We start from the raw sequence: 41,641 nt of genomic DNA on the forward strand, positions 1-41,641 counted from the left end.
CCCGGTAAGCGTCGAGGGCAACGCCATCAGCCTTCTGGGCGACACGTCGACGACACGTTCCTCGGACGCGGCGCCGGCCACGGCGGCCGACGACACGACAACCGTCGACGTTGACTCATCACTCACGCAGAGCGCGCTTCCGTTCGCTCGGTCACTTCGTATCTTCGCCGCGCCGCTGGGCACCGAATCGGTTGTCAGTGTGAACGGTGAGACCGCGACGACAGTCGACGACGGCACAGTCGATGGCACAGTCGATGGCACGGCCGTCGCGGTGGGAGTGAACGGCGAGGTGACCACAGGAGCAGAAGGCACCACAGTGGGCGCCGCCGGTGACATCGCAACCGGCATCGAGTCGAATGGCACTGCCGACGGCGACTCTGCCGTAGCGGCGTCTGGAGGCGCGGTCCTGACCGTCGATGGCACCCCGGCGGTGCCGTCGCTCACGGTGACGAACGCGAGCTGGATCGAGCCGGCCGCCCAGGGCAGCCAGGTTGGCCTCATGCCAGCCGGCTGGCTCGCGAGCACGGGCGTGACGGTGTCGCCACTGATCGCGCTTGTTGCCCTGTTCCCGCTCCTGGGACTCGCGCTGCTGATGGCAGCACGACGCAAGGTATCGCGAATCTAGTCTCGCTCAGGCGACATCGGGCGGGCGCTTCCCCTGGGAGTGCCCGCCCGCACCCATGCTGTAATGCTTCTCAGAACGGCGGCGGTGCGTCCGGGTCCACCGGCTGTGCCGGTGCCGTCGCGGACGTCGGCAGGTCCACTGCGGGATGGGTGATGTGTTTTCGCCCGGTCGGCGACGTCCACTCGAGCACTCCATGCTCGCCCTGCGTCACAGTCCATGTGGTCAGGTGTTTCATGCGATGGCAGAAGTCGCACAAGCATGCGAGATTGACGGCATCCGTTGCCCCGCCCTTGGCCCAATCCTCAGTGTGGTCGATATCGCTACGGAATGCGCTGTGATCGCACCACGGGGAGCGGCAGTCGGCATCGCGCTTCTGCAACCAGAGGCGCAGGTCTTTCGGCACCTTGTACCGCGTCTTTCCCATCGAGAGTATGACGCCCGTCTCAGTATGAGTGAGCAGTCGGATGAACGACGGCGCGTGCGCAGCGAGGTCGCGGGCCGTCTCCGGGTCGATCGGACCGTACCCGTCGAGAACGGCCGGCTCGTCGCTCTTGCCCAGCAGCGTCATGACCGGGACCGTGACGAAGACGGTCGGACGGATGCCCCACACGCTCTTCTTCCTCTTCCCGCCTTCTGCCGCCTTCGGGTCGTCTTCCGCGGCTTCGTCTGGCTTGCCGTCGATCAGGAGCACCGTGGCGACATCCGCCCGCAGCTGCTCCAAGGTGCGGGATTCACGCGCCCCCTGCAGACTGCGGGCGATACGGTCCACCCGGTCGAAGGCAGCGGACGCCCGCGCGGCAGGGGCCAAGAGGTGCAGCCAGGCCATCCCGTCGGCATCCGCCTCGAACCCGAATCGCCGCTTGGCGGTGGCCTCCCGGGTGCGCTGCACGATCGATTCGGGGTGCATCCTCTCCCGCGCCCGCACAGCACGGCGTCGGAAGTGCGGCACGGAGAACTCGGCAGCGTCGTCCAGCACCGCCTCCTCGTACTCGGCCCAGGCTTCCCTCGGCAGGGTCTGCGCCTGGTCGATGATCACCTGAGCGTGGCGGTAACTGATGCGGGCGGACTCCACCGCCTCCAACGTCGCGGGGAGATGGCGCACCAGCGCCTCGCTCTCGGCGATGAGGCGCTCGGCCGCGGAAAGCGAAAGGTGCAGCCGGGTGGCGATCTCCGTCGCGAACGCGCGGAGCACCCACGCCTCTCGCTCGCGCGGAGTCAGCGGGGCGTCACGCCGGACGAAGTCGTCGGACACGACGGCCCACGACCTGGCGTGCTCCACGGACCGGGCGAGGCGTGCAGCCTGCATCGCCATCACCGCATCGTCTTGCGACACGTCGTCGAGGAACAGGTCGAGACGGTCCGCATACCCTTCGGGCAGCGCCTCGACGAACGGTTCATCGGCGTTCGTCGGCCCCCACGAGTCGAACGCCGGGACCTCCGGCGGATCATCAATGATTGTCATGGCCGTAGTCAACCAGCAACCACTGACATTTCCTCAGTCGCGTGCAGCTGGGACTTCGCAGACAGTTCACCCCGTCTGAAAGCGGCCGGGGCATCGGCGCCTACGTTGGGGATGAACCCAACGAAAGGAACGTGATGACCCAGGAAAACAACATCGCCGCCCAGCAGAAGTTCGGGGAGGCCATCAACACCCGCAATTTCGACCTCTTCGACGACGTTGTCGCGCCCGCATCCGTCGACCACGACCCGGCGCCCGGGCAGGCTCCCGGGCCCCAGGGCTACAAGGACCTCTTCACGCAGATGACCACGGCATTCCCCGATCTGCACATCGAAGTCGAGCGGCTCGTCGCCAACGACACCGACGTCGCCATCGCCTACACGATGACGGGAACCCAACGGGGCCCCTTCCTCGGCAATGACGCGACCGGAAAGTCGGTCTCGGTGCGCGGAGTGCAGATCAGCCGCTTCGACAACGGGCTCGTGGTGGAGCGCTGGGGCAGCAGCGACCAGCTCGGCATTTTGCAGCAGCTCGGCCTCGCCCCAACGGCGTGATCACCCGGGCGGCGTCGGCCTCGACGCCGCCCGCTTGGGCCGAACCCCTCAGGCTAGAAGCCGGTGAGCACGTTCCGCACATGCTCCACTGCGGGCGGCGACGCGAAGTGCTCCCCGACGAGCGCACGCCACGCCTGGAACTGCTCGGATCCGCGGAAATCGATCAGGTGGTTCTCGACCGTCTCCCACCCGACAATGAGTCGGTAACGCTGCGGGAACTCCTCAGACCTCTCCAACGCGAACGTGCGGGCTCCCGTGGCCTGCTGGAAGAGCGGGATCGCCTCCGCGACGGCCGCCTCGAACGCGTCTTCGTGCCCCGGCTTGATCTCCAGTTGCGCGATTTCACGCACGACCCGCACCTCGTCGCCCGCGCCCGCGTGCTCGCTGTCGATGCGGCCGTGCTCGCCCGTGGACACCATGGTGCGTGTGGAGTCGAGGGAGCCGTACGTCCAGAAGATCGCCATCGGCTCCGCGTCGGAGGCATTCGCGAAGTGGTGTGGGATATTGGCCGGCACGAAGGTCGTGTCGAACGTGGACAGCGCCGTTTCGACCCCATTGATGTCGACGACGGCATTGCCTCGGATGACAATGACCGACTCGGCGACATTGTGGGTGTGATGGCCGATCGCAGCCCCCGGTTCGAACTGGGTGATGCCGTTGAGGTAGCTCGTTGCGCCCCGCGCCGCAGTGACCAGCGGCGTGGTCTTCGCCCCCGCCCCACGATCCTTCGACGGCAGTTCCGACGGCCGGAAGACCTGCGGAGCGTAGCTGGAGCGGGAGGCGTTCGTCATGACACCATTCTGCCCGGCGCCCCGTGACGCAGCCGACCCACGCCCGCGGCCACCATGGCGACCGCCGCCGCCAGCCAGGCGACGCCCGCGACCCCCGCGTCGATCTCGCCGATCGTCACCAGCAACGGCAGGTGGGCGGCGAGGCCGAAATGCGTGCTCGCCACCGAGTACATGCCGAGCGGGAAGACGATGCTCCAGAGCCCGGCCTCGTACCGCATGCGCACCTTGTGCACGACGTGCCGCCAGAGTCCGAAGATCACGAGAAGCGGCACCCACCACACCCCGAACGCCCAGAGCAGGTAGGTGAGGCCCGAGACAACGGATGCCGTGGCTCGCACGACGGGGATGTCCGCCGGCAGCACGACGATGGTGGAGCCCGCCAGTACCGTGATCGCGGTGGCGCCCATGTAGATCCAGTACGACGGGTTGAAGTTGTCGGGCCGGCTCGGCACGGTCAGGAGCCGGAGGGTGACCAGCGTCGCGAGCATGAGGTACAGCAGCACGCCGATGCCCCACAGCGCCACCGCGGGAGCCGCGAGCTCCTCGTTGCCGGGATCGGCGGCGAAGACTGCGGTGACCGTGGCGAGGGACTGCGTGCCGACCACCCAGAGGAACCAGCTGCCGTCGATGTCGGACGCCACCGGGTCGGTGCGGGGGCGGAGCATGAGGTTGGCGGGCACGCCGTAGCTGCAGAGCAGCCAGAGCGGAACGCTGAGCACCGCCAGGGCGATGGTGATGCCGGGGGCGTCGGGCGAGTACACGCGGAGTCCCACGACGTTCAGGGCCGCGACGATGGTGAAGAACCCGAAAGCGCGCCCGGGATTGCGGGCCTCCTCCATGACATCCGCTCGCCTGAGCACAACCCTGGCCACGGTCAGCGCACCGAGGACGACCAACGCGATGACCGAGATGACCAGCAGCACGGTCGAGGGGACGGTCCATCCGACGACGGCGAGCGCGGTCGAGACGATCCCGCTGGCCATGACGAACGCGAAGGACCCGGCGGGGAGGCGGCGGATCACCATGCCCTGCCGCCCCTCCTGTCTGCGCCGGTTAGAGGCCGACGCTTCCCTGCATGATGCCGCCGTCGACGAAGACCGTGGTCGACGTGACGTAGCCGCCCTTGCCGGAGGCGAGGAACACTACTACGTTAGCGATCTCCTCGGGCTGGGCCACGTAACCCACCGGGATGGACTCGTTCAGCGCCTTCTTCTTCTCGGGGTCGCCGAGGGTGGAATCGTTGATGGGGGTCGCGACGGCTCCCGGCCCGACGTTCAGAACCCTGATGCCCTTGGGGCCGAGCTCCACGCCAGCGGTGCGCGCCAGCATCCGCATGCCGCCCTTGGACACGCAGTACGGCGTGTTGCCGGGCATCGGCCAGTCCTCGTGCACCGAGGAGATGTTCAGCACCACTCCCCCATCGCCCTGCTTGATGAATTGCTTGGCGGCGAGCTGGGTGCCGAAGAACGCGCTCTTCATGTTGATGTCCATGACCTTGTCGTAGTCGTCCTCGGTGGTGTCGAGCACCGAGGTGCGGGTCTCGATGCCGGCGTTGTTCACGAGCACGTCGAGGCGGCCGAATTCGTCGACGGCCTTGTCGATCATGACCTGGAGGTCGGCGACCTTGCTGACGTCTGCCTTGACGCTCACCGCGTGACCGCCGTCGGAGGTGATCTTGTCGACGATGTGCTGCGCCTCGTCGGGGTGGACCACGTAGTCGATGACGACGTTCGCGCCCTCCTTCGCGGCGGCGTACACGATGGCCTCGCCGATGCCGCTGTTGCCTCCGGTGACGATCACGGTTTTTCCGTCAAGCAGCATTGCATCCTCCTCGTTTCTGGCGGCCCGCAGGGCCCGTACCCGGCCCAACATACTCGGCTATTCGGGCGGCTTACAGTGCGCGGCGGAGGCTTCGGAGGGACCCCACAGCGGATGCTTCGGGTGCGTTCAGCCGGCCGCCTGGTCCAGCGCTTCCATGACGCGCTTCGCCGAGCCGCCGAGCCCCCACTGCTCCGTGAGCCGCTCCATGGCGGCGCGTTGTTCGGCCGCGAGCGGGCGGATGCGCGCGTCGAACGGCAGGAAACCGAGGTCGGGAACGACCTCGACGACCTTCGGCGCGACCGCGAGGTAGGCATCCGCTGCCTTGATCTTGAGCCGGAGCGACGCCGACATCGGGATGCTGCTGTCGCCCGCCGCCGCGACAATGCCGGCGAGGTCGCCGTATTCGCGCAGCAGGTTGGCCGCCGTCTTCTCGCCGACGCCCGCCACACCGGGCAGGCCATCGGATGCGTCGCCGCGCATCACCGCGAAATCAGCGTATTGGCCGGGGTCGATGCCGTACTTCGACCGCACGACCTCGTCGGTGACGAGTTCCAGCTTGCTCATGCCGCGCGCGGTGTAGATGACGCGTGCGCCGCGGGCGTCGTCGACGAGCTGGAACAGGTCGCGGTCGCCGGTGACGATGTCCACGGGCACGTCGGCCTGGCGGGCCAGGGAGCCGACCACGTCATCCGCTTCGTGGTCGGGGGCGCCGAGGATGCAGATGCCCAGGGCGTGGAGGGTCTCCCGGATCACGGGGATCTGGGCGTCGAGGAGGTCCGGCGTCTCCTCGACGTCGGTGCCCGCGGTCGTGGCGGCCACCCGGTGTGCTTTGTAGCTCGGGATGAGGTCGACCCGCCACTGCGGCCGCCAGTCGTCGTCCCAGCAGGCGACGAGATGCGTGGGGCGAAACTCCGTGACGAGCCTGGCGATGATGTCGAGGAAGCCCCGCACGGCGTTGACGGGTGTGCCGTTCGGCGCGCGGACCGTGTCGGGGACACCGTAGAACGCGCGGAAGTACAGCGATGCGGCGTCGAGGAGCATGAGGCGCTCGGTCATGTCCCGATCATGCCATGCCCAGAGGCCGTGCCAACGTCCCGATGTCGCGACCACAGGAAGGATGCCCGCAAAAGATCGAGTCCGTCCTGCTTTCGGTGACATCGACCCGATGCGTCCTGCATTCGCGACAGGGGCGCTCACCTGCACCTGCACCTGCACCTGCACCTGCACCTGCACCTGCACCTGCACCTGCACCTGCATTTTCAGGATAACGGGGCGAGGGTGCCTTGCCGCAAGCCCCCTCGCAGGGCCTACGCTGTCCCGTCGGGTGAACGAAGGGGACGGCTATGGCTGATGTGATCGTTGTGGGCGGCGGCCCGACCGGGATGATGCTGGCGGGCGAACTGGCGTTGGCGGGCGTCGACGTGGTGGTGGTGGAGCGGCGGGCGACCTCCGAGCTGGTCGGCTCCCGCGCGGGCGGCTTCCACTCGCGCACGATCGAGATCCTCGACCAGCGCGGGATCGCCGACCGGTTTCTCGAAGAAGGGCAGATCGCGCAGACAGCGAGGTTCGGCACGGCCGTGCTGGACATCAGCGACTTTCCGACCCGGCATCCGTATGGGCTGGCCCTGTGGCAGAACCGCATCGAGCCGATCGTCGCGGGCTGGATCGAACAGCTCGGGGTGCGGGTCGAGCACGGTCGCGAGGTGACCGGCCTCGTCCAGGACGATGGCGGCGTCGAGGTCCTGTTCCGTGACGGCGAGAGCATGCGCGCAGTCTACGTCGTCGGAGCGGATGGCGGTCGAAGCTTGGTGCGGAAGGCAGCCGGCATCGAGTTCCCGGGGTGGGATGCGACGCGCAGCAACCTCATCGCGGAGGTCGAGGTGGCCGCGGAGCCGCCAGCGGGCTTCGTCCAGAACGAGACAGGCATCCATGCACTCCATCTGATGGAGGACGGCCACACCTATCGGGTCGTCACGACGGAACCGCAGATCGGGCCGGCCACCGAACCCACCCTCGCCGATCTCAGCGCGGCGCTCATCGCCGTCTACGGCACCGACTTCGGGGTGCGCAACCCCACGTCGATCTCGCGGTTCAGCGACGCCACCCGGCAGGCCGCGACGTACCGGAGCGAGCGCGTCCTCCTCGCGGGCGACGCCGCGCACATCCACTACCCCGCCGGTGGCCAGGGAATCGGGCTGGGCATCCAGGACGCCGTGAACCTCGGGTGGAAGCTCGCCCAGGTGGTCACCGGCGTCGCACCGGAGGCGCTGCTGGACAGCTACCACGCGGAACGGCACCCGGCCGCGGCCCGCGCGCTCCAGCTCTCCATGGCGCAGACGGTCCTGCAGCGCGCGGATCCCCGCACGACGGCGCTGACCGGAATCATCGACGACGTCATGACCACTGACGCAGCGAAAAGGCAGGTCGCCGCGCTCATTCACGGCCTGGACATCGCCTACGACCTGGGCGACGGGCATCCGCTTCTTGGTCGACGGATGCCGGACCTGGACCTTGACACCCCAGCCGGGCCGACGCGGGTCTACGCGCTCCTGCACGAGGCCAGGCCGCTGCTGCTCCGCTTCGCCGGTTCGGGGCCCATCGACATCTCGCGCTGGGCCGACCGGGTGCGCGCCGTCGACGTGCGGTACGCCGGCGCGTGGGAGCTGCCGGTCCTCGGGGACATCGACACTCCGACGGCTGTGCTCATCCGGCCCGACGGCCACGTGGCGTGGGTCGATCCGGGCAGCAGCGAGGCACTCAGCGACGCTCTCACGCGCTGGTTCGGGCAGCCGCGGGCATAGTCAACCAGCGGATGCGCGTGAGGCATCCGCTTCACCAAACGGAAACGTCCCGCCGCACGTTCGGTGCGGCGGGACGTCTCAGGATGCTGTTACCGGGCGTCTCGTCGACGGCGGGCGACGAGCGCGAGGGCAGCGGTGATCAAGCCGGCCAGGAGCAGGCCCCCAGCGAGGGAGAGCGGCGTGCCGATGTCGGCGCCCGTGTGTGCGAGCTGGTCGTGCGTCGGCACTGTCGGGGGGACCGCGGTCGCCGGCGCCTCAAAGGTGAACTGGTCGGCGGCACTCGTGGTGCTGACACCGCCCGCCGTGGTGACCGTCACGTGGACCGTTCCGGTTGACGAGGTCGGTGCCACCGCTGTGATCGAGGTGTCCGAGTTCACCGTGTAGGAGCGCGCGGGAGTACCGCCGAAGTCGACGGCCAATGCCCCGGTAAAGCCCGTCCCCGTGATCGTGACGGACGCGCCGCCGATTCCCGCCCCGCTCGTCGGGGAGACGGCGGTGACCGTCGGCGCCGCCACATAGGAGAAGTGGACATCGGGCGACGTGGCGCTCGTGCCTCCCGGCGTGGTCACCGTGACGGTGAAGTCGCCCGCAGAGCTCGCGTCGGTGATGGCCGTAATGGTCGTCGGGGAGACGACCGTGAAGCTCTTCACCGGCGTGCTGCCGATCATGACCGCGGTCGCCCCGGTGAGGTCGGTTCCCGTGATGGTGAGGTCGGTGCCACCGTTTGTCGGTCCGCTGACGCGGCTGAGGTCGGTGATCGTCGGCACGGCCGCCATGACGTCGACGGAGTAGTTCGCGCTGATCGTGTTGCCGTACTGGTCGGTCGCCTCGATGGTGAACGTGAAGCTGCCGTCAGCGGTCGGCGTGCCCGTCAGGGCGCCGGATGCCGCGTCCAACGTGATGCCATCAGGAAGGGACCCGCTCGTGATCGCGTAGGTGTACGGGGAGGTGCCCCCGCCGGCGCTGAGCTGACTGGAGAAGGCGACGCCCACCTGCGCGCTCGGGAGCGCGCCCGGAGACAGCGTCATCGTCGGATAGGGGACGACGGTCAGCTCGTCCGCGGCGCCCGTAACGCTCGTGGCGTTCGGTGTGACGACGGTGGTGTCCACGATTCCGGAAGGGAGGTTCGACGGCACCGTGGCCGTGATGGTCGTGTCGGACGTCACGGTGAACGCCGTTGCGGGCGTTGCGCCGAAGTAGACATCCGTCGCGCCGGTGAAGTGCGTGCCGGTGATTGTGACGGTCGGCGCACTTCCCTGCGGGATCGAGGCCGGATTCACGCCGGCCACCGTGGGAGCAGGCTCATAGGTGAAAGCGCCGACGGCGGGAAGCGTGACGCCGCCCGCGGTGGTCACGTCAACCCGCTGCGCGCCGGCTGGCAGCGGAGACTGCGACGGGACGGTCACCTCAAGCTGGGTGTCGCTCGACGACGTCACCGTCGCCGCGACTCCCGCGATCGTCACCGTCGCGCCGGTCAGGCCGCTGCCGTCGATCGTCAGCGCGTCCCCGGTCAAACCGGTTGCCGGTGAGATGGAGGTGAGCCGTGAGGGGTAATAGATCGTGACGAAGCCGTTGCCGCCGTGGTTGTTCACCGCGCCGGTGAGGGCGCCCGCGAAGAACGATCCGCCGCCGCCACCGCCGCCGGCGTTGCTGCCGTTGAAGTAACCGCCGCCACCACCGCTGTAGCCACCGCCGCCGCCGCCGGAGTAGGACCCCGCGCCGCCACCGCCACCGAAACCGCCTGATCCGGCACCAGCAGCGCCGCTGGCGACGGATCGGCCGCCGGCGCCGCCCCCTCCGTTGCTCAGAAGCCCGCCACCGCCGCTGGCCGTGGATCCCTGGCCCCCGCTGCCGCCGGTTCCACCCGCGCCGCCGCCACCGCCGCCTACCGTGCCGGAGGTGCCGGTGCTCGCCGCGTATGCTCCGTTGTTCGACGCCGCGCCACCGCCACCGCCGGCCGCGGCGAGGATGCCGTTCTGATCCGCCGTGGTGTAGATGAAGGACCCGCCGCCGCCACCGGCGCCCGACTGGTACTGCACACCGTTGCCGCCCAGGCCGCCGACGACGATGTTGAGTGTGTCACCGGGCGTGACGGAGAGCGTGCCGGTGAGCTCCGCGCCGCCGCCGCCACCGCCGTAGGACGCGCCGCCCTGGGCGCCGGCCAGGTCCACATAGATCTCCGTGATGCCGTTCGGGACGGTCCAGGTTTGGATGATTCCGTTGGCGGAGAAGGTCTGGGAGGTGTCTGTCGTCGCCGCGAAGGCGGGGGCGGCGGCCACGAGCGCGGCCGCGACCGCGAAGGTGCTGGCCGCCACACCGGCGGCGAGGGCGCGCGAACGGAATGAATGCATGGGGTGACGGAATGCTTTCTGCTGAGAAGCCAGGTTGATTGACGCTCGCTAATTAGATCAGCATTTCGATGCCGCACAGAGTCGAGCGGGGCCCCCCAAACAGGGCAGGGCCCGAATGCGCTGGGACGCCCCGCGGCGACTCTAGAGGGCTGCCACGGAGTGGGTGAGCTGCGCCCGCGTCGGGATAACGACCGGGTGCGTTCCGGTCATCCGCTCGAGAACACGGACGACCTGGCTGGAATACCCGAACTCGTTGTCGTACCAGACGTAGAGGATGAGGTTCACGTCGTCGGCGATGGTGGCCAGGCCGTCGACGATCCCGGCGCGGTGTGAGCCCACGAAATCCGTCGACACGACCTCCGGCGACTCGACGTAGTCGATCTGCTGCCGCAACTCGGAGTGGAGCGAGACCTGCCGCAGGTAGTCGTTCACCTCGACCTTCGTCACGGGACGCGTGAGGGTGAGATTGAGGATCGCCAGTGAGACGTCGGGGGTGGGAACACGGATGCTGGAGCCGGTGAGCTTGCCGGCGAGGGCGGGCAGCGCCTTGGCGACGGCCTTCGCGGCACCGGTCTCGGTGATGACCATGTTGAGCACGGCCGATCGGCCGCGGCGGTCGCCCTTATGGAAGTTGTCGGTGAGGTTCTGGTCGTTGGTGAAGGAGTGGACCGTCTCGACGTGCCCGCGCGCGACGCCGAACGCTTCATCGATGGCCTTCAGCACGGGCGTGATCGCATTCGTCGTGCACGACGCGGCGGAGAGAATGCGGTCGTCCGGGGTGATCGTGTCGTCGTTGATGCCGTGCACGATGTTCTTCAGCGGACTCTTGCCCGGCGCGGTCAGCAGAACGCGGGCCACGCCCGTGCTCAGCAGATGACGCGACAGCCCCTCTTCGTCGCGCCACCGTCCGGTGTTGTCGACCACGAGTGCATCGTGGATCCCGTAGGCGGTGTAGTCGATGCCGGCCGGATCGTCGGAGTAGATCACCTGGATGCGCGTTCCGTTGGCGATGAGCACGTCATTCGCCGCGTCGACGGTGACCGAACCGGCGAACGGGCCGTGCACGGAGTCACGCGCCAGCAGGCTCGCGCGCTTGGCAAGGTCGTTCTCGGAGCCCCGGCGCACAACGATCGCCCGAAGGCGAAGCCCGTATCCGTTGCCGGCCTGTCCGATGAGGATGCGGGCGAGGAGCCGCCCGATTCGCCCGAAGCCGTAAAGCACGACATCGGTGCTCCCCGCTGTTGATGCCGGCATCGTCGGCTCACTCAGGATCCGGCGGATGTGCTCGCGCACGTCCACCGCCTCGCCGGCCTCGGCGAGTGACAGCGCGAGCCGGGCGATGTCGACTGATGCCGGCGCCGGCTGGATCTCGGCCAGCGCGCGGAGCACGACTTCGCTCTGGCGCAGGGTCAGTTCGGCGTGCCCGAGCTCCCGCGCCCGGTCGTGAACGGCGATGACGCCGGTGGCTGACAGGTTGATCAGCCGGTGACCGTGCACCGACGTGACGACGCCGTGATCACGGTAGAGGCGACCGATGAGAGGTATCAGGCTCTCGGCGAGTTCTTCCCGCTGCACCCATGCGTCACGGTGAGCAGCGAATTCCGACGCAGCCATCAATCTCCTTCGATCCGGGCGGGTCTGCCGCCCCAAGGATACCGGGAGCGCGTGCGCCGCTTGGCGATCGTGGCTTAATGCGTCGTCGCCCGACCACCTACCGCCCGGTTGTTCCCACGGACGTCGACGCGGTCTGCCACTCGGCGGCCAGCAGGGACCACACCTGCTTGTCGTGGAACACGTCGCCGACCGGCCACGCCTCTCGGAGCACGCCCTCGAGCGTCATGCCCAGACGGCGGGCCACGGCGGAGCTCCGATCGTTATCGGCACGGCACCGCCACTCCGCCCTGTGCATGCCGCGCTCGTCGAACGCGTGCGCGAGCAGTTCGCGCACGGCGCTCGTGATGTGGCCGTTCCCCTCGGCGTCCGGCTGGAGCCAGCATCCGACCGCGAACGCCCGCGTGGCCTCCGAGAAGTCGACGAACATGACGCCGCCGACAAGATCGTCACCGTCCCAGATTCCGTAGATGCCCGCACCGGTCCGGGCCGCACGGTCGGCGTAGCGGTCGAGCGTGGCACGGGCACCCGCCACATCAGTGGTCACGAAGGACGGCCCCACCCAGGGGCGGATGTGCTCGCGGGCACGGTCGAGATGCGCCGCGAACTCCTCAGCCCGCCAGGGCTCCAGAGGCCGCAGCGTGCCACCGGAGGCCAAAGTCTTAGAAAACATGAGCACACGCTACACGGCTGGACTCTTCACGGCGGAGACGGTGGGATTTGAACCCACGGTGCCCTGTAAAGGGCACTCCACCTTAGCAGGGTGGTGCACTAGGCCGAACTATGCGACGTCTCCCGGGCGCTCGACAAGCAAACGCACGACAGCCATCATAACCGCACCCGGGCCATCCGTTCGACCACCCCTAGCGGGCAGGCCCAAACGCTACTGGTCTTCGACGGGCCGGCCGGCCGAGCAGGTGTGCTCACCGGCGGTCTGCCCGTACACGTCGGAAGGCAGGGCCTCAGGCGCGGGGGTGGCGTCGCCCGTTGAAGGGTCGGCCGACGGGTCGGCCGTGGCCCCGCCATCCGCTGTCGCGCCGCCGGCGTCGGTGCTGTCGCCAGCGGATGCCTCGCTCGGGTCAGGCACGGAGAGGAATGCGGCGTCACCCGGGTCGAGGACCGGCACGATGTCGTTCTTGATGTCGTCCATGAGCGCCTGGGCCGATTCCTCGGACGGGGCCACACCGCCATCGACGGCGCCCGTGGGGTACTGCACGAACACGACCTTGTCGAGGGGGATGTCCTTCAGCGCCATCGCGATCGCGGCCATGGTGTCGATGCTGTTCAGGCTGTTGGAGAGCTGCATGTTCTTCGCGGCGGCCTTGGCGATCGAGTAGACCTTGAGCGGGTCACTGAGCGTCTGCGAGCTCTTGAGCGTGCGCACGAGCGACGACAGGAACACCTGCTGGTTGCTGATGCGACCCAAGTCGCTGCCGTCACCGACACCGTGCCGGGTGCGGAGGAACTGCAATGCCTCCTTGCCCTGGAGCACCTGCTCACCGGCAGGGAGGTCGAGGTCGGTGTGGTCGTCGTGGATCGGCTCGGCGATGCAGACGGGCACACCGCCGACAGCCTGAGACATGGCGGCGACACCGTTGAACTGCACCAGCGCGGCGTAGGGGATGGCGAGGCCCGTGAGCTGCTCCACGGTCTTGACGGTGCAGGCAAGGCCGCCGTAGCTGAGCGTGGTGTTGATCTTCTGGTAGCTCATCGCGCTGAACGTGCCGCCCGAAGGATCGGGGCACTCGGGGATCGAGACAAACATGTCGCGGGGGAAGCTGACGACCGTGGCACTGCTGTGGTCCTCGGCGATGTGCATGAGCATGGTGACGTCGTTCAGCACGCTCGTTTCCACGTCGGGGTCGCCGTAGGCGTCGCCCTGGCCCTGGCGGCTGTCGCTGCCGACCAGCAGCAGGTTCACACCGCCGGGGATCGCGCCGATCTTGGGCGCGGGGCCATCCGTTTCGTTCTCAAGCGTGACGCCGGGCTTCACAGTGGTGGCGACGTCGTAGGTCGCGATCGCCGCAACGGAGACCGTGCTGACCATGACGACGGCGACGGCTGCGGCAGCGACCTTCGCCAGGGCGGTGAAGGGGTTGGACTTGCGAAGTCGGCCGTGACGGGCGAAGGTGGGCGTTTTACGGGCTCGCGTACGCGTGCGGACCTGATCGCTCACTCGGCTCCCTCCCTGTCGACTCGCTGCATGGTTGCTGTGGCGGAGGGCGTGGGATTCGAACCCACGAGACATCTCTGCCCACCAGTTTTCAAGACTGGCTCCATCGGCCGCTCGGACAGCCCTCCCCGTTCGCGAACGAACAGGGCCTGATTCTATCCGATGGCAGACGCGTCAGCCTGTCAGGAGAATCTGAAAAGGAGCTGGGATACCGCTACTGCTCATCGAGGGTGCGGCCGTTGGTACAGGTGCGTTCCGCCGCAGTCTGGCCCGAAATGGTGTCGGGAAGCTCGACCGGCCCGGGCGCCGCGGAGGGCGTGCCTGAGGGCGACGGGATCGCACCCGGCGTGTCGGTCGGCGACGGACCGGCATCCGTCGGAGTCGGTGTCTCCTCGGGCGAGTCATCCGGCTGGCTGGCCTGCCCCAGCCCGCCGCTCACCGTCACGGGCTGGTCGTTCGCCAGCGCGGTGAACAGGATGTCGGCGTCATCGGTGCGGGGCACGAGACCGCCGTCGACCTCGTCGACCGGGTATTGCAGGAAGGCGACGCGGTCCAACGGGATGGTGCGGAGTGCGGCGGCGATCGAGACAATGGTGCCGAGGTCTTGCAGGCGGCTCGAGAGCACCATGTTGTTCGCCGCCGCCTTCGCGAGACTGTAGAGCTTGATCGGGTTGTTGAGCGTGCCGTCGCTCTTGATCACACGCACGAGCGACGAGAGGAACGACTGCTGGTTGCCGATGCGGGCGAGGTCACTGCCGGTGGCCAGCCCGTAGCGGGTGCGGAGGAACTGCAGCGCCTCGAGGCCCTTCAGCACGTGCCGGCCGGGCTCCAGCACCAGGTCGGTGTGGGTGTCCTCGATCTTCTCGGCCACACACACGGGCACGCCACCGACGGCGTTCGACATGGCGATCACGCCGTTGAACTCGATCTCCGCCGCGTACGGGATGGAGAGGCCGGTGAGGTTCTGCACGGTGGCCACGACGCAGCCGAGGCCGCCGTAGGAGAGTGCGGTGTTGATCTTGTCGGTGAAGCCTCCGTCGGTGCCCGGCGCCTGGTACCCGCCGGAGCGGTTCTGGGCGGGCGGGCATTCGGGGATCTCGACGAACAGGTCGCGCGGAAAGCTCACGACGGTGGCGGATGCGTGGTCCTCGGCGATGTGCAGCAGCATCGTCACGTCGTTCAGATGCTCGCTGCGCTCCCCGAACCGTGGGTCTCCCTCTCCGCTGTCACTGCCGACGAGCAGCAGGTTGACGCCGCCCTCGATGGCGTTCACGTCGGGCGCCGGGGTCGATGTGACATCGCCGGGCAGGGTGACGCCCTTCTCGAGGCTCGACGAGACATCCCAGAGCGCAACCGCGGTCACCGTCACGGCGCTCACGACGAGTACCGCCAGCGCGATGCCGGCCAGGGCGAAGGCGTGGCGCAGCCCGTGGCGGGCGAGCCGCCCGTGCCGGGCAAGCGGGGCTCGCAGGAGGACGTCCCGCTTCGACGCTGGTCGCCTGGCCATGGCCCGACCTTACAACCTCGGCCCTACAGTGTGGCGAGAACCTGGGCGAGGCCGTCTTCGGCCACGGAACCGGTCACCTCGTTGGCAGCCTCGACGACCTCGTCGGGCGAGAGCCCCATCGCCACACCGCGCCCACCGGCGGCGGCCCACTGCAACAGGTCGATGTCGTTGCGCCCGTCACCGACGGCCAGCACCCGCTCCCGCGGGATCCCCAGCTCCGTGCGCACCCGCTCCATCGCGGTGGCCTTGTTCACGCCCTCCGGGGAGATGTCGAGCCACGCCGTCCAGCCGATGGCGTAGGTCACGTGCTGCAGTCCCATCCGCTCGACCACGCTCAGGAAATCGTCGACGTCGTGGTCGGGCGAGAACACGACCACGCGGGTGGCCTTGTGCCGCAGCAGCTCCCCGAAGTCGACGTGCTCACTGTCGAACCCGATCGTGGCGTCGGGGAACGACTCGGTGTAGCGGTAATAGCCGTGCTCGTCTTCAACGGCGAAGCGGGCCTCGGGCAGGTTCGCGCGGATCTGGGTGAGCACGTCGGTCGGGTCGAAGGACTCGATCCAGCCGCGCCGGTAGCTGACCGGGGCGTTCGCGTCGCGGTGCATCGTGATCGCCCCGTTGGAGCACACGACGAACTGCGGCCCGATGTCGAGGTGCTCCAGCACCGGAAGGGTCGCCGACGACGACCGCCCGGTCGCAGGCATGACCTCGTGGCCGGCCCGCACCAGGCGCCGGATCTCGCGGATCACGGCCTCGCTGATCGAGCCGTCCTCGTGCATGGTGGTGCCATCGATGTCGAGCGCGACGAGCCAGGGCTCCGTCATCGAATGGGCTCGAGGCGTTCGAGCCCGCCGAGCCAGGGCCGCAGCGCCTCGGGAACGATGACCGAGCCATCCGCCTGCTGGTGCGTCTCGAGGATCGCGACAATCCAGCGCGTCGTGGCCAGCGTGCCGTTGAGGGTCGCGACCGGGCTGGTCTTGCCCGACTCGGTGCGGTAACGGATGTCGAGCCGCCGGGCCTGGTAGGTCGTGCAGTTGCTCGTGCTGGTGAGCTCCCGGTATGCCCCCTGCGTAGGCACCCAGGCCTCGATGTCGAACTTGCGGGCCGCGCTCGACCCGAGGTCACCGGCGGCGACGTCGATCACGCGGTAGCTGAGGCCCAGGGCCTGCAGCATCTCCTCCTGGAGGCCGACGAGGCGCTCGTGCTCGGCCTCGGCATCCTCGGGCAGCACGTAGGTGAACATCTCAAGCTTGTTGAACTGGTGCACGCGGATGATGCCGCGGGTGTCCTTGCCGCCGGAGCCGGCCTCGCGGCGGTAGCAGGTGGACCAGCCGGCGTAGCGGAGCGGGCCGCCTTCGAGGTCGAGGATCTCGTCGGCGTGGTAGCCGGCGAGCGCCACCTCGCTGGTGCCGGTGAGGTAGAGATCGTCGGCGGGCAGATAGTAGATCTCGTCGGCGTGCTCACCGAGGAACCCGGTGCCGTCCATGATCTCGGGGCGCACGAGCGTCGGCGTGATGAGCGGCGTGAAGCCGGCGCCGAGCGCCTTGTCGAGCGCCATGTTCATGAGGGCCAGCTCAAGCCGGGCGCCGATGCCGCGCAGGAAGTAGAAGCGGGCGCCCGACACCTTCGCGCCGCGGGCCATGTCGATGGCGCCGAGCATCTCGCCGAGCTCGAGGTGGTCGCGTGGTTCGAAGTCGAACTCGCGCGGCTGCCCGTGCGTGCGCAGGGTGACGAAGTTGTCTTCTCCGCCGGCCGGGACGCCCTCGATCACCGGGTTCGCGATGGTGCGCACCACCTGGGCGAAGCGCTCCTCCGCGTCGGTGGCGGTGGCGCCGGCGGCCTTCACCTGGGCGGCCAGGGTCTGCGCCTCGGCGACGAGCGCCTTCTTCTCGTCCTTGGGAGCGGCGGCCACCTTCTTGCCGAACTGGTTCTGCTCGGCGCGCAGCGCCTCGAACGCGGTGATGGACGCCCGGCGCTCGGCATCCGCTGCCAGGGCATCGTCGACGGCAGCGACGGATGCCCCGCGCGCCTCCTGTGAGCGCTTGATGAGGTCGGGGTTCGTACGGAGCAGCACCGGATCAATCACCGGCCCAGTCTACAAGCGACACCGGTTGTAGCCTTGGCCACGTGGCACCCCCGCACCCCGCCGATCCCGCGCCGCACGCCGCCGTGGTGTATAACCCGGTGAAGGTCGACGCCCTCAGGCTGCGGGCGAGCGTCGCCGCGGCGGCGGCCGCGGCCGGGTGGGGCGAGTCGCTGTGGTTCGAGACGACGACAGCGGATGCCGGCCAGGCGGCGACGCGGCAGGCGCTGCGGCAGGGCGCATCCGTGGTGATCGCGGCCGGCGGCGACGGCACCGTGCGCGCGGTCGCGGAGGGCCTGCGCGACTCGGGCGTCGCTATCGCGATCGTGCCCACCGGCACGGGGAACCTGCTCGCCCGGAACCTCCGCCTGCCGCTCGGGAACCTCGACGTGTCGGTGGCGCTCGCCTTCGAGGGCGCGGAGCGGGCCGTCGACGTGGGGGTGGCCAGCGCCACCCGGGCCGACGGCACCACGCGCGACTACGTGTTCCTCGTCATGGCCGGGGTCGGCCTCGACGCCGAGATGATCGTGAACACCCGGCCCGACCTGAAGAAGCACGTGGGATGGCTGGCCTACGTCGACGCGGGCGTGCGGCTGATGCCGAAAGCCACGCCCTTCGGCATCCGTTACAGCCTGCGCGGCCGCCCGGAGAGCACCGCGCACGTCAGCAGTGTGCTCATCGCGAACTGCGGGGTACTGCCCGGCAACATGCAGTTCCTCCCGGAGGCGGAGGTCGACGATGGGATCCTCGACATCGCCGTGCTGCAGCCCAAGGGAATGCTGGGGTGGCTGAAGATCTGGCGTCGCGTGACCTGGGAGAACGGGGTGCTGCGCCGGTCGGCCGTTGGGCGGCGCATCATCAAGCTCACCGAGTCGGACAACGAGCGCACCATGACGACGTTGCGGGCGCCCGACGTGCGCATCGCGCTCGAGGAGCCACAGGAGTTCGAGCTCGACGGCGACGACTTCGGGCCGGTCGTCTCGGTCTACGTGCGGGTCGACCCGCGCTCACTCGTGGTGCGGGTGCCCGTGGTGTGACTACTCAGTTGCGCGAGTGCGCGGCCCGCCACTGGACAGCGTGCCAGAACAGCGGTTCACTCGCGGTTCCACTCCGCGGGGGCCGGTGTTGTCCGCCGCGGAAGCGGGGGCGCTCGGCCTCGCCGCTCACGCCGGCTCCTCTCCGATCAGGGCGTCGAGCCAGGCACGGGCCTCGAGGAAGACCTCGTCGTCGTAGCGGGCGAAGAACTCGATGGGCTGCTTGTCGGCGCGCGGGTACGAGCCGAGGAAGATGACGTTGGGGCTGGAGCGGCGAAGGCCGAGCAGCGCGTCGGCGACGCGCTCGTCGAAGATGTGGCCGTCGGCGTCGATGACGAAGCGGTAACGGCCGAGGGCGTCGCCGATCGGGCGCGACTCGATGAGGCTCAGGTTCACGCCGCGGGTGGAGAACTGCTCCAGCATGTCGAGCAGCGCGCCGGAGCGGTCCTCGGGCAGTTCGACGATCAGGCTGGTCTTGTCGGCACCGGTGCGCGGCGGGATGACCGTGGACCTGCTCACGAGGACGAACCGCGTCATGGCATTGGGGTTGTCGCCGATGTTCTCGGCCAGCACATCCACGTCGAGGCGCTTGTCGATGCCGGGCGGCGCGATCGCGGCATCCGCTTGGCCGCTTTCAAACAGGGCCTCGGCGGCGGCGACGTTGCTCGACGCGGGGAGGTGGCCGTGTTCGGGCAGGTTGGCGTCGAGCCACAGGTGGCACTGGGCGTAGGCCACCGGATGCGCCGTGACGACGGTGACGGCGTCGAGGGTCACACCGCGGGGCGCGACGAGCACGAAGTTGACCGGCACCAGGTACTCGCCGATGATGCGGAGGCCCGGCACGCTGGCCAGGGCGTCTTGCGTGGCGGAGACGCCGCCGTCAACGGAGTTCTCGATCGCGATCATGGCGGCCACGCTGCGTCCGCTCACGACGTCGGCAAGCGCCTCGCCCACGTTGTTGACCGCACGCCACGGCTTGCCCTGCGCCTCGGGGACCTGCGCCAGGGCGGCTTCGGTGAACGTGCCGGCGGGCCCCAGGAAGCTGTAGGTGTCGGTGTGCGGTGCGGACTCTGGCATGGCTCACAGCCTATTGGCCGCATCCGTGACTGACGCCCCTTCTCTCTCCGTGAGGGGTCAGAAATCGACCCTCCGAGCGCCAGGGAAGGTCGATGTGCGACACCTCACGGCTGGAGCGGCTCGTCCCAGCCGGCCTGCGGGGTGTCACACGTGCCCCGGAAGACGTACTGCGAGGGGAGCTTCCGCTGGTGGCTGGTCCAGTCGATGGCGGGGCGCCGCTCAGCGGGCGGCAGGTAGCCCAGCCGGTACACGGCCATCAGCTCCAGGTCGTCGGGCACGTTCAGCAGCCGCTCGATGCGCGCCCAGTTGCCCGGCACCTCCATCGGGAACGACACGAACTGGATGCCCATGCCGAGTTCCACCGTGGTGAGCCAGACGTTCTCCATCGCCGCGCCCATGCTGAAGAGGGAATAGAAGGACGACAACTCCCCGGGCCGGTTCTCGCCGCGGTCGAGCATCACGCCGAGCAGCAGCGGCGACCCGGCCACGAGCTTGCGGTTCTCCTCGCCGAGCGTCTGCGGCACGCGCAGCGCGTTCATGAGCTTCTGGCCGCGCTTGGTGAACACCTGCCCGGTGAACGGGCGCAGCGGCGCCGGCAGCTTGTCGAAGAGCATGCCGTTTCGGCGGCGCTCCATCTCCTCCTGGCTGAACCGGAAGTACGGCTTGTAGCGCTCGAAGAAGGTGCCGTTGCCCATGGCCTCGGTCATGCTCTCGCCGCTGATCGCGGCGATCTCACCGATCATGGCCTTGTCCTCGATGATGACGAAGCGCCACGGCTGGCTGTTCAGCTGCGACGGCGCGCGCCCGGCGACCTCCATCAGCAGCCGCTGGTGCTCCTCCGAGACCGGGTCGGGCAAGAACGGCCCGTTCGTGGTCTTGCGGCGGCGAACGACGTCGAGGAACTCCATCAGCCGACTTCCTTTCGAGATCGGACGACCGCTGCCGCGAAGAACGGCGCCGCGGCGAGCGCGACCAACGGATGCCGCGGTGACCTGGCATCGACGAAGGGCACCATGGCGAGCGGCACGGCGGCGGGCGCCAGCACCGAGGCGGTCTGCCGAGCGCCGCGGTCGCCGGTCGCAAGCAGCGCCGACAGCGCGCATCCGCTGAGCACGCAGGTGGTCGTGTACAGGGCGTGGTGCAGCCAGCGGAACCGGGAGGTGTCGATGAGGCGAACGGCCACCGCGGTGCCGAGGGCCACGTTGCACGCGTAGGCCGCAGCCGCAGCGACGAGCAGGGCCGGGGGCATCCGTGGCGTCACACCGCCACCCTAGACCGGGGCCTCCCTAAATCCACGCCCCCGGTGCCAGACTGGGGGCATGAACGAGCGAGCAGGAACTCCCGCCCAGGAATCGGATCTGATCGACGTCGATGCGCTGGTCGCCGCGTATTACGACCTCAAGCCGGATGTGGGGGTTCCCGCCCAGCGGGTGGTGTTCGGCACTTCCGGCCACCGGGGCAGCTCACTCAACACGGCGTTCAACGAGAACCACATCGCGGCGACGACGCAGGCGATCGTGGAATACCGCGCCGGTCAGGGCATCACCGGGCCGCTCTTCATCGGGGCCGACACGCACGCGCTCAGCGCTCCCGCGTACACGACGGCGCTCGAGGTGCTCGTGGCCAACGGGGTGCGTGTGCTCGTCGACGAGTTCGACGACTACGTGCCGACGCCGGCGCTCTCGCACGCGATCATCGGCTACAACCGCAGCCACGACGACCAGGCCGACGGCATCGTGGTGACGCCGAGCCACAACCCGCCGAGCGACGGCGGGTTCAAGTACAACCCGCCGCACGGCGGGCCCGCCGACAGCGACGCGACCTCGTGGATCGCGAACCGCGCCAACGAGATCATCGGCGCGGGCATGCACAACGTGAAAATGAGCGAGCCGAGCGCGGTCGAGACCTACGACTTCCGCGGCGCGTACGTCGACGACCTGGCCAACATCATCGACATGGACGCGATCAAGGCCAGCGGCATCCGCATCGGCGCCGACCCGCTGGGCGGCGCGAGCGTCGGCTACTGGGGCGCGATCGCGGAGCGCTACGGCCTCGACCTGACCGTGGTGAACCCCACCGTCGACCCGACCTGGCGGTTCATGACGCTCGACTGGGACGGCAAGATCCGCATGGATCCGTCGAGCCCGTCGGCCATGGCATCCGTTCTGACGCACAAAGACGCGTACGACCTGCTCACCGGCAACGACGCCGACGCCGACCGGCACGGCATCGTCACGCCCGACGCGGGGCTCATGAACCCGAACCACTTTCTCGCGGTCGCGATCGACTACCTGTATAGCCACCGCGACGGGTGGCGAGCGGATGCCGCGATCGGCAAGACGCTGGTGTCGTCGAGCATGATCGACCGGGTCGCCGGCTTCCTCGGGCGGGAACTGTGGGAGGTGCCGGTGGGATTCAAGTGGTTCGTGCCCGGGCTCATCGACGGATCGGTGGCGTTCGGCGGCGAGGAGAGCGCGGGGGCGAGCTTCGTGCGCTTCGACGGGTCGGTGTGGACGACCGACAAGGACGGCATCCTCTTGGCGCTGTTGGCGTCGGAGATCCTCGCGGTGACCGGGAAGACGCCGAGCCAGCGCTACGCGGAGCTCACCGAGCAGTTCGGGCAGCCGGCATACGCGCGCATCGACGCGGTGGCGACGCCGGAGCAGAAGGCCGCGCTCAGCAAGCTCGACGGCGACGCGATCACGGCGACCGAGCTCGCCGGCGAGCCCATCGTCGCGAAGCTCAGCAACGCTCCGGGCAACGGCGCGGCGATCGGCGGCGTGAAGGTGGTGACCGAGAACGCGTGGTTTGCCGCGCGCCCGAGCGGCACCGAAGACGTGTACAAGATCTACGCCGAGTCGTTCAAGGGCGCGGACCACCTGCACCAGGTGCAGGAGGAGGCTCGCGCGATCGTCGACCAGGCGATCGCGTAGAGGCTGGACCGTTGGGCGGCGGCGCTGGCTAGCGCCGCGGACTGGTGCCGCTGGCTCGCGTAGCTGTCGGCGCTCGTTTGGAGTCAGTGCCCGTTTTCACTCGTGAACGTCCCGCTCATGTGAGCCAAAAGTTCAGAAGCGAAAACGGGGCCATGTCACCCCCGACCCGAAGCGCCGGTGCGGGGTTTCTGCCGCCTCGCGCGACCGCAGACGGCACTTTGCCCGCACTCGCGAGAGTGGGTAGGCGCAGCCCACTCGCAGGTGCGGGATTTCTGCCGCCCCGCGCGACCGCAGACGGCACTTTGCCCGCACTCGCGAAGGGGGGTGCAGGCGAGGGCTGCGTGGGCAGAGGGGCTAGCGGATGCTCCAGTAGGAAACGGAGCCGCCGCCCGCGATCGCGTCGTCGACCGACGCATAGTCGGTGTCTGCGGTGTGGCCGGCGAAGCGGATGACGGTGCCGGCATCCGTTGTCTCGACCTTCGTCACGATGCCGGTGTGGTCCCGGTCGCCGGAGTTGTCCCAGTCGAACTGCACCACGTCGCCGACCTTGACCTTGGAGCGCTCGTCATCGCTGAGCGCGGTGGCGCGCTCCGGGTGCTCGGCGAGGTAGGCCGCGAGCGCGGTCGAGCTGGTCCACGCGGTGGTGGACTGGAACGTGTCGCGGTTGAACGACCACTCGTCGTCCATCTTCCAGCCGCGGGCGAGGAGCGACTGGCTCGTGAAGTTGACGCAGTCGTTGCCGGGGATGGCACCGAACTCGTCTCTGTTGTAGTCGTTCCAGTGCGCGAGCACGTAGTCGATCTGGGCGGTCACATGCGGGTCGGGCAGGTACCGGAAGGTCAGGGTGAGGGGCTTTGCGCTGAGTCCCGCCGTGGCGGGCGCCGCAGACGGCTCCGCGGTCGGCGCGGGCGACGCGGGCGCTGCCGGCTCCTCGGTCACGCGAGCAGGAGTCGGGGCGGGAGCGGCCTTCGGCGTCGGCATCGGTCCGGCTGAGGGCGTCGGCTTCCCGCTCTCGGCAGGCTTGGCCGGCTTCGACACGGGCGTCGCGGGCGCCTTGGCGACGACCGGGTCACCGTTCACGTCGAAGAGCTTCACCGGAACGGTGCCGGTCTCGAGGCCTGCCGCGGGCGGTGTCTTGATGGTGACCGCGTCATCTGTCACGGCGACCACGGTGCCCGGCTTGCCGCCGAACTTCACGGTTGAGACGCTGCTCAGATCGGCGCCGTGCACCGTGACGGTGGTGCCGCCCGTGACAGGCCCAGCGGATGCGCCGTTGCCGGCGACGACCTTCGTCGCCACGGGTGTCGGTTCGGGAGCCGGTGCCGCTTCCGTCTCTGCGGCACGGATGGCGCCGAACGCGGGGGCGCCGGGATCGCCCGCGTTCGTGGCGGCCAGGCCGGCGACGACGGTGCAGGCACCGACGGCGATGATGCTGAGGAGGAGGGGGCGCTTGGTGACGGGTTTCTCGAGCCGGTGTTTCGGGCTGCGACGGGAGGAAGAGGTGAGGGTGGAGCGCACGATTCGTTTCTGGTTCTGCAGTAAAGGGACGCAACAGGCAAACATGCGGGCATGGCAGACCCCTGTACACTCCATCCGAAATTCATGCAAGAGCATGGATTCGGCGAGCGCCTCCGACCCTCCGGGCCCTCGCCCCGACGAGGGTCGCGCTGCTAGAATCGAGGGCGCTATGTACAGGTGACGCGCATTCTCTTCCCGCGCCGCGGCCCAGCCCGCCGGGACCCTCCACCCTTCCAGCATCCCGGAAAGCCGGTTACCTCGTGTCTGCCCCCACTTCCACCGTCGATGTCGCCTCGGCGGCCACCCTTTCTGCGCGCAACCGCCACGTGATCTGGCTGCTGCTCGCGGCATCCTTCGTCGTCATTCTCAACGAGACGATCATGAACGTCGCGCTGCGGGCACTCATGATCGACCTGCACATCTCGGCCGTCGCGGCGCAGTGGCTCTCCAGCGCGTTCATGCTCACGATGGCCGTGGTCATCCCGATCACCGGGTTCCTGCTGCAGCGGTTCAACACGCGCCCGCTGTTCATCACCGCGATGAGCCTGTTCTCCACCGGCACCCTCATCGCGGCGCTCGCGCCGGGGTTCACGGTGCTGCTCGGCGCGCGCATCATCCAGGCCTCGGGCACGGCGATCATGATGCCGCTGCTCATGACGACCCTGATGACCCTCGTGCCGCCGGCCGAGCGCGGCAAGACCATGGGCAACGTGTCGATCGTCATCTCGGTGGCGCCGGCCCTCGGGCCGACCATCTCCGGTGTCATCCTCAACCTGCTCTCGTGGCGGTGGATGTTCGCGCTGGTGCTCCCGCTGGCCGTCATCATGCTCGTGATCGGCATCCGTCAGGTGCGAAACGTCGGTGAGCCGCGTCGTGTGCCGATCGACGTGCCCTCGGTCGTGTTGTCGGCGCTCGGCTTCGGCGGCATCGTGTACGGGCTCAGCAAGATCGGCGCGAGCACCAACCCAGCGGATGCGACGGGCGCCCTCCCCATGTGGACGTCGCTGTCGGTCGGCGCGGTCTCCCTGGTCGTCTTCGTGCTGCGGCAGCTGCGCCTGCAGCGATCCGACCGCGCCCTGCTGGACCTCCGCACCTTTCGCTCGCCGATCTTCTCGCTCACGACGGCGATCATGGTCGTCACGATGCTCGGGCTGTTCGGCACCCTGATCGTGCTGCCGATCTACCTGCAGCAGGTGCTGCACCTGGAGCCGGTGGCGACGGGCCTGCTCCTGCTGCCCGGCGGCCTCGTCATGGGACTGCTCGCCCAGTTCGTGGGACGCGCCTACGACAAGGTCGGGCCGAAACCCTTGGTCATCCCGGGCTCGTTCCTGGCCGGGGCGGCGATGTGGTCGCTCGCGTTTGTCAGCAAGGACACCTCGCCGTTTCTGATTCTCGGCGCGCACATCGTGCTGAGCATCGGGCTGGCGCTGATGTTCACGCCGCTCTTCACCGCGGGCCTCGGCGCGGTGAAGCCGAGCATGTACTCGCACGGCAGCGCCATCTTCGGCACCGTGCAGCAGGTCGCCGGCGCGGCCGGCGCCGCCCTGTTCGTCACGTTGATGTCGGCGCAGACCGCCACGCTGCTTGCGGGCGGTGCGTCAGCGGATGCCTCGGCCGCCGGCGGCGTGCGGGTCGCCTTCCTCGCCGGCGCCATCATCTTCCTGTTCGCCATCGCGGGGTCGTTCTTCATCCGCAAGCCCGTGGAGGAGCCCGCGCCCGAGCCTCAGGGGTAGTCGGGGGCGGCCGGCAGCCCGAAGAACTCCTCGAGCGTGGTGATGCCGGTCTCATGCATCCGCTTGGCGAGGTCTCGACCGATGTAGCGGAAGTGCCACGGCTCGTATTCGTAGCCCGTGACGGCCACCTTGTCGGCTGGGTAGCGCAGCAGGAAGCCGTATTTCCAGGCGTTCGCCGCCAGCCACTTTCCCTGCGGGGTGTCGCCGAAGCACGCGGCGAGGGAGCAGTCGGCGGGGAGGGCGCTGATGTCCATGGTGAGCCCGGTCTGGTGTTCGCTCGTGCCGGGACGGGCGGTGGAGGAGTCGGCCGCCTCCTGCCCGTTGGTCTTGACGTCCTCGGTGTACACCTCGACCTGGCTGTCGTAGCTGCGGTAAGCGCTCTGCGACTGCATCTTCAGCCCGGTCTGCTTGGTGTAGTCGGCGAACATCGCCACGATGGCGTCGGAGGCGACCTTGCGCAACTGAGGTTCCCAGACGTGCGGAACCGGGACGGTGACGAGGTCCGGCGGCACGAAGTCCTTAGGGTTCAGCGGGCGCTGCTTGTTGACGACCACCCAGATGCTGGCCGGGTCGTCGATCGAGTGGGCGTGCTTGTCGAAGGTGTCGACGGCCGCGGGGACGGGCGTGGCCGAGGGCGTCGGGCGCGGGGTCTCGGCGGAGGGCGCAGGAGTGGGCCGTGCGGCCGCATCGGGCGTGGCGGAGGGCGCGAAGTGCGCCTGCACGGAACCCTTGCCCCAGATCACGCCGGCACCCACGGCGAGGACCGCGAGAATCAGCAGCCCGACCGCCGCGACGCGCCTCCGGCGCACGCGTGCGGACACGGGACGATGTTGTTCGGGCACCCCGCGAGCTTACCGGCGGCGACTGCGCTCCTGCTGTGAGGGGCGCGCCGCCGTCAGCGCAGCTGCGGCACGACCTCCTCGGCGATGAACGCCAGGTGGTCGAGGTCCGACAGGTCCATGATCTGCAGGTAGACGCACTCCACACCGTCGTCAGCGAGGGCACCCAGGCGGTCCACCACCTCACCCACGGTGCCGGCCACACCGTGCTGCCGGAGCTCCGCCGGCTCCCGCCCGACGGAGGCCGCGCGGCGGGCGAACTCGGCCTCGTCGGCGCCGACCACGGCGATGAGCGCCGCCGAGTACGTGAGGTCGTCCGGGTCGCGCCCGATCTCCTCGCAGGCGGCCCGCACGCCCGCATACTTTCGGGCGATGTCGGCAAACGCCGGGAAGGGCAGGTTGAACTCGGTCGCGAAGCGGGCGGCGAGGGCCGGCGTGCGCCGGGGGCCGCCGCCGCCCACGATCACCGGAACCTGCTCCTGCACGGGCTTCGGCAGTGCGGGCGAGTCCACGAGCGTGTAGTGCTCGCCGTCGAAGTTGAATCGCTCGCCCAGCGGCGTCTGCCAAAGGCCCGTGATCACGGCCAGCTGCTCCTCGAGCATGCCGAAGCGCTTCGGCGGGAACGGTATGCCGTACGCGGCATGCTCTTGTTCGTACCAGCCGGTGCCGAGGCCGAGTTCCACCCGGCCGCCCGACATCTGGTCGACCTGCGCCACCTGGATCGCGAGAATGCCGGGGAGACGGTACGTGACCGACGAGACGAGGGTGCCCAAGCGGATGCGCTGGGTCTCGCGGGCGAGGCCGGCCAGCGTGGTCCACGCATCCGTTGGCCCCGGCAGCCCGGAGCCACCCATGGTGAGGTAGTGGTCGGAGCGGAAGAAGGCGTCGAAGCCCAGCCGCTCCGTGGCCTGTGCGACGGCCAGGATGTCGTCGTAGGTGGCACCCTGCTGTGGTTCGGTGAAGATACGGAAACGCATGCGGCCAGTCTTCCACCCGTCCCACGTCTCGCACGCGCCGAGATTGCCCGTTCCGGACGAAGTGGACAGGCGTGCCGGTCAGTCTCGTCCGGAACTGTACGTCTCGGCGGGAGGCTGCGGGTGGAGCGGTGCACGCTCGGGTACGCCGGGGGCGGCGGAGTCCGGTGCGGCGGCGAGGTCGACGAACGCGACGTCGGGAACGGCGGCGAAGCGGGCGCGCATCACGGCGACCGCCTCCGGGTTCCGGTCCACGAGCACGAACCGGCGGCCGAGGGAGGCCGCGACCGCTCCGGTCGTGCCGCTCCCGGCGAAGAAGTCGAGTACCCAGTCCCCCTCGCGCGACGACGCCTGGATGATGCGGCGAAGGATGCCTGCCGGCTTCTGGGTGGGATAGCCGGTCTTCTCCTTGCCGGTGGGCGACACGATCGTGTGCCACCAGACATCCGTCGGCAGCTTGCCGCGCGCCGCCTTCTCGGGCGTCACCAGCCCCGGCGCCATGTACGGCTCCCGGTCGACGGTGGCCGAGTCGAAGTAGTACCGCGACGGGTTCTTGACGTACACGAGGATCGTGTCGTGCTTGGTGGGCCAGCGGTTCTTGGCCTTGGCGCCGTAGTCGTAGGCCCAGATGATCTCGTTGAGAAAGCACTCCCGCCCGAACAGGGCGTCGAGGAGCACCTTGGCGTAGTGCGCCTCGCGGTAGTCGAGGTGGAGGTAGAGCGTGCCGTCGTCGGCGAGAAGCCGCCACGCTTCGATCAGCCGCGGCTCGAGGAATGCCCAGTAGTCCTCGAAGCGGTCGTCGTAGCGCAGCAGGTCGCCCTTGATGCGCTCGTAACGCTGGCCCTTGAACCCGGTGACCGTGCCGACGGCGTGCGAGCCGTCGGCATCCGTGGCCGATCGCACCGACGTCGTGGACTGGCGCGCCTGCGAGCGGCCGGTGTTGAACGGCGGGTCGAGGTAGACGAGGGTGAAGGATGCGTCGGGGAGCCCGGGCAGGACCTCGAGGTTGTCGGCGTGGATCACCTGGCTGGGAGAGGACTGGGACCAGGCGATGGGCATTCCCTCATTGTGCCAGCCCGCACTAGTCTGACGGCATGCCAGCAGAACCCACGATCGACCGTTCTCGTGTTGAGGTGCAGCACGAGCCTGCCCTGTCCCGCTATACCGTCTGGCTCGACGACCGGAACGTCGGCCTGCTCGACTATGTGACCACCGGGCGCGAGATCCGCTTCACCCACAGCGAGGTCGACCCGGCCGAGCGCGGCCAGGGCCTGGCCAGCATCCTCACCGAGTTCGCGCTCGACGACGTGCGGGCCCGCACCGACCTGCCCGTGGTTCCCGCCTGCCCCTACGTGGACGACTGGATCGACGCGCACGCCGAGTACCAGGACCTACTCACGCGCGGACGATAGCGCGCTCGTTACGGGACGCGCGCGATCCACTCCGGGGTGCTGAACTTCTCGGCCACGAGCTGGTCGGCGCGCTCGTATTCCTCGTCGGTTATGTCTCCCGGGGTGGCGCCGTAGAGCGCGGTGAAGGTCTCCTTCATCCGTTCGATGATCGCCGCCCGTGACAGGCCGGTCTGGCTGCGGATCGGGTCGACGCGCTTCGCCGCGCTGGTGATGCCCTTGTCACTGAGCTTCTCGCGGCCAATGCGCAACACCTGGGTCATCACCTCGCCGTCCATGTCGTAGCTGAGCGTGGCGTGGTGGAGGATGCCGCCGTTGCCGAAGCGCTTCTGGGCGGCGCCGCCGATCTTGCCCTTCGGGCTCGTGATGTCGTTCAGGGGCTTGTAGACGGCGTCGATGCCGAGCGACTGCAGCGCCACGATCACCCACTCGTCGAGGAACGCGTAGGAGTCCGCGAAGCTCATGCCCTGCACGAGTTCGGCCGGCACGTACAGCGAATAGGTGATGATGGCGCCCTTCTCCATCAACATGGCGCCGCCCCCGGAGATGCGGCGGACGACGTCGAATCCGTGGGCGGCGGCGCCCTCCGGGTCCACCTCGTTCTTCAGCGACTGGAAGCTGCCGATGACGACGGCGGACTGGTCCCACTCCCAGATGCGCAGCGTGGGCCGGCGGCGGCCTTCGCCGACCTCGGTGGCGAGCACCTCGTCGAGCGCGAGGTTGACGGCCGGGGGAACGGCGGGCGGGTGCACGATCGACCACTCGTAGTCGCGCCATCCGCTTGCCTTGACGAGTGAGCGGCGCACCGCGACGGCGACGGCCTCGGGGGTGAAGCCGAGCAGGGTGGCGTTCTCCGGCAGGGCGCCGCGGACAGCGGCGGCGATGGTGGCAGAGTCGCTCTCCGCCGGCAGGCCGGTGACGGCGGCGTCGATCGACTCCAGGGCGTCATCGGGCTCGAGGAAGAAGTCGCCGGCGAGGTGGAAGTTCGCGAGCTTCCCGTCGACCACGTCGAGGTCGACGACCACGAGCTTGCCACCGGGGACCTTGTATTCACCGTGCATGGCTTCAGCCTAATCGCGCGCGGGAAGGTGCTCGTCGAGCCAGCCGACGAGGTCCGCGACGACCTCCTCGCGGTTGGTCTCGTTGAACACCTCGTGCCGGGCCCCCGGGTAGACGATGAGGCGGATGTCGCGGAGCCGCGACCGACGGATGTATGCGTTCGCGAGCATGAGAGCGCTGCGCTCTCCGCCCACGGTGTCATCGCTGCCCACCTGGATGAGCACCGGCAGCTCGGCGGGCAGGCCGCGCGCGGGCCGGCCGAACAGCCGAGCCGCCTCACGCATGCCGAAGAGCTTCGCCAGCGGGGTGTTGGTGCACAGTGGGTCGGCGACGAACGCGGCGGCCACCGCCGGGTCGCGGCTGAGCCACTCGACGCCGGTCGTGCCGAGCTGCTTGTGCCGGCGGTTCAGGTCACCGGCGTCGAGGTAGCCCGGCCAGCGATACGCCGTGCCGGTCAGCACGACGGCGGCGTAGTCGGCCGCGTGCTGGTTCACGAGCATCTGCGCCATGAAGGAGCCCCAGCTGTGGCCGACGAGTACGAGCGGCACCCCGGGATGCTCCGAGCGGATGATGCCGGTCAGCTGGTGCACCGCAGCCACCGTCGCGCGCAGGCCGCCCGGGCCGAGCCGCCCGAGCTGGGTGAGGTCGCCGTTGTACTGGGTGAGCCCCGTCTGGCCGTGGCCGCGGTGGTCGTCGGCGTACACCGTGTAGCCCGCCCGGTTGAAATCTTCCGCGAGCACCGCGTACCGGCCGGCGTGCTCCCCCACCCCGTGCAGCAGCTGGATCACGGCGCGCGGGCGCGGGACGGGCCAGACGTGGTAGCTGATGGAGACGCCGTAGTCATCGGTGTAGGTGCGCACAGGGACATTCTGCCGCTCCCCACGCGCGAGGCATTAGTTAACTTTTGCGAACTAAATAGGTAGACTGGGGTTCTATGGCATACGCGTCGCTCCGGGGGACGCGATGAGTGCCATGTTCCGCTCCCTGGGCAACGTCAATTACCGCATCTGGTTCGCGGGCGCCCTGGTGTCCAACATCGGCACCTGGATGCAGCGCACGGCTCAGGACTGGATCGTGCTGACCGATCTCACCGACCTGAACGCCACCGCCGTGGGGATCGTCATGGCCCTGCAGTTCGGGCCGCAGCTCGCGCTCATGCCGTGGTCGGGCCTGATCGCCGACCGGTTCAACCGGCGGAAACTGCTCATCGTCACCCAGTCGGCCATGGGCCTGCTCGCCCTGGGGCTGGGACTCATCACGGTCACCGGAGTCGTGGAGCTGTGGCACGTCTACCTGTTCGCCCTCGGTCTCGGCGTCGTCGCCGCCATCGACGCGCCGGCCCGGCAGACCTTCGTGTCCGACCTCGTCGGCGACGAGAACCTCTCGAATGCGGTCGCGCTCAACTCCGCGTCGTTCAACGGTGCCCGCCTGCTCGGCCCGGCGATCGCGGGCGTGCTCACCGTTGCGGTCGGCGCGGGCTGGGTGTTCCTCATCAACGCGGTGACGTTCGCGTTCACCGTGCTCGCCATGAACCTGCTGCGGGTGGGCCAGCTGCGCGTGCAGCCGCGCGCCTCCCGGAAACGCGGGCAACTGGCCGCCGGCTTCCGCTACGTGCGCCAGCGCCCCGACATCGTCGTCGTGCTCATCACCGTGTTCCTCGTGGGCACCTTCGGGTTCAACTTCGCAATCTTCACCTCGACCATGGCGACCGTGGAATTCCACAAGGGCGCCGGTGAGTTCGGCCTGCTGAGCTCGGTGATGGCGATCGGCTCCGTTGCGGGCGCCCTGTTGTCCGCCCGTCGCTCCCGGGCCCGGCTACGCCTGGTCGTCGGTGGTGCCGCCGCGTTCGGGGCCACCTGCACCATCGCGGCTCTCATGCCCACCTACGTCTCGTTCGCGGTGTCGCTCGCGTTCGTCGGCCTGTCGAGCCTCACCCTCATGACCACGGCGAACGCATACGTGCAGACGAGCACGCTGCCGGCCATGCGGGGCCGGGTGATGGCCCTTTACATGGCGATCTTCGCCGGGGGGACCCCGCTCGGGGCGCCCCTCGTGGGTTGGGTGGCGGATGAGTTCGGGCCGCGCTGGGCGCTCGGAGTTGCGGCGTTCTCCGGCATCATCGCCGCCATCGTGCTGGTGTTCTGGCTGGTGAAGTACCAGCGCCTGCGGGTGCGGTTCCAGTCGCACCTCTCACCGCGGTTCCTCGTGAGGCACGCGGGTGACGGGCGGGCCCGGGAAGCGGCGACACAGGAGATCGCCATCACCGAGGCGAACACGCAGCGCTGACGCGTCAGGCGCGGCGGCCGAGAGTGGACTCGCGCAGCGCGATCTCGGGCGTGAAGAGTACGCGTTCGTGCTCGAACCCGGCGCCCCCGGCGGCCTCGCGCAGCAGCAGGTCCATGGCGGTGTAGCCGATCCGCTCGCTGGGCTGGCGAACGGACGTGAGCGGCACGACGCCGGCCGACGCGAAGGCGATGTCGTCGTACCCGACGAGGGCGATGTCGTCGGGCACACGCACCGACCCGGTGCCGAGGAGCGCCTGGAGCAGGCCCATGGCCAGGAGGTCGTTCGCGGCGAAGACGGCATCGGGACGTTCGGCGGCCGGCCGGGCGAGGATCCTCTCGCCGGCGGCCCGGCCCTGGTCCACGCTGAGGGACTCGGTCTCGAACACCTCCACCGTCGCATCCGCGTGCCCGGCCACCGCCTCCCGCGCGCCGGCCAGGCGATCGGCGACCTGCCGGATCGCGAGCGGGCCGCCGACGAACGCGAGGCGACGGCGCCCCAGCGAGACCAGGTGGTCGGCGGCGAGGCGACCGCCGACGTGGTCGTCGACGGCGACGGATGAGAAGCGCGCGTTTCCGGCCTCACGGTCGACGAGCACGGTGGGCGTTCCCCGCTCGCGGAGACGCTCGAGGCGGGCGGTCGCGTCGCCGAGGGGCGTGATCAGCACCCCGTACACGCGCTGTTCCTCGAACAGGTCGAGGTAGGCGGCTTCGCGGTTCGCATCTTCGTCGCTGTTGCCGATCAGCACCGAGAAGCCCTGTTCGGCGGCGCGGCGTTCCGCGCCCCGGGCGAGGTCGGTGAAGAACGGGTTGCCGGCGTCGAGCACGACGAGGCCGATGCTGCGGCTGCGTCCGGCACGGAGTTGGCGGGCGGCGTCGTTGCGCACGAAGCCGAGGGCCTCGATCGCGGCCAGGACCCGCTCCACGGTCTGCGGTGCTACCTTGTCGGGCCGGTTCATGACGTTGGAGACCGTACCCACGGAGACGCCGGCCGACGCCGCGACCTCTCGAACGCTGACGGTCATCCTCGCCACTCTCCTCTTCTGCTTCCGGTCTTCCGCTTTCGGGGGTCTGCGTCGTTGCGGGCCCTCCTGCATGATCCCACGCGAGAACGGCGTCCCGTGCGCCCGCCATCCGGGTCGTCGACCGGGACAACGCGACCCGCGGGAAAGGATTCTTCAGTAGCATGGAACCGTGATCCGGAAAGCGCTTTCTGATTCTACTCTGACCGTGACCGCCGCGCACCCCCTGCGCTCAATCTTCGGGCTGCTCGGGCGCTATCGGGGGCGCGTGATCCTCGCGGTGTTCTTCTTCACGCTCAAGGAGATCCCGATGTGGCTGCTGCCCGTCATCACCGCGGAGGTCGTCGACGTGGTGGTGGCCGGCGGCCCGGCCAGTGCGCTCGGATTGTGGGCGGGGATCGCCCTGGTGGCGCTGCTCCAGAACTACCCCAACCACGTGCTGTACACCCGGTTGTTCATGGGGGTCGTGCGGGCACTCGGAGCGCAGCTGCGCAACGGCCTCGCCGAGCGCCTGCAGAACCTGTCGATCGGGTTCCACACCCGCTCCAACTCGTCGCTGGTGCAGACGAAGCTGGTGCGCGACGTCGAGAACATCGAGCTGATGCTGCAGCAAGTGACGCATCCGCTGTTGTCATCGACCATGGTGCTCATCGGGGCGGTCGTGATGACGTCGATCAACGTGCCCGCCTTCCTGCCGGTGTATGCGCTGGCGATCCCGCTCGCCATCGGGCTCCGTCATGTGCTCAACCGACGGCTACGGGTCTCGAACGAGCTGTTCCGCAGGGAGGTAGAACAGCTCTCGTCGCGCGTGGGCGAGATGGCGACACTGATGCCGATCACGCGCGCCCACGGCATCGAGCGCACCGCCGTGCAACGCGTATCGGAGGGCGCGGAGGGCGTGCGGAGCGCGGGCTTCCACCTCGACCTGCTCAACGGGCGGTTCGCGTCGATGTCGTGGGTGAGCCTGCAGATACTCGGCGTGGCCTGCCTGATCCTCGCCGCGCTCATCTCGATCACCGGTTGGTTCGAGATCACGCCCGGCGAGGTGGTGCTGCTCAGCTCCTACTTCACGCTCCTCACCGGGAGCATGACGAGCCTGCTGCTCCTGCTGCCCGTGGTGTCGCGCGGCACCGAGTCCATCCGCTCGATCGCCGAAGTCATGCAGGAGCCGGACCTCGAACTCAACGAGGGCAAGCGCCAGCTGGCGGCGGTGCGCGGACGCCTGAGCCTGGAGGCTGTCGACTACCGGTACGCCGGTGCCCACGACGACGCGCTCTCGCACATCACCCTCGACATCCGGGAGGGCGAGACTGTCGCGTTCGTGGGGTCGTCGGGATCGGGGAAGTCGACCATGGTGAACCTGGTGCTGGGCTTCCTGCGGCCGACGAGCGGGCGCATCCGCCTTGACGGCACCGACATGGAAGAGATCGACCTGCGCACCTTCCGCCGGTTCGTGTCGGTGGTGCCGCAGGAGTCGGTGCTGTTCGAGGGGTCGATCCGCGAGAATGTCGCGTACGGGTTGCACGACGTCAGCGACGAGCGGATTCTGCGGGCGCTGCGGGACGCGAACGCACTGGAGATCGTCGAGTCGCAGCCGCAGGGGTGGGACACGGTCGTCGGCGAGCGCGGCGCGCTGCTCTCGGGCGGCCAACGGCAGCGGCTGGCGATCGCGCGGGCGCTGGTTCGCGACCCGCGGGTGCTGCTGCTCGACGAGGCGACGAGCGCGCTGGACCCGGAGTCGGAGGCGAAGGTGAAGGAGGCGCTCGGCCGCCTCATGCACGGGCGCACGACGCTCGTGGTGGCGCACCGGTTGTCGACGATCCGCTCGGCGGACCGCATCGTCGTGCTGGAGCGCGGACGCATCGTGGAGGTCGGCACGCACGACGAGCTCATCGCGCGGGCCGGCCGCTACGCCGAGCTGCACCGGGTGCAGGCGTCGTAGGCGGCGCACTGGCGGCGCTCCTAGGCGGCGCTCCTAGGCGGCACCATGGCTCCACGAAAGCCGCCCACCGGCATCCGCTGGCGACAGTGGCCACTCCCACGCCTCCCACTCACCGAGGTTGCCGGTTCCGGACGAAAGTGACTGGCGCGCCGTTCAACCTGGTCCGCAGGTGTCTACCTCGGTCGTGGCTCGCCCGTCTCGTCGCCCCTGCACGCGATCTCCGCCCGGACGGCGTCGAAGAGCACGTGCAGATCGCCGGTGTACCGACCGAAGTCGAAACCGGGAACGTCGATCCCGCGGCTCGTGACGTCGACCTTCGTGCCGCCGTCCTCGGGCGCAAAGGTCAGCACGATACGGTCGGCTCGGCCAGCCAGGGTCGTTCGACGGAACACGACCGCTTGGCCCTCACCGAGTTCGGTGAGCACCAGCCGGTCGTGGTGATGGAGGGCGACCCGTAGAACGTCGGCGAACTCGGTAACGGTCACCGGCAGGGAGTACGACGCGATCGTCTTGAGCCTGCGCGAGGTCGTCGAAATCCACGGTTCACCCGGGTAGGTCATGGTGCCATGATGCAGCCGCGCGCCGGGAAGGGGAAGCTACTGCTGGTGACCGCGGGGAAGACGGTTCTTCGCGATGTAGACGCTGAGCGCGCGAATTGCGGTGATCGCCAGCCAGAACAGGATGACGACGGCGGCGAGCGCGACGACCAGGTAGACGGTCGAGAACAAGGTGAACGTGGATGTCATGGGCCGAGCCTAGTGAGTGCCGAAGGTCGTTTCGGTGCCGAGACGCGGGTCGCGTGACGCGAGTCAGGTCGTGTTGGCCGCAGCGACGTCACGGAGGAGCAGGTAGTCGAACGGGGCGAGGGTGGGGCGCGAGACGGAGGCGCCGGTCACGGCATCCGTTGCGTCGATGTCGAGGGTGACAACGGATGCCCCGTGGTTGATGAGGGTGATGACGTCACCGCGCTGCGCGACCTCGACCTGCTCCGGCAGCCCCGGAACGACCGGTGCGACGCCGGCCTCGGCGAGAACGTGACCGGTGATGGTTGCAGCGCCCGCGGCATCCGGAATCGTCGCCAGGTAGTACGCCCGACCGTCGCCGACCTCGTTCACCGTGAAGGCCGGGCGGCCCTCGAGACGGCCAGCCTCGAAGCGACCGAGCACGGTCGCACCGTCGAGGTGGATCTCCTCGGCGAGCAGGGTGCCGGTGACGACGCCCTGCGGCGACGACAGGGGCGCCTCTGCCTGGCCGGGACCGAAGTCGGGCAGCGCGAGCGCCCCGAAGTCTTCGAGCCAGATGCCGAGGGTCGGCCCGAGCTGGGTGAGGTAACCGCCGGGGCGGAAGGAATCGGTCTCGTCGACGACGTCGCTGAACGCCGCCACCAGGAGGTGACCGCCCGACGAGGCGAAGTCCGTCAGGTTCGCGGCACCCGCCGCAGTGAGCAGGTAGAGGTGCGGCGCCACAACGACGCGGTAGCCCGACAGGTCACCCGCAGGGTGCACGAAATCCACCTGCACGTGCTGCCGATGGATCGCGGCATACCAGCGCTGCACCAGGGCGAGGTAGTCGAGCACGACGGGGTGGTCGGGGTTCTCGATCGCCCACCAGTTCTCCCAGTCGAAGACGATCGCCACGCGGGCGTCGCAGGAGCCGGCCGGCAGCTCAGGAAGCGCAGCCAGCTCGGCGCCCAGCCCGACGACCTCCCGCCAAGTGCGCGTGCGCGTGCCAGCCTGCGGGTACATCGCCGAGTGGAATTTCTCCGCACCCTTCCGCGACTGCCGCCACTGGAAGAACAGGATGCCGTCGGCGCCGCGTCCCACCGCCTGCATGCTGAGCGCCGCCATCTGCCCCGGCGCCTTCGGGGCGTTGGTGGGCCGCCAGTTCAGGGCGTTGGTCGCCTGCTCCATGAGCAGCCACGGCACCTCGGGCTTCAACGACCGCATCAGGTCGCGCTGGAACGCCGACGCCCGGAAACTCTCGGGGTCATTCGGATCGGGGTAGCAGTCGTCGGTGATGACGTCCATCTCGCGGGCCCACCGCCAGTAGTCGGCGGGCTTGAAAGCACCCATGAAATTGGTGGTGACCGGCTGCGTCGCCCCCGCCGCACGGATGATGCGCTTCTCCATCAGGTAGCACTCGAGCAGCGCGTCGGAGGTGAACCGCCGGAAGTCGAGCAGCTGCCCGGGGTTGTGGCTGTACGGCGCCTTCCGCGGCGGGAACACCTCCGCGAACGACCCGTAGCGCTGCGACCAGAAGTATGTTCCCCACGCCGCGTTCAGCGCGTCGATCGTGCCGTAGCGGGCCTCAAGCCAGACCCGGAACGCATCGCGGGCGGCATCCGAATAGTCGAGAGGCAGGTGGCAGCCGTACTCGTTGTTGACGTGCCACATGACAACGGCCGGATGCTGCGCGTAGCGTTCCGCAAGCCGGGTCACCAGCTCCGACGCCAGCCGCCGGTACACGGGCGAGGTCGGCGCGTATTGCTGGCGGCTGCCCGGCCAGTAGACGGCGCCGCTCTCGTCGTGCGCCAGAATCTCCGGGTACACAGCGGATGCCCACGGCGGCGGCGAGGCGGTGGCCGTTGCGAGGTCCACGGCGATGCCGCCCTCGTGCAGCATCGCGATGATGCGGTCGAGCCACTCGAACTCGAAGACACCCTCGGCCGGCTGGATGCGCGACCACGCGAAAATGCCGAGGCTCACCATGGTGACGCCGGCCTCACGCATCCGTTGGATGTCGTCGGGCCAGACCGCTTCGGGCCACTGCTCGGGGTTGTAGTCTCCGCCGTAGTGCATGTCTCAGAGTCCCAGTTCGAGGTCGGTGTAGCGAACCGGCAGGCCGGTCTCGAGTGAACGGTTGGCGGCAATGCCGACCGAGACAGCCTTAACGCCGTCGGAAAAGCCCGCCACGCGCTGCAGCGGCTCGTCGGCGGTGGTGCGGTGGAAGAGGTGGTCGAGCAGGTAGGCGTCTCCCCCGCCGTGGCCGCCGATGCCGTCGGGAATGGGCACCTCCTCGGCCGGCTGCCAGTGGCGCTGCAGGATGAGGCGGTCGCCGTGCGGGCGCAGGTCGTCGGTCGCATCGGCGTCGGGGATGGCGCTCGGGTCGACGATCACGGTGCCGTCGTCGCCGATCAGCACCGAGCCGCGCTCGACGACCTCGAGCTCGGCGCGCCCCTCGGTGCCGTTCACGGTCACCCGGTAGCCCTCCCAGGGGCTGTGGGCGTTGAGGGAGTAGCTCATGGTCACGCCGGAGTCGTAGTCGACGAGCACGGCGAGGTTGTCTTCGATGGTGATGCCCTCGTCGAAGACGTCGCGGTCGCGCAGGTAGCCGTCGTGGTGCTCGACGTCGAGGTAGAGGCCCTTGTAGGCGGGGTTCTGGCTGAGGTCGAGGCTGAACGGGTCGCCGTCGGCGTGGCCGGTGCCGCGCGCGGGCCGGCCGGCCAAGCCCCGCGCCCGCGCGTTCTCGGCGCCGTAAAACCGCAGACCGCCGCTCGCGAAGACACGCACGGGCGACGCGTCGATCCACCAGTTGACGAGGTCGAAATGGTGCGACGACTTGTGGATGAGCAGGCCGCCGGAGTTCTCCTTGTAGCGGTGCCAGCGGCGGAAGTAGTCGGCGCCGTGCACGGTGTCGAGCGCCCACTCGAAGTGCACCGAGGTCACCTGGCCGATCCCACCCGACGCGATCAACTGCTTGAGCGAGCTGTTGCGGGGGCTGTAGCGGTAGTTGAACGTGGTGATGACCTCGTGGCCGCTCTCGAGCATCGCCTCGTGGATGCGGCGCACGCCGTCGGCGTCGATCGTGAGCGGCTTCTCGACCACGACGTCGGCCCCGGCGCGAAGCACACGGGAGACGTACTCGGCGTGTGTGAAGTCGGGACTCGTCACGACGACGCGGTCCAGGTTCTGTTCCGACACCATCCGTTCGATGTCGGGCACGGCATAGCGCGCAGGCACCGGCTGGCCGGCATCCGTGAAATGGCGTTCGTAGTAGTCGAGCCGCCCGGGGTTAGGGTCGCTCCAGGCGACCAGCCGGGCCACGTCGGCGTGTGCGGTCGTGGCGGCGGTGATGTACATGCCGGCACGCGAGCCGGTTCCGATCAGGCCATAGCGTTCTGGTTCACTCACGACTGGTTCCTCACTCCGTTGGGAAAGACCGGGTGGCCCTCGTCGCTGGGCGGTCCGGAAAGCGCTCTCCCAAGAGTAGCCCACTCCGGACACGCCCCGCCAGGGAAAGCGCATTCCCTTTCTTCCCCACCGGCTGGTAACGTCGACGCATGCCTTCGCCTGATGACGATTCACGCGCCTCGGAGTTCAGCCACGCCTTCGCTTGGGCGGCGCGCCAGGTCGACGCCGGGATCCTGCCGACGGCCGTACTCGGCATCGCCTCCTCCACCGGCACACTCGCGCTTGAGGCGTTCGGTGCGAGCGGTTCGCGTGCGGCATCCGCTGACGATCATTACCCCTTGTTCTCCATCACCAAACCGCTCGTCGCATTGACGGCCCTGCGCGCGGTCGAGCGCGGTCTGCTGTCGCTCACGGCGCCGCTGGCACAGGCGGTTCCCGGTTTCGGGTCCGGCCGCAATGACGTGGTGCGCCTGCACCACCTGCTCACGCACACCTCGGGAATCGGCGAGCCGCCGCTGGACACGCCGAAGGGGCTGCTCCCGTCGCTGCTCCAGGGCGACATGGACTTCACCGCTGGCACCATGTCGCGCTACTCGAGCATCGCCTTCGCCGGGGTGCAGGCCCTCGTCGAACAGGCGACCGGCACCTCACTTGAGCATGAGCTTGCGACTCTGGCAGCGGATGCCGGCATGCCGGGCTTGACCTTCGATGTCTCCTGCAACCCGCATCCGGTGTTCGACGCCGCCGAGCAGGGCCTGGACTACCCGGCGTTCCAGCAACTCAGACACCCAGGGGCCGGGCTCTACGCGACAGCGGACGACATGCTCGCGCTCGGGAGCGCCCTGCTGCGGAACGACGGCGACGTCGTGCACCCGTCGACGGTCTCGGCGATGCTGCGGCCGCGCACGGGGGGCCTGCCCAAGCTCGAACCGTACCCCGTGGAGCGCGGACAGGACTGGGGCCTCGGCTGGAACCTGCGCCACTCGGCGCCGGGCCTCTTGGAAACGCGTGTCTACGGGCATGGTGGGTGGGCGGGCACCGAGTTCTGGATCTACCCGGAGCTCGACGTGTGCTTCGTGCTGCTCACCAACATCGCGAGCCCCGGCCGTCTCGGCCTGGATATCGACCAGCTGCACAATGCCGTCGTCGCCGGTGTCGCCGGTGTCGCCGGCGTCACCGGCCCAGCGTGAGCGGTGACACCGCGGAGGCGTGAAGCGTCGACCGTCGCGAGCTTGTCTCCCTTGGCATTACTCCCAGCGCCTAGGCCCCTGCCCCTGCCCCTGCGGTCACTCCTCCACAGGGGGCACCTGCCGAGGACTTGTCCACAGATTGTCGTCTGTAGCTTCTAATGTCGGTGGCTGCTGCGATCATTGAGGCATGCTCAGCATAGAAGCTGTCTACACAGGCCTCACCGGCACCCTCGCCGGCCACGCGCTCACGGCCGCGTCCTTCGACCAGGTCCCCGACGCGGAGCTCGAGGCGACGATGGCCGTGATGACGGCGCACCAGCGGATGGTGGAGGCCCACGTCGCGTTGGGGGCGGCGGCGCTCGCGAAACGGTCGGCTCCGGAGCTCGGGCAGAACGGGCTCGCGTGGCGGAAGGGCCACGCGTCGCCGGAGGCGTGGCTGCAGACGATTTCCGGCTCCTCCAAGACCGCCGCCCGCCGGCAAGTGGCCGTGGGCCGAATGATGGCCGAGGCCGAAGCGGCCCGGAACCTCAACGAGCAAGCCCAGGAGCACCCCGAGGACGAGGTCCTGGCCCGGCTCGCCATCGACGCGCGGCCGTGGCATGCGGCGCTCGGGGACGCGGTCGCGGCCGGGCGAATCGGCGCGGAGACCGCCGCCGGGATCCGGCACGGCCTCGGCGAACCGGCCGAGGGCGTCACCGAACAGGCGTTGGCTGAGGCGTTGGC

The 41,641-nt window shown here is 69.1% G+C and carries 34 protein-coding genes, 2 tRNA genes and 3 pseudogenes; 11 read left to right on the forward strand and 28 right to left on the reverse strand.

Annotated elements, in window-relative coordinates:
* Window positions 1-625: pseudogene (locus tag EEJ31_RS13925) on the forward strand (hypothetical protein); the annotation flags it as partial.
* A 70-nt stretch (window positions 626-695) separates the two neighbouring features.
* Here EEJ31_RS13925 and EEJ31_RS12985 read toward each other — a convergent pair.
* Window positions 696-2,087: a DUF222 domain-containing protein gene (locus EEJ31_RS12985; protein WP_123046717.1), complete on the reverse strand. Its 1,392-nt coding sequence runs from the start codon at window positions 2,085-2,087 to the stop codon at window positions 696-698.
* Window positions 2,088-2,221: 134 nt separating this feature from the next.
* Between EEJ31_RS12985 and EEJ31_RS12990 the strand changes: the two genes are divergently transcribed.
* A complete protein-coding gene (locus tag EEJ31_RS12990; RefSeq protein WP_123046718.1) occupies window positions 2,222-2,638 on the forward strand; it encodes an ester cyclase in 417 nt (138 codons plus the stop codon).
* 53 nt (window positions 2,639-2,691) lie between these two features.
* On the opposite strand, the gene EEJ31_RS14185 is transcribed toward EEJ31_RS12990, so the two are convergent.
* The 4 genes from EEJ31_RS14185 to EEJ31_RS13010 all read right to left on the reverse strand — a co-directional run bounded on the left by EEJ31_RS14185 (window position 2,692) and on the right by EEJ31_RS13010 (window position 6,306).
* Entirely contained in the window at window positions 2,692-3,429 is a 738-nt protein-coding gene (locus EEJ31_RS14185) for a cupin domain-containing protein (RefSeq protein WP_233563896.1), read from the reverse strand.
* Window positions 3,426-4,454: a tellurite resistance/C4-dicarboxylate transporter family protein gene (locus EEJ31_RS13000; RefSeq protein ID WP_123046719.1), complete on the reverse strand. Its 1,029-nt coding sequence runs from the start codon at window positions 4,452-4,454 to the stop codon at window positions 3,426-3,428. The genes EEJ31_RS14185 and EEJ31_RS13000 overlap by 4 nt, the downstream gene beginning before the upstream one ends.
* A 28-nt stretch (window positions 4,455-4,482) precedes the next feature.
* A complete protein-coding gene (locus EEJ31_RS13005; RefSeq protein WP_123046720.1) occupies window positions 4,483-5,250 on the reverse strand; it encodes a glucose 1-dehydrogenase in 768 nt (255 codons plus the stop codon).
* Window positions 5,251-5,376: 126 nt separating this feature from the next.
* Window positions 5,377-6,306, reverse strand: coding sequence for a 5'-3' exonuclease (locus tag EEJ31_RS13010; RefSeq protein ID WP_123046721.1), 930 nt, complete (start codon window positions 6,304-6,306; stop codon window positions 5,377-5,379).
* 287 nt (window positions 6,307-6,593) lie between these two features.
* Between EEJ31_RS13010 and EEJ31_RS13015 the strand changes: the two genes are divergently transcribed.
* Window positions 6,594-8,051, forward strand: coding sequence for an FAD-dependent monooxygenase (locus EEJ31_RS13015; RefSeq protein ID WP_199727356.1), 1,458 nt, complete (start codon window positions 6,594-6,596; stop codon window positions 8,049-8,051).
* A gap of 89 nt (window positions 8,052-8,140) precedes the next feature.
* Here the strand turns inward: EEJ31_RS13015 and EEJ31_RS14030 are convergent, their stop codons facing one another.
* The 9 genes from EEJ31_RS14030 to serS all read right to left on the reverse strand — a co-directional run bounded on the left by EEJ31_RS14030 (window position 8,141) and on the right by serS (window position 17,779).
* Window positions 8,141-10,402 carry an IPT/TIG domain-containing protein gene (locus EEJ31_RS14030; protein ID WP_199727357.1) on the reverse strand — a complete coding sequence of 754 codons (2,262 nt, stop codon included), beginning with the start codon at window positions 10,400-10,402 and terminating at the stop codon, window positions 8,141-8,143.
* Between the two features lie 141 nt (window positions 10,403-10,543).
* Complete coding sequence (locus EEJ31_RS13030) at window positions 10,544-12,016, reverse strand: glyceraldehyde-3-phosphate dehydrogenase (protein ID WP_123046723.1); 1,473 nt, start codon at window positions 12,014-12,016, stop codon at window positions 10,544-10,546.
* Window positions 12,017-12,113: 97 nt separating this feature from the next.
* Window positions 12,114-12,686: a GNAT family N-acetyltransferase gene (locus EEJ31_RS13035; protein ID WP_123046748.1), complete on the reverse strand. Its 573-nt coding sequence runs from the start codon at window positions 12,684-12,686 to the stop codon at window positions 12,114-12,116.
* A 32-nt stretch (window positions 12,687-12,718) separates the two neighbouring features.
* Window positions 12,719-12,809 (reverse strand) — tRNA-Ser (locus tag EEJ31_RS13040).
* 87 nt (window positions 12,810-12,896) lie between these two features.
* Window positions 12,897-14,189 (reverse strand): LCP family protein, encoded by a 1,293-nt coding sequence (locus tag EEJ31_RS13045; RefSeq protein ID WP_233563897.1) that lies wholly within the window; start codon window positions 14,187-14,189, stop codon window positions 12,897-12,899.
* 37 nt (window positions 14,190-14,226) lie between these two features.
* Window positions 14,227-14,314: transfer RNA gene (locus EEJ31_RS13050), tRNA-Ser, on the reverse strand.
* 86 nt (window positions 14,315-14,400) lie between these two features.
* The gene (locus tag EEJ31_RS13055; protein WP_123046725.1) at window positions 14,401-15,693 is read right to left on the reverse strand and encodes an LCP family protein; all 1,293 of its coding nucleotides are present in this window, start codon (window positions 15,691-15,693) and stop codon (window positions 14,401-14,403) included.
* Between the two features lie 23 nt (window positions 15,694-15,716).
* Entirely contained in the window at window positions 15,717-16,517 is an 801-nt protein-coding gene (locus EEJ31_RS13060) for an HAD family hydrolase (protein ID WP_123046726.1), read from the reverse strand.
* Window positions 16,514-17,779 (reverse strand): serine--tRNA ligase, encoded by a 1,266-nt coding sequence (gene serS, locus EEJ31_RS13065; RefSeq protein WP_123046727.1) that lies wholly within the window; start codon window positions 17,777-17,779, stop codon window positions 16,514-16,516. Before serS ends, EEJ31_RS13060 begins: the two co-directional genes overlap by 4 nt.
* 41 nt (window positions 17,780-17,820) lie before the next feature.
* Here serS and EEJ31_RS13070 point away from each other — a divergent pair, with 41 nt between their 5' ends.
* Entirely contained in the window at window positions 17,821-18,813 is a 993-nt protein-coding gene (locus tag EEJ31_RS13070; protein WP_123046728.1) for a diacylglycerol/lipid kinase family protein, read from the forward strand.
* Between the two features lie 126 nt (window positions 18,814-18,939).
* Here the strand turns inward: EEJ31_RS13070 and pheA are convergent, their stop codons facing one another.
* From pheA to EEJ31_RS13085, 3 genes are all read right to left on the reverse strand, one after another.
* On the reverse strand, window positions 18,940-19,887 hold the full coding sequence (pheA, locus tag EEJ31_RS13075) for a prephenate dehydratase (protein ID WP_123046729.1): 948 nt from the start codon (window positions 19,885-19,887) through the stop codon (window positions 18,940-18,942).
* A 104-nt stretch (window positions 19,888-19,991) separates the two neighbouring features.
* Entirely contained in the window at window positions 19,992-20,795 is an 804-nt protein-coding gene (locus tag EEJ31_RS13080) for a nitroreductase family protein (RefSeq protein WP_123046730.1), read from the reverse strand.
* Entirely contained in the window at window positions 20,795-21,148 is a 354-nt protein-coding gene (locus tag EEJ31_RS13085) for a hypothetical protein (RefSeq protein ID WP_233563898.1), read from the reverse strand. The genes EEJ31_RS13080 and EEJ31_RS13085 overlap by 1 nt, the downstream gene beginning before the upstream one ends.
* Window positions 21,149-21,206: 58 nt before the next feature.
* Between EEJ31_RS13085 and pgm the strand changes: the two genes are divergently transcribed.
* Window positions 21,207-22,820 (forward strand): phosphoglucomutase (alpha-D-glucose-1,6-bisphosphate-dependent), encoded by a 1,614-nt coding sequence (gene pgm, locus EEJ31_RS13090; protein WP_123046732.1) that lies wholly within the window; start codon window positions 21,207-21,209, stop codon window positions 22,818-22,820.
* Window positions 22,821-23,174: 354 nt separating this feature from the next.
* Here pgm and EEJ31_RS13095 read toward each other — a convergent pair whose 3' ends face one another.
* Window positions 23,175-24,338 (reverse strand): amidase domain-containing protein, encoded by a 1,164-nt coding sequence (locus EEJ31_RS13095; RefSeq protein ID WP_123046733.1) that lies wholly within the window; start codon window positions 24,336-24,338, stop codon window positions 23,175-23,177.
* 260 nt (window positions 24,339-24,598) lie between these two features.
* Here EEJ31_RS13095 and EEJ31_RS13100 point away from each other — a divergent pair, with 260 nt between their 5' ends.
* Window positions 24,599-26,071: a DHA2 family efflux MFS transporter permease subunit gene (locus EEJ31_RS13100; RefSeq protein WP_233563899.1), complete on the forward strand. Its 1,473-nt coding sequence runs from the start codon at window positions 24,599-24,601 to the stop codon at window positions 26,069-26,071.
* Window positions 26,072-26,148: 77 nt separating this feature from the next.
* On the opposite strand, the pseudogene EEJ31_RS13105 reads toward EEJ31_RS13100, so the two are convergent.
* The 3 genes and pseudogenes from EEJ31_RS13105 to EEJ31_RS13115 all read right to left on the reverse strand — a co-directional run.
* Window positions 26,149-26,913 (reverse strand): annotated as a pseudogene (locus tag EEJ31_RS13105) (D-alanyl-D-alanine carboxypeptidase family protein); the annotation flags it as partial.
* A gap of 53 nt (window positions 26,914-26,966) precedes the next feature.
* The gene (locus tag EEJ31_RS13110) at window positions 26,967-27,887 is read right to left on the reverse strand and encodes an LLM class F420-dependent oxidoreductase (RefSeq protein ID WP_123046735.1); all 921 of its coding nucleotides are present in this window, start codon (window positions 27,885-27,887) and stop codon (window positions 26,967-26,969) included.
* Between the two features lie 78 nt (window positions 27,888-27,965).
* Window positions 27,966-28,943, reverse strand: a complete 978-nt coding sequence (locus EEJ31_RS13115) for a DNA-methyltransferase (protein ID WP_123046736.1) — start codon at window positions 28,941-28,943, stop codon at window positions 27,966-27,968.
* Between the two features lie 35 nt (window positions 28,944-28,978).
* Between EEJ31_RS13115 and EEJ31_RS13120 the strand changes: the two genes are divergently transcribed.
* Window positions 28,979-29,296 carry a GNAT family N-acetyltransferase gene (locus EEJ31_RS13120; RefSeq protein ID WP_123046737.1) on the forward strand — a complete coding sequence of 106 codons (318 nt, stop codon included), beginning with the start codon at window positions 28,979-28,981 and terminating at the stop codon, window positions 29,294-29,296.
* A gap of 8 nt (window positions 29,297-29,304) precedes the next feature.
* Here EEJ31_RS13120 and EEJ31_RS13125 read toward each other — a convergent pair whose 3' ends face one another.
* Window positions 29,305-30,354 carry a lipoate--protein ligase family protein gene (locus tag EEJ31_RS13125; RefSeq protein WP_123046738.1) on the reverse strand — a complete coding sequence of 350 codons (1,050 nt, stop codon included), beginning with the start codon at window positions 30,352-30,354 and terminating at the stop codon, window positions 29,305-29,307.
* Window positions 30,355-30,363: 9 nt separating this feature from the next.
* The gene (locus EEJ31_RS13130) at window positions 30,364-31,212 is read right to left on the reverse strand and encodes an alpha/beta fold hydrolase (RefSeq protein WP_123046739.1); all 849 of its coding nucleotides are present in this window, start codon (window positions 31,210-31,212) and stop codon (window positions 30,364-30,366) included.
* 103 nt (window positions 31,213-31,315) lie between these two features.
* Here EEJ31_RS13130 and EEJ31_RS13135 point away from each other — a divergent pair, with 103 nt between their 5' ends.
* The gene (locus tag EEJ31_RS13135; RefSeq protein ID WP_123046740.1) at window positions 31,316-32,638 is read left to right on the forward strand and encodes an MFS transporter; all 1,323 of its coding nucleotides are present in this window, start codon (window positions 31,316-31,318) and stop codon (window positions 32,636-32,638) included.
* A gap of 4 nt (window positions 32,639-32,642) precedes the next feature.
* On the opposite strand, the gene EEJ31_RS13140 is transcribed toward EEJ31_RS13135, so the two are convergent.
* A complete protein-coding gene (locus EEJ31_RS13140; RefSeq protein ID WP_123046741.1) occupies window positions 32,643-33,659 on the reverse strand; it encodes a LacI family DNA-binding transcriptional regulator in 1,017 nt (338 codons plus the stop codon).
* 169 nt (window positions 33,660-33,828) lie between these two features.
* On the opposite strand from EEJ31_RS13140, the gene EEJ31_RS13145 reads away from it, so the two are divergent.
* The gene (locus EEJ31_RS13145; protein WP_123046742.1) at window positions 33,829-35,598 is read left to right on the forward strand and encodes an ABC transporter ATP-binding protein; all 1,770 of its coding nucleotides are present in this window, start codon (window positions 33,829-33,831) and stop codon (window positions 35,596-35,598) included.
* A 173-nt stretch (window positions 35,599-35,771) separates the two neighbouring features.
* Here the strand turns inward: EEJ31_RS13145 and EEJ31_RS13150 are convergent, their stop codons facing one another.
* From EEJ31_RS13150 to EEJ31_RS13160, 4 genes are all read right to left on the reverse strand, one after another.
* Window positions 35,772-36,158: a hypothetical protein gene (locus tag EEJ31_RS13150; RefSeq protein ID WP_123046743.1), complete on the reverse strand. Its 387-nt coding sequence runs from the start codon at window positions 36,156-36,158 to the stop codon at window positions 35,772-35,774.
* A 36-nt stretch (window positions 36,159-36,194) separates the two neighbouring features.
* On the reverse strand, window positions 36,195-36,344 hold the full coding sequence (locus EEJ31_RS13930; RefSeq protein WP_158603961.1) for a hypothetical protein: 150 nt from the start codon (window positions 36,342-36,344) through the stop codon (window positions 36,195-36,197).
* Window positions 36,345-36,407: 63 nt separating this feature from the next.
* The gene (locus EEJ31_RS13155; protein WP_123046744.1) at window positions 36,408-38,396 is read right to left on the reverse strand and encodes a beta-galactosidase; all 1,989 of its coding nucleotides are present in this window, start codon (window positions 38,394-38,396) and stop codon (window positions 36,408-36,410) included.
* 3 nt (window positions 38,397-38,399) lie between these two features.
* Window positions 38,400-39,728, reverse strand: coding sequence for a Gfo/Idh/MocA family protein (locus EEJ31_RS13160; RefSeq protein ID WP_267897625.1), 1,329 nt, complete (start codon window positions 39,726-39,728; stop codon window positions 38,400-38,402).
* A 149-nt stretch (window positions 39,729-39,877) separates the two neighbouring features.
* Here EEJ31_RS13160 and EEJ31_RS13165 point away from each other — a divergent pair, with 149 nt between their 5' ends.
* Both EEJ31_RS13165 and EEJ31_RS13170 read left to right on the forward strand, forming a co-directional pair.
* Window positions 39,878-40,918 (forward strand): serine hydrolase domain-containing protein, encoded by a 1,041-nt coding sequence (locus tag EEJ31_RS13165; protein ID WP_123046746.1) that lies wholly within the window; start codon window positions 39,878-39,880, stop codon window positions 40,916-40,918.
* A gap of 187 nt (window positions 40,919-41,105) precedes the next feature.
* Window positions 41,106-41,641, forward strand: a pseudogene (locus EEJ31_RS13170) (hypothetical protein); the annotation flags it as partial.

The sequence above is a fragment of the Cryobacterium tepidiphilum genome (assembly GCF_003716325.1).
Taxonomy (GTDB): domain Bacteria; phylum Actinomycetota; class Actinomycetes; order Actinomycetales; family Microbacteriaceae; genus Cryobacterium; species Cryobacterium tepidiphilum.

Bases quoted from the DNA above. Each gene is read 5' to 3' on its own strand.
- EEJ31_RS12985 (WP_123046717.1), bottom strand. From the start codon at position 2,087: ATGACAATCATTGATGATCCGCCGGAGGTCCCGGCGTTCGACTCGTGG.
- EEJ31_RS12990 (WP_123046718.1), top strand. From the start codon at position 2,222: ATGACCCAGGAAAACAACATCGCCGCCCAGCAGAAGTTCGGGGAGGCC.
- EEJ31_RS14185 (WP_233563896.1), bottom strand. From the start codon at position 3,429: ATGACGAACGCCTCCCGCTCCAGCTACGCTCCGCAGGTCTTCCGGCCG.
- EEJ31_RS13000 (WP_123046719.1), bottom strand. From the start codon at position 4,454: ATGGTGATCCGCCGCCTCCCCGCCGGGTCCTTCGCGTTCGTCATGGCC.
- EEJ31_RS13005 (WP_123046720.1), bottom strand. From the start codon at position 5,250: ATGCTGCTTGACGGAAAAACCGTGATCGTCACCGGAGGCAACAGCGGC.
- EEJ31_RS13010 (WP_123046721.1), bottom strand. From the start codon at position 6,306: ATGACCGAGCGCCTCATGCTCCTCGACGCCGCATCGCTGTACTTCCGC.
- EEJ31_RS13015 (WP_199727356.1), top strand. From the start codon at position 6,594: ATGGCTGATGTGATCGTTGTGGGCGGCGGCCCGACCGGGATGATGCTG.
- EEJ31_RS14030 (WP_199727357.1), bottom strand. From the start codon at position 10,402: ATGCATTCATTCCGTTCGCGCGCCCTCGCCGCCGGTGTGGCGGCCAGC.
- EEJ31_RS13030 (WP_123046723.1), bottom strand. From the start codon at position 12,016: ATGGCTGCGTCGGAATTCGCTGCTCACCGTGACGCATGGGTGCAGCGG.
- EEJ31_RS13035 (WP_123046748.1), bottom strand. From the start codon at position 12,686: ATGTTTTCTAAGACTTTGGCCTCCGGTGGCACGCTGCGGCCTCTGGAG.
- EEJ31_RS13055 (WP_123046725.1), bottom strand. From the start codon at position 15,693: ATGGCCAGGCGACCAGCGTCGAAGCGGGACGTCCTCCTGCGAGCCCCG.
- EEJ31_RS13060 (WP_123046726.1), bottom strand. From the start codon at position 16,517: ATGACGGAGCCCTGGCTCGTCGCGCTCGACATCGATGGCACCACCATG.
- pheA (WP_123046729.1), bottom strand. From the start codon at position 19,887: ATGCCAGAGTCCGCACCGCACACCGACACCTACAGCTTCCTGGGGCCC.
- EEJ31_RS13080 (WP_123046730.1), bottom strand. From the start codon at position 20,795: ATGGAGTTCCTCGACGTCGTTCGCCGCCGCAAGACCACGAACGGGCCG.
- pgm (WP_123046732.1), top strand. From the start codon at position 21,207: ATGAACGAGCGAGCAGGAACTCCCGCCCAGGAATCGGATCTGATCGAC.
- EEJ31_RS13110 (WP_123046735.1), bottom strand. From the start codon at position 27,887: ATGCGTTTCCGTATCTTCACCGAACCACAGCAGGGTGCCACCTACGAC.
- EEJ31_RS13115 (WP_123046736.1), bottom strand. From the start codon at position 28,943: ATGCCCATCGCCTGGTCCCAGTCCTCTCCCAGCCAGGTGATCCACGCC.
- EEJ31_RS13120 (WP_123046737.1), top strand. From the start codon at position 28,979: ATGCCAGCAGAACCCACGATCGACCGTTCTCGTGTTGAGGTGCAGCAC.
- EEJ31_RS13125 (WP_123046738.1), bottom strand. From the start codon at position 30,354: ATGCACGGTGAATACAAGGTCCCCGGTGGCAAGCTCGTGGTCGTCGAC.
- EEJ31_RS13135 (WP_123046740.1), top strand. From the start codon at position 31,316: ATGAGTGCCATGTTCCGCTCCCTGGGCAACGTCAATTACCGCATCTGG.
- EEJ31_RS13140 (WP_123046741.1), bottom strand. From the start codon at position 33,659: ATGACCGTCAGCGTTCGAGAGGTCGCGGCGTCGGCCGGCGTCTCCGTG.
- EEJ31_RS13150 (WP_123046743.1), bottom strand. From the start codon at position 36,158: ATGACCTACCCGGGTGAACCGTGGATTTCGACGACCTCGCGCAGGCTC.
- EEJ31_RS13930 (WP_158603961.1), bottom strand. From the start codon at position 36,344: ATGACATCCACGTTCACCTTGTTCTCGACCGTCTACCTGGTCGTCGCG.
- EEJ31_RS13155 (WP_123046744.1), bottom strand. From the start codon at position 38,396: ATGCACTACGGCGGAGACTACAACCCCGAGCAGTGGCCCGAAGCGGTC.
- EEJ31_RS13165 (WP_123046746.1), top strand. From the start codon at position 39,878: ATGCCTTCGCCTGATGACGATTCACGCGCCTCGGAGTTCAGCCACGCC.